General features: G+C 68.7%; 53 protein-coding genes and 1 other RNA gene (1 of these 54 cut by a window edge). 20 read left to right on the top strand and 34 right to left on the bottom strand.

Annotated features, from left to right (window positions below):
- On the bottom strand, nt 1-1,129 hold the 5' portion of the coding sequence (locus tag ACZ5ZX_RS34540; protein WP_037318649.1) for an aspartate kinase. The gene continues 137 nt to the left of window position 1, outside the view; 1,129 of the gene's 1,266 nt are visible here — the first part of the coding sequence; it begins with the start codon at nt 1,127-1,129; the stop codon falls past the left edge of the window.
- Between the two features lie 227 nt (nt 1,130-1,356).
- On the opposite strand from ACZ5ZX_RS34540, the gene ACZ5ZX_RS34535 reads away from it, so the two are divergent.
- The gene (locus tag ACZ5ZX_RS34535) at nt 1,357-1,953 is read left to right on the top strand and encodes a nitroreductase family protein (protein ID WP_465506186.1); all 597 of its coding nucleotides are present in this window, start codon (nt 1,357-1,359) and stop codon (nt 1,951-1,953) included.
- Here ACZ5ZX_RS34535 and ACZ5ZX_RS34530 read toward each other — a convergent pair.
- A complete protein-coding gene (locus ACZ5ZX_RS34530) occupies nt 1,914-3,383 on the bottom strand; it encodes an MFS transporter (RefSeq protein ID WP_465506185.1) in 1,470 nt (489 codons plus the stop codon). The two genes, ACZ5ZX_RS34535 and ACZ5ZX_RS34530, sit on opposite strands and share 40 nt — an antisense overlap.
- A 103-nt stretch (nt 3,384-3,486) precedes the next feature.
- Here ACZ5ZX_RS34530 and ACZ5ZX_RS34525 point away from each other — a divergent pair, with 103 nt between their 5' ends.
- Both ACZ5ZX_RS34525 and ACZ5ZX_RS34520 read left to right on the top strand, forming a co-directional pair.
- A complete protein-coding gene (locus tag ACZ5ZX_RS34525) occupies nt 3,487-4,326 on the top strand; it encodes a helix-turn-helix transcriptional regulator (RefSeq protein ID WP_465506184.1) in 840 nt (279 codons plus the stop codon).
- Nucleotides 4,327-4,336: 10 nt separating this feature from the next.
- Nucleotides 4,337-4,930, top strand: coding sequence for a hypothetical protein (locus ACZ5ZX_RS34520; protein ID WP_465506183.1), 594 nt, complete (start codon nt 4,337-4,339; stop codon nt 4,928-4,930).
- On the opposite strand, the gene ACZ5ZX_RS34515 is transcribed toward ACZ5ZX_RS34520, so the two are convergent.
- Nucleotides 4,923-5,816 (bottom strand): ANTAR domain-containing protein, encoded by an 894-nt coding sequence (locus ACZ5ZX_RS34515; RefSeq protein ID WP_465506182.1) that lies wholly within the window; start codon nt 5,814-5,816, stop codon nt 4,923-4,925. The two genes, ACZ5ZX_RS34520 and ACZ5ZX_RS34515, sit on opposite strands and share 8 nt — an antisense overlap.
- A 136-nt stretch (nt 5,817-5,952) precedes the next feature.
- Here ACZ5ZX_RS34515 and ACZ5ZX_RS34510 point away from each other — a divergent pair, with 136 nt between their 5' ends.
- Entirely contained in the window at nt 5,953-6,711 is a 759-nt protein-coding gene (locus tag ACZ5ZX_RS34510) for an ANTAR domain-containing protein (protein ID WP_465506181.1), read from the top strand.
- A 5-nt stretch (nt 6,712-6,716) separates the two neighbouring features.
- On the opposite strand, the gene ACZ5ZX_RS34505 is transcribed toward ACZ5ZX_RS34510, so the two are convergent.
- Genes ACZ5ZX_RS34505 through ACZ5ZX_RS34495 form a run of 3 tightly spaced genes read right to left on the bottom strand, consistent with a single transcriptional unit; the run spans nt 6,717 to nt 9,577 of the window.
- Nucleotides 6,717-8,567 (bottom strand): CheR family methyltransferase, encoded by a 1,851-nt coding sequence (locus ACZ5ZX_RS34505; RefSeq protein WP_465506180.1) that lies wholly within the window; start codon nt 8,565-8,567, stop codon nt 6,717-6,719.
- Nucleotides 8,564-9,166, bottom strand: coding sequence for a chemotaxis protein CheB (locus ACZ5ZX_RS34500; protein WP_465506179.1), 603 nt, complete (start codon nt 9,164-9,166; stop codon nt 8,564-8,566). The genes ACZ5ZX_RS34505 and ACZ5ZX_RS34500 overlap by 4 nt, the downstream gene beginning before the upstream one ends.
- Nucleotides 9,167-9,211: 45 nt before the next feature.
- Nucleotides 9,212-9,577, bottom strand: a complete 366-nt coding sequence (locus ACZ5ZX_RS34495) for a hypothetical protein (RefSeq protein WP_465506178.1) — start codon at nt 9,575-9,577, stop codon at nt 9,212-9,214.
- A gap of 244 nt (nt 9,578-9,821) precedes the next feature.
- Here ACZ5ZX_RS34495 and leuA point away from each other — a divergent pair, with 244 nt between their 5' ends.
- Nucleotides 9,822-11,579 (top strand): 2-isopropylmalate synthase, encoded by a 1,758-nt coding sequence (gene leuA / locus ACZ5ZX_RS34490; RefSeq protein ID WP_465506177.1) that lies wholly within the window; start codon nt 9,822-9,824, stop codon nt 11,577-11,579.
- A gap of 129 nt (nt 11,580-11,708) precedes the next feature.
- Here leuA and ACZ5ZX_RS34485 read toward each other — a convergent pair whose 3' ends face one another.
- The gene (locus ACZ5ZX_RS34485; RefSeq protein ID WP_465506176.1) at nt 11,709-12,335 is read right to left on the bottom strand and encodes a peroxiredoxin-like family protein; all 627 of its coding nucleotides are present in this window, start codon (nt 12,333-12,335) and stop codon (nt 11,709-11,711) included.
- A 58-nt stretch (nt 12,336-12,393) separates the two neighbouring features.
- On the opposite strand from ACZ5ZX_RS34485, the gene ACZ5ZX_RS34480 reads away from it, so the two are divergent.
- Nucleotides 12,394-12,999 (top strand): TetR/AcrR family transcriptional regulator, encoded by a 606-nt coding sequence (locus ACZ5ZX_RS34480; RefSeq protein WP_465506175.1) that lies wholly within the window; start codon nt 12,394-12,396, stop codon nt 12,997-12,999.
- Here ACZ5ZX_RS34480 and ACZ5ZX_RS34475 read toward each other — a convergent pair.
- Entirely contained in the window at nt 12,956-13,894 is a 939-nt protein-coding gene (locus tag ACZ5ZX_RS34475; protein WP_465506174.1) for a LysR family transcriptional regulator, read from the bottom strand. The genes ACZ5ZX_RS34480 and ACZ5ZX_RS34475 overlap by 44 nt on opposite strands.
- Nucleotides 13,895-13,981: 87 nt before the next feature.
- On the opposite strand from ACZ5ZX_RS34475, the gene ACZ5ZX_RS34470 reads away from it, so the two are divergent.
- Entirely contained in the window at nt 13,982-14,905 is a 924-nt protein-coding gene (locus ACZ5ZX_RS34470; protein WP_465506173.1) for an EamA family transporter, read from the top strand.
- On the opposite strand, the gene erm is transcribed toward ACZ5ZX_RS34470, so the two are convergent.
- Nucleotides 14,808-15,617 (bottom strand): 23S ribosomal RNA methyltransferase Erm, encoded by an 810-nt coding sequence (gene erm, locus ACZ5ZX_RS34465; protein WP_465506172.1) that lies wholly within the window; start codon nt 15,615-15,617, stop codon nt 14,808-14,810. The two genes, ACZ5ZX_RS34470 and erm, sit on opposite strands and share 98 nt — an antisense overlap.
- A 183-nt stretch (nt 15,618-15,800) precedes the next feature.
- Nucleotides 15,801-16,499, bottom strand: a complete 699-nt coding sequence (locus ACZ5ZX_RS34460; RefSeq protein WP_465506171.1) for an SDR family oxidoreductase — start codon at nt 16,497-16,499, stop codon at nt 15,801-15,803.
- A gap of 88 nt (nt 16,500-16,587) precedes the next feature.
- On the opposite strand from ACZ5ZX_RS34460, the gene ACZ5ZX_RS34455 reads away from it, so the two are divergent.
- Nucleotides 16,588-17,151 (top strand): CGNR zinc finger domain-containing protein, encoded by a 564-nt coding sequence (locus ACZ5ZX_RS34455; protein WP_465506170.1) that lies wholly within the window; start codon nt 16,588-16,590, stop codon nt 17,149-17,151.
- On the opposite strand, the gene ACZ5ZX_RS34450 is transcribed toward ACZ5ZX_RS34455, so the two are convergent.
- The 12 genes from ACZ5ZX_RS34450 to ACZ5ZX_RS34395 form a co-directional block, all read right to left on the bottom strand.
- Complete coding sequence (locus ACZ5ZX_RS34450; protein ID WP_465506169.1) at nt 17,144-17,785, bottom strand: SDR family oxidoreductase; 642 nt, start codon at nt 17,783-17,785, stop codon at nt 17,144-17,146. The two genes, ACZ5ZX_RS34455 and ACZ5ZX_RS34450, sit on opposite strands and share 8 nt — an antisense overlap.
- A gap of 109 nt (nt 17,786-17,894) precedes the next feature.
- A complete protein-coding gene (locus tag ACZ5ZX_RS34445) occupies nt 17,895-19,013 on the bottom strand; it encodes an ABC transporter ATP-binding protein (protein WP_465506168.1) in 1,119 nt (372 codons plus the stop codon).
- Nucleotides 19,010-20,005: an ABC transporter ATP-binding protein gene (locus ACZ5ZX_RS34440; RefSeq protein WP_465506167.1), complete on the bottom strand. Its 996-nt coding sequence runs from the start codon at nt 20,003-20,005 to the stop codon at nt 19,010-19,012. The genes ACZ5ZX_RS34445 and ACZ5ZX_RS34440 overlap by 4 nt, the downstream gene beginning before the upstream one ends.
- A 6-nt stretch (nt 20,006-20,011) precedes the next feature.
- Nucleotides 20,012-20,947 carry an ABC transporter permease gene (locus tag ACZ5ZX_RS34435; RefSeq protein WP_465506166.1) on the bottom strand — a complete coding sequence of 312 codons (936 nt, stop codon included), beginning with the start codon at nt 20,945-20,947 and terminating at the stop codon, nt 20,012-20,014.
- Complete coding sequence (locus tag ACZ5ZX_RS34430; protein ID WP_465506165.1) at nt 20,944-21,945, bottom strand: ABC transporter permease; 1,002 nt, start codon at nt 21,943-21,945, stop codon at nt 20,944-20,946. Before ACZ5ZX_RS34430 ends, ACZ5ZX_RS34435 begins: the two co-directional genes overlap by 4 nt.
- Nucleotides 21,946-22,031: 86 nt before the next feature.
- Nucleotides 22,032-23,705, bottom strand: coding sequence for an ABC transporter substrate-binding protein (locus ACZ5ZX_RS34425; protein WP_465506164.1), 1,674 nt, complete (start codon nt 23,703-23,705; stop codon nt 22,032-22,034).
- A 565-nt stretch (nt 23,706-24,270) separates the two neighbouring features.
- A complete protein-coding gene (locus ACZ5ZX_RS34420) occupies nt 24,271-24,822 on the bottom strand; it encodes a uridine kinase family protein (RefSeq protein ID WP_465506280.1) in 552 nt (183 codons plus the stop codon).
- Between the two features lie 29 nt (nt 24,823-24,851).
- A complete protein-coding gene (locus ACZ5ZX_RS34415; protein ID WP_465460013.1) occupies nt 24,852-25,289 on the bottom strand; it encodes a DUF2304 domain-containing protein in 438 nt (145 codons plus the stop codon).
- 12 nt (nt 25,290-25,301) lie between these two features.
- On the bottom strand, nt 25,302-26,003 hold the full coding sequence (locus ACZ5ZX_RS34410; protein ID WP_061985814.1) for a glycosyltransferase family 2 protein: 702 nt from the start codon (nt 26,001-26,003) through the stop codon (nt 25,302-25,304).
- 59 nt (nt 26,004-26,062) lie between these two features.
- Nucleotides 26,063-28,033 carry a DUF6541 family protein gene (locus ACZ5ZX_RS34405; protein WP_465506163.1) on the bottom strand — a complete coding sequence of 657 codons (1,971 nt, stop codon included), beginning with the start codon at nt 28,031-28,033 and terminating at the stop codon, nt 26,063-26,065.
- A gap of 73 nt (nt 28,034-28,106) precedes the next feature.
- Entirely contained in the window at nt 28,107-29,405 is a 1,299-nt protein-coding gene (locus ACZ5ZX_RS34400; RefSeq protein ID WP_465506162.1) for a polysaccharide biosynthesis protein, read from the bottom strand.
- Nucleotides 29,402-30,418, bottom strand: a complete 1,017-nt coding sequence (locus ACZ5ZX_RS34395; protein ID WP_465506161.1) for a glycosyltransferase family 2 protein — start codon at nt 30,416-30,418, stop codon at nt 29,402-29,404. Before ACZ5ZX_RS34395 ends, ACZ5ZX_RS34400 begins: the two co-directional genes overlap by 4 nt.
- A 61-nt stretch (nt 30,419-30,479) precedes the next feature.
- On the opposite strand from ACZ5ZX_RS34395, the gene ACZ5ZX_RS34390 reads away from it, so the two are divergent.
- The gene (locus ACZ5ZX_RS34390) at nt 30,480-31,592 is read left to right on the top strand and encodes a UDP-N-acetylglucosamine 2-epimerase (RefSeq protein WP_037320298.1); all 1,113 of its coding nucleotides are present in this window, start codon (nt 30,480-30,482) and stop codon (nt 31,590-31,592) included.
- 357 nt (nt 31,593-31,949) lie between these two features.
- Here the strand turns inward: ACZ5ZX_RS34390 and recR are convergent, their stop codons facing one another.
- Complete coding sequence (recR, locus tag ACZ5ZX_RS34385; RefSeq protein WP_061981975.1) at nt 31,950-32,546, bottom strand: recombination mediator RecR; 597 nt, start codon at nt 32,544-32,546, stop codon at nt 31,950-31,952.
- A gap of 1 nt (nt 32,547) precedes the next feature.
- On the bottom strand, nt 32,548-32,904 hold the full coding sequence (locus ACZ5ZX_RS34380) for a YbaB/EbfC family nucleoid-associated protein (RefSeq protein ID WP_007035126.1): 357 nt from the start codon (nt 32,902-32,904) through the stop codon (nt 32,548-32,550).
- Between the two features lie 100 nt (nt 32,905-33,004).
- Here ACZ5ZX_RS34380 and ACZ5ZX_RS34375 point away from each other — a divergent pair, with 100 nt between their 5' ends.
- The 3 genes from ACZ5ZX_RS34375 to ACZ5ZX_RS34365 are packed head-to-tail and all read left to right on the top strand — an operon-like array spanning nt 33,005 to nt 34,766.
- Nucleotides 33,005-33,841, top strand: coding sequence for an N-acetylmuramoyl-L-alanine amidase (locus tag ACZ5ZX_RS34375; protein ID WP_465506279.1), 837 nt, complete (start codon nt 33,005-33,007; stop codon nt 33,839-33,841).
- Nucleotides 33,841-34,008, top strand: a complete 168-nt coding sequence (locus ACZ5ZX_RS34370; RefSeq protein ID WP_465506160.1) for a hypothetical protein — start codon at nt 33,841-33,843, stop codon at nt 34,006-34,008. The genes ACZ5ZX_RS34375 and ACZ5ZX_RS34370 overlap by 1 nt, the downstream gene beginning before the upstream one ends.
- Nucleotides 34,005-34,766 (top strand): endonuclease/exonuclease/phosphatase family protein, encoded by a 762-nt coding sequence (locus ACZ5ZX_RS34365; protein WP_465506159.1) that lies wholly within the window; start codon nt 34,005-34,007, stop codon nt 34,764-34,766. Before ACZ5ZX_RS34370 ends, ACZ5ZX_RS34365 begins: the two co-directional genes overlap by 4 nt.
- A gap of 15 nt (nt 34,767-34,781) precedes the next feature.
- On the opposite strand, the gene ACZ5ZX_RS34360 is transcribed toward ACZ5ZX_RS34365, so the two are convergent.
- Nucleotides 34,782-36,824, bottom strand: coding sequence for a DNA polymerase III subunit gamma and tau (locus tag ACZ5ZX_RS34360; protein WP_465506158.1), 2,043 nt, complete (start codon nt 36,822-36,824; stop codon nt 34,782-34,784).
- A gap of 29 nt (nt 36,825-36,853) precedes the next feature.
- Here ACZ5ZX_RS34360 and ACZ5ZX_RS34355 point away from each other — a divergent pair, with 29 nt between their 5' ends.
- On the top strand, nt 36,854-37,687 hold the full coding sequence (locus ACZ5ZX_RS34355; RefSeq protein ID WP_465506157.1) for a spermidine synthase: 834 nt from the start codon (nt 36,854-36,856) through the stop codon (nt 37,685-37,687).
- 9 nt (nt 37,688-37,696) lie between these two features.
- Here ACZ5ZX_RS34355 and ffs read toward each other — a convergent pair.
- Nucleotides 37,697-37,791: signal recognition particle sRNA small type (gene ffs / locus ACZ5ZX_RS34350), an RNA gene on the bottom strand.
- 46 nt (nt 37,792-37,837) lie between these two features.
- On the opposite strand from ffs, the gene ACZ5ZX_RS34345 reads away from it, so the two are divergent.
- Entirely contained in the window at nt 37,838-38,728 is an 891-nt protein-coding gene (locus ACZ5ZX_RS34345) for a serine/threonine dehydratase (protein WP_465506156.1), read from the top strand.
- Nucleotides 38,729-38,740: 12 nt separating this feature from the next.
- Here the strand turns inward: ACZ5ZX_RS34345 and ACZ5ZX_RS34340 are convergent, their stop codons facing one another.
- Both ACZ5ZX_RS34340 and ACZ5ZX_RS34335 read right to left on the bottom strand, forming a co-directional pair.
- The gene (locus ACZ5ZX_RS34340; RefSeq protein ID WP_465506155.1) at nt 38,741-40,228 is read right to left on the bottom strand and encodes a sensor histidine kinase; all 1,488 of its coding nucleotides are present in this window, start codon (nt 40,226-40,228) and stop codon (nt 38,741-38,743) included.
- Nucleotides 40,206-40,955 (bottom strand): response regulator transcription factor, encoded by a 750-nt coding sequence (locus ACZ5ZX_RS34335; RefSeq protein ID WP_465506154.1) that lies wholly within the window; start codon nt 40,953-40,955, stop codon nt 40,206-40,208. Before ACZ5ZX_RS34335 ends, ACZ5ZX_RS34340 begins: the two co-directional genes overlap by 23 nt.
- Before the next feature lie 163 nt (nt 40,956-41,118).
- Between ACZ5ZX_RS34335 and ACZ5ZX_RS34330 the strand changes: the two genes are divergently transcribed.
- Nucleotides 41,119-41,772 (top strand): hypothetical protein, encoded by a 654-nt coding sequence (locus tag ACZ5ZX_RS34330; protein ID WP_465506153.1) that lies wholly within the window; start codon nt 41,119-41,121, stop codon nt 41,770-41,772.
- Here ACZ5ZX_RS34330 and ACZ5ZX_RS34325 read toward each other — a convergent pair.
- The gene (locus ACZ5ZX_RS34325) at nt 41,766-42,839 is read right to left on the bottom strand and encodes a hypothetical protein (protein WP_465506152.1); all 1,074 of its coding nucleotides are present in this window, start codon (nt 42,837-42,839) and stop codon (nt 41,766-41,768) included. The two genes, ACZ5ZX_RS34330 and ACZ5ZX_RS34325, sit on opposite strands and share 7 nt — an antisense overlap.
- Before the next feature lie 53 nt (nt 42,840-42,892).
- Here ACZ5ZX_RS34325 and ACZ5ZX_RS34320 point away from each other — a divergent pair, with 53 nt between their 5' ends.
- The 3 genes from ACZ5ZX_RS34320 (at nt 42,893) to ACZ5ZX_RS34310 (ending at nt 45,001) form a co-directional block, all read left to right on the top strand.
- Nucleotides 42,893-44,068, top strand: coding sequence for a sensor histidine kinase (locus ACZ5ZX_RS34320; RefSeq protein ID WP_465506151.1), 1,176 nt, complete (start codon nt 42,893-42,895; stop codon nt 44,066-44,068).
- Nucleotides 44,065-44,721: a response regulator gene (locus ACZ5ZX_RS34315; RefSeq protein WP_465460000.1), complete on the top strand. Its 657-nt coding sequence runs from the start codon at nt 44,065-44,067 to the stop codon at nt 44,719-44,721. Before ACZ5ZX_RS34320 ends, ACZ5ZX_RS34315 begins: the two co-directional genes overlap by 4 nt.
- A gap of 67 nt (nt 44,722-44,788) precedes the next feature.
- Nucleotides 44,789-45,001, top strand: a complete 213-nt coding sequence (locus ACZ5ZX_RS34310) for a hypothetical protein (protein WP_465506150.1) — start codon at nt 44,789-44,791, stop codon at nt 44,999-45,001.
- 417 nt (nt 45,002-45,418) lie between these two features.
- Here the strand turns inward: ACZ5ZX_RS34310 and ACZ5ZX_RS34305 are convergent, their stop codons facing one another.
- Nucleotides 45,419-45,865, bottom strand: a complete 447-nt coding sequence (locus ACZ5ZX_RS34305) for a nitroreductase family deazaflavin-dependent oxidoreductase (protein ID WP_465506149.1) — start codon at nt 45,863-45,865, stop codon at nt 45,419-45,421.
- 116 nt (nt 45,866-45,981) lie between these two features.
- Between ACZ5ZX_RS34305 and ACZ5ZX_RS34300 the strand changes: the two genes are divergently transcribed.
- A complete protein-coding gene (locus ACZ5ZX_RS34300) occupies nt 45,982-46,671 on the top strand; it encodes a TetR/AcrR family transcriptional regulator (protein ID WP_465506148.1) in 690 nt (229 codons plus the stop codon).
- On the opposite strand, the gene ACZ5ZX_RS34295 is transcribed toward ACZ5ZX_RS34300, so the two are convergent.
- The gene (locus ACZ5ZX_RS34295; protein ID WP_465506147.1) at nt 46,655-47,275 is read right to left on the bottom strand and encodes a TetR/AcrR family transcriptional regulator; all 621 of its coding nucleotides are present in this window, start codon (nt 47,273-47,275) and stop codon (nt 46,655-46,657) included. The genes ACZ5ZX_RS34300 and ACZ5ZX_RS34295 overlap by 17 nt on opposite strands.
- Nucleotides 47,276-47,284: 9 nt before the next feature.
- On the bottom strand, nt 47,285-47,476 hold the full coding sequence (locus tag ACZ5ZX_RS34290; RefSeq protein ID WP_465506146.1) for a hypothetical protein: 192 nt from the start codon (nt 47,474-47,476) through the stop codon (nt 47,285-47,287).
- Between the two features lie 170 nt (nt 47,477-47,646).
- Between ACZ5ZX_RS34290 and ACZ5ZX_RS34285 the strand changes: the two genes are divergently transcribed.
- Nucleotides 47,647-49,170 (top strand): 3-hydroxyacyl-CoA dehydrogenase, encoded by a 1,524-nt coding sequence (locus ACZ5ZX_RS34285; RefSeq protein ID WP_465506278.1) that lies wholly within the window; start codon nt 47,647-47,649, stop codon nt 49,168-49,170.
- Nucleotides 49,171-49,250: 80 nt separating this feature from the next.
- On the opposite strand, the gene ACZ5ZX_RS34280 is transcribed toward ACZ5ZX_RS34285, so the two are convergent.
- Together ACZ5ZX_RS34280 and ACZ5ZX_RS34275 are read right to left on the bottom strand one after the other, a co-directional pair.
- Entirely contained in the window at nt 49,251-52,070 is a 2,820-nt protein-coding gene (locus tag ACZ5ZX_RS34280; RefSeq protein WP_465506145.1) for a PQQ-dependent sugar dehydrogenase, read from the bottom strand.
- Nucleotides 52,071-52,158: 88 nt separating this feature from the next.
- Nucleotides 52,159-54,978 (bottom strand): PQQ-dependent sugar dehydrogenase, encoded by a 2,820-nt coding sequence (locus tag ACZ5ZX_RS34275; protein ID WP_465506144.1) that lies wholly within the window; start codon nt 54,976-54,978, stop codon nt 52,159-52,161.
- Between the last annotated feature and the right edge of the window lie 226 nt (nt 54,979-55,204).

Here is a 55,204-nt window from a genome sequence, read left to right as displayed (position 1 = left end):
TTTCGATGTTGACGCCCGACTGCGCGAGCGCCTCGCAGAACGTCGCCGTGACACCGGGGTGCGAGCGCATCCCCGCGCCGACGAGCGACACCTTGCCGACGTGGTCGTCGTACAGGACCGACTCGAAGCCGATCTCGTCCTTGATCTTCTCCAGCGACTGCACGGCCTTCGCCCCGTTGGCCTTCGACAGCGTGAAGGTGATGTCGGTCCGGCCGGACACCGTGCTGGACACGTTCTGCAGCACCATGTCGATGTCGATCTCGTTGTCGGCGATCACCCGGAAGATCCTGGCGGCGGCGCCGGCGTGGTCCGGGACGCCGGTCACCGTGATCTTGGCTTCGGAGCGGTCGTGCGCCACACCGGTGATCAACGCTTGTTCCACGGGGATCTCCTCGATAGAACCGGCCACCGTGGTGCCCGGCTTGTCACTGTAGGAAGAACGGACTCGGATCGGGACGCCGTAGCGGCGCGCGTACTCCACCGAGCGCAGGTGCAGGATCTTCGAGCCGCTGGCCGCGAGTTCGAGCATCTCCTCGTACGGGATGGTCTCGAGCTTCTTCGCGTCCGGCACGATCCGCGGGTCGGCCGAGTACACACCGTCCACATCGGAATAGATCTCGCAGACGTCGGCGTTCAGCGCCGCGGCCAGCGCGACGGCGGTGGTGTCCGAACCACCGCGGCCGAGCGTGGTGATGTCCTTGGTGTCCTGTGACACGCCCTGGAAGCCCGCCACCAGCGCGATGTAGCCCTGGTCGAGGGCTTCGGTGACCCGGCTGGGGCTGACGTCGATGATCCGCGCGTTGCCGTGCACCGACGTCGTCACCACGCCGGCCTGCGAACCGGTGAACGACCACGCCTCCGCACCCTGCGCCGAGATCGCCATCGCCACCAGCGAGTTGGAGATGCGCTCACCCGCGGTGAGCAGCATGTCCATCTCACGCTCCGGCGGAGCCGGGTTGACCTGCTGAGCCAGGTCGAGCAGCTCGTCCGTCGTGTCTCCCATGGCGGAGCAGACGACGACGACGTCGTTGCCCGCCTTCTTGGTGGCGACGATGCGTTCCGCGACGCGTTTGATCCGGTCGGCACTTTCCAGCGACGAACCGCCGTACTTCTGGACCACGAGGGCCACGCCCGAACCTCCTCGACGGGCCGGGCGGCTCCTGGTGGGCACCGAGGAGCCCCCGCGTCCCTTATTTGGGCGAAAGCCTACCGGGGTCGCGCACGCCCGCCACCCTCGTAAGTGGTCCTGACCACCGCTTCGAGGACTCGAGGAAGTAAATCTTCCTTAACACCAACGAAATAGTCGCAGCCCTTTCACTTTAGTGACGGAGAGCACCCCCTTGTTAGAGTCCGGCAGTGCACAAGCCCGCCGAGACAAGTACCCCGATCGCGCCGATCCTGGCCGCGAGGTGGAGCCCTCGCGCCTACGACGAGTCAGCCGTCGTCACCGAAGAGCAGGTCCGCGCGCTGCTCGAAGCGGCCAGATGGGCACCGTCGTTCGGCAACACCCAGCCCGCCCGCTACCTGGTCGGCCTGCGGGGCACGCCGTCGTTCGACCGGATCCTCGCGACGCTCAACTCGGGCAACCGCGCGTGGGCCCACCGCGCCGGGCTCCTGTTGATCGGCGTGATGGTGACCACGAACGAGAAGGGCGAGGTCCCCTACGCCGAGTACGGGCTGGGGTTGGCCAGCGAGAACCTCGTGCTCCAGGCCGTCGACCTCGGCCTGGTCGCGCACCAGATGGCGGGCTTCTCGGCCGACGCGGCGAAGGACTTCTTCGGGCTCCCGGACGACGTCGTCCCCAAGGTCGCCATCGCGGTCGGCTCGCCCGCGGACCCGTCGGTGCTCGAAGAGGACTGGCGCATCGAGCGTGAGAAGGCGCCCCGCGAACGGGTTCCGCTGGCCGAGTTCGCCTACTCGGACACCTGGGGCACGAGCGCCTTCTCCGACTGAGGAAGCCAGCGCAGGGCGAGCGCCCCCAAGGCGAAGTGCAGCAGACTCAGCACCACCACGGCCGTGTGCAGGCCCGAGACGAAGGCCTCCTTCGCGTCAGCGGCGGCCGCGGGCGCGATTCCGGGCAGCTGGAGGGTTTCGTCGAGGGTGGGGGCGAGCTCCGGTCCGGCCACGCGGAACACCACCGCGGCGAGCGAGCCCATGAGCGCGATCCCCAGCGCGTTGCCGATCTCGTTGCTGGTCTCGGCGATCGCACCCGCTGCTCCCGCCCGTTCGGCGGGCACCGCGGCGACGGCCGTATCGGCCACCACGTTGAACGAGATGCCGTAGCCGACGCCCGCGACCATCGTCGAGGCGACGTACCAGCCGGCCCCGCCGGAGACACCGGTCATCAGCAACAGCAGCAGGCCGGTGGCGATCGAGAAATGACAGACGACCAGCGCGGTCTTCTTGCCGACGCGGTCGACCAGCGCCGGGGTGACGACGCACATGGTCGTCAGCACCGCCGCCCCCGGCAGGGCCAGTAGCGCCGCGTCCGAAACGGCCAGACCGAGGACGGACTGCAGGTGGATCCCCGCCAGATAGGCGGCCGCCGACCACGCCGCCAGCGGCAGCAGGCCGGTGACGATCGCGAGGGTGAAGACCCGGTCGCGGAACAGCGAGAGGTCGATCAGCGGCTGGTCGAGGGTCCGCTGGCGGCGGGCGAACCACCCCAGCAGGACCGCTCCGGCGATCCCCGCGGCCACCGCGACCACGGACGGGCGTTCCGCCGCGGTGTGCTTGACGCCGTAGATCGCGAGCAGCAGACCGGCGGCGGAGAGCAGCACGCTCGGCACGTCGACCCGGCCGGTCCCGCCTGCCCGGACCTCACGGAGCAGCACCGGCGCGAGCAGCAGGAAAACCGCGATGACCGGCAGATTGACCAGGAAGACCGAGCCCCACCAGAACCGCTCCAGCAGCGCGCCGCCGACGATCGGGCCGATCGCGAACCCGGCGGCGAACGCGGCCGCGAAGACGCCGATGGCCTGGGCGCGGCGCCTCGGATCGGTGAAGAGTTCGCTCAGCACCGCCAGTGCCGACGGCAGCAGCGTCGCGCCCGCCAGGCCCATCAGCGCGCGGAACGCGATCAGCAGTTCCGGGCTCGGGGCGAAGGCCGCGCCCGCCGACGCGGCACCGAACACCGTGGCGCCGATCATCAGCAGCTTCAACCGGCCGTAGCGGTCGCCGATGGCGCCGAACGCGATCAGGAACGAGCCGACGGCGAACCCGTAGACGTCCAGGATCCACAACTGCTGATCGGCCGTCGGGGTGAGCGCCTGGCTGATCCTGGGCATCGCGAGGAACAGGATCGACCCGTCCATGGAGACCAGGAGTACCGGGCAAAGGATCACCAGGAGGCCGAACCAGGGCCGCTTGCTTTCTCGTGTCATGACGTCGACGGTGTGACAACGCCCGTCCGGCAGCCATCCACTTGTCCTGGGTACCCCTGACAGGTACACCCACGGGCCGGTCCGGCGTGCTTAAGCTCGAAGCGTGGAGAGTCTCGGGGTCTTCTTGAAAAGCCGTCGCGACCGGGTGACGCCCGCCGAGCTCGGGTTGCGCACCTACGGCACCTCCCGCCGCGTACCCGGCCTTCGGCGGGAAGAACTCGCCCAGCTCGCCGGGGTCAGCGCCGGGTATTACACGCGACTCGAACAGGGCCAGGCCGAGACCGCTTCACGCCAGGTCCTCGACGCGCTCGCCAGGGCGCTGCGGCTCGACGACGTCGAGACCGGCCACCTGCACAACCTCGCCCGGCAGACCACCCTGCCCCGGATGACCGACCCGGGCCCGGAGGAGCCGCACCCCCGCGTCCTCGCGCTGCTGGAGAACCTCGGGGAGGCCGTGCCCGCGCTCGTCTTCGGCCGTCGCGGCGACGTGCTCGCGTGGAATCACGCCGGGAACGCGCTCATGGCCGGACATGTCGCGTTTGACGCGCCACGGGATCCGGAGCGGCGCCCGTCCCTCCCGCGGATGTTCTTCCTCGACCCGCTCACCCGCGACCTGTACCGGAACCGGGCCGAACTGGCCCGGATCCACGTCGCCTACCTGCGGCTGACCGCGGGCCGCCATCCCACCGACGCCCGGCTGGCCGGGCTCATCGGCGAACTGACCATGCGCAGTGACGACTTCGCCGCGCTCTGGGCGACCGGTGACGTCGCCGATTGCACCGTCGGCGCCATGCATCTGCGGCACCCCACGGTCGGCGCGGTGAGCGTCGACTACCAGGTGTGGCTCCAGCCGGACAGTCCCGATCACCGCTTGGAGATCTACACGCCGAAGGATCCGGGTTCCGCCGACGCGCTGAAGATCCTGACCCAGTTCGATCGCTAATCTGGGGGATATGGGGGCTTTGCGCAGTCACTTCCGGAACGAGGCACGGACGCTGGCCGGTCTCTGGCTGTATCTGAGGCGCCGCCAGGACGGCATCGACGGCGACGCGGTGGCCGTCCCGTACGGTTCCAACGGCAAGGCGATCTTCATCATCTTCGCCGTGGTGAGCCTGGTCGAAGCGGGCCTGTTCTGGCTGATCGACTTCGGCCTGTTCGCCGACCTGCTGTTGCTCGCCCTCGGGATCTACTCGGTGTTGCTGGTCTTCGGGGTCTACGCGGGCACCGTCGTCCGGCCACACGTGATCTCCTCCCGTGAGGTGCGAGTGCGCTACAGCTCGTTCTACGACGTGCGGATACCGAGGGAGAACGTCGTCAGCCTGCGGTACCTGAAAGAGAGCCACGATCCCGTCAAGGCGAAGACCTTTCGTGACGGGATTTGGCTCAGCTACGACAACTACTACGAGACCAACCTGGTCGCCGAGCTGCGCGAACCGGTCACGGTGACGAGGCCGCTCGGGAGTACCGAGCCCGTCCGCGTCGTGAAGTTCCACGCCGACGACCCGAAGGCCGCCGTCGAGGCATACGAACGTCTCGACGTCAGGTGAGCCGGTAAATCCTGGTCACGATCGCCAGCGCGAGCTCGGTGACGCTTTCGCCCCGGGCGAAGGCGTGCCCGCGGATCAGGGCGAGCGCGTCCGAGGACGAGCACTCGTGGGTGGCCATCACCACCCCCGCCGCCCGATGCACCACCGCATGGAGATCGACGTCGCCGAACAACGGGTGCACGGGAAGGCCGTCGGCACCGTGGAGCCGCACGGCCGGGTTCAACGCGGTATCGGTCAGTGCTGCGGCGACCGCCCCCACGGATCGGGCCACCTCGGCGTCCGGTTCGGGCTCGGTCCGGTACGCGGTGAGGGTTCCCAACGTCACCGCGTACCGGCCCAATGGCGCCGAAACCACCGCGCGGACACCGAATTCCCGGGCGGCGGAACCGAATTGGGGCCACCGGCTCACAAGTTCCGGCTCCCCGCAAACACCTTCGACCAACGGAAAGCTCAGGGAAGGGCCTTCGCCCAGTACGTCTTCGAGATCGTGCACCCGGGCGGCCACGGGGTCGGAAACCATGACCGCGCCCTTGCTTTCGGCGGTGCCGAACAAGGTCAGCGCGAGGCTCGGGAGACCGGACGACTCGGCGACCGCCGCCATGAAGGCCGGGGGCACGTCGGCCGGTTCGCCCGGCCGGTCGGCCCAGCGCCCCACGACGTCGAGATAGTCCGCGTGCAGGTCGGCCGCGGCGCGGTGCTTGCGTTCGGTCGCGCGGTGGAGTTCCGCCATCCGGCGATGAAAGGACCGCATGGCTTCGCCGGCCGTGCCCAGCAGACCTTCGTGCCGCAGCGCCACGGTCGCCGCGCGATCCGCGCGTCCGCGCTCGGTTTCGATCAGTCCACGCAGAGCCGACGGGTCGTACCGGCCACCGGTGCCGTCCCACATGGGGCTGAGCGTACGCCCGCGCCGGGCTCACCGAACTGACCCGAATGGTTGAGCAGGTGTCCTGTCCTCCGGCAGAGGACTACCGTTGACAGCCCAGCGCCCCCCGAAGCTCATGCCGCAGGAAGGCCGCATTCCGATGCTGAATCGAGAAAGATGGGTCGCCGACACGTTGGTGGAGCTCGCCGACACACTGACCCCTGGTCTCGACCCCACGAATTATTGGCTCTGTGTGGCGGATCGTTACGCGCACCTGCTCGCGTCGTCGTCGGTTCGGCTGAGCGCCGTCGGCGACCGCGCCGCCCGGCCGGTCGTGGTGGTCACGGACGATCGGCTAGGCGAACCGCCATTCGATGGTCTTTTCGCCGAGGAGGGTCCCGGGATCGAATGCGGTGAGAGCGGCGAGCCGATCCTGGACATTCGGCTCGACCAGGCGACCGCGCGCTGGGAGCGACTCGCCCCCGCCGCCCTGTCCCTCGGCTTCCGGTCCGTGCACGCGTTTCCGTTCAGCCGCCACGAGGACGTCCTCGGCGCGGTGACGATCCTGACCACGGAAACCACGCCACTGACGGAACCCGATGTGCGCGTCGCGTCCGCCCTCGCCGACGCCGCGACGATCGGCATGCTCAACCACCGGGCGATCGCCGGCCTGACCGCGACCTCCGAGCAGCTGCAAGGAGCGCTCAGCAGCCGAGTGATCATCGAGCAGGCCAAGGGTCTGCTGTCCGCCCGGTTGGAGATCGGCCCGGACGAGGCGTTCCTCCTGCTGCGCCGCTGCGCGCGCAGCCACAATCAGCGGATCGGCGAGCTCGCCGAGAAACTCGTCAGCCGCCGCATGACCGCGGGCGAGCTGGTGACCTCACTTCCCAAGAAAGCGTTGCGGACGAGCCGCCGCTGAGTGGCTCATTTGCGCAGCCGCTTCTCGATCAACAGCACGACACCGCCGCCCGGCCCCCGCAGCGGCGAACAGCTGATCGAGGCGACGAGCGGCCGTCCCCGCCGGTCCATCGCGTCGATCTCGACCTGGTCCGCCCGGTGCCCGGTCTCGTTGCAGGCATCGACGACGTCACGGAGTTCGGTGGTCGGCAGACCGAAGTCGAGCCCGAAGAAGTCCTGCCGGTACACCTCGCCGGTTCGCAAGCCCCACAGCTCTTCCGCGCCGCGGTTCCAGCTGCGCACCTGGAGATCGCCGTCCAGCACGACCACACCCGCCTCGACGCTGGACAACACCCCTTCGAAGAACATGCGCGTCTCGTCGAGTTCCGCGGTGCGGGTGCGCATCTCCTCGTTCATCGTTTCGAGTTCTTCGTTGCCCGCCTGAAGTTCCTCGTTGGTGGTCTCCAGTTCTTCGTTCGTGGACTGGAGTTCCTCGTTCGTCGTCTCCAGTTCCTCGATACTCGACTGGAGTTCCTCGTTGACCGTTTCGAGCTCCGCGTTGGCGGACTGGAGTTCGGCATAGGCCGTCGACAGGTCTTCCTGCACGCGTTTCACTTCGTGCTGCAGCCTGGTGGCTTCGGTCGTGTCGACGAAGGTGATCGCCGCGCCGATGTCCTCACCGTCGACGGTGATCAAGGGCCGGACGATGACGTCGAAGTACTGCGGCTCGCCGGAATCCCGCTGCCGCCGCACGGAATCGAGCCGGATGGCGTGGCGTTCGCTGTGGGCCTGGTCGATCACCGCCCGGAGTTCGACCGGCCGGTAGGAGATCTCCAGCTCATGGAACGGCCTGCCGACGTCTTGCGCGGAAAGCCCGAAGTGCAGTTTCGCCGAGCCGTTGATCAGCGCGACCGTGCCGTCGCGATCGAGGCCCAGCACGGAATCGGGCGAGGACGCCAGTGCGAGCTCACTCACCTGCCGCCGCCGGTTGACGTCACGCATCCCCACACCCGCCCTGGCGTCGAACCGCCCGGATTTCACCGCCACGCCACCCGCCCGCACCTTGAACACCCGGTTCCGGATGTTGGCGACGTCGAACCGGATACCGTCGGAGAGCAGCATTTCGGCCTTGCCGAGGAACAGGTGGCCGCCGTCGTTGAGCGCGAAGTGGAAACGCTCGATGATCTTCGCCTGCGCTTCGACGTTGAAGTACATCAAGGTGTTCCGGCAGGCGAGCAGATCGACGCGGGAAATGGGGGCGTCGCGCGTGATGTCGTGCCTGCCGAAGATCACCCGGCGGCGGAGGTCACGCCGGAAGGCGAAAAGGTTGCCGGTCGGCTCGAAGTACTTCTTCTTCAGCTCGTCGGGCAGCCGTTCCATCGACTTCGCCGGGTACAGCCCTGTCCTCGCCTCGCGCAAGGCTTCGTCGTCGACGTCGGTGCCGTAGATCTTGACCCGTCTGGTGCTTTCTTCGATGCCGAGGTGTTCCGCGAAGACGATCGCGAGGGAGTACGCCTCCTCGCCGCTCGAACAGCCGGCGCTCCAGATGCGGATCTCCTCGTCGTCGCCGACCCTCGCGACGATTTCGGGGACGACCGTCTTCTGCAGGCAACTCCAGGCCTCGGCGTCACGGAGGAAACTGGTGACGTTGATCAGGATGGTGTTGAACAGTTCCTGGAATTCGTCGGCGTTGATCTCCAGGAAGTCCTGGTACTCGCGGTACCCGGTGATCTTCACCGTCTGCATCCGCTTCTGGATCCGGCGAGCCAGCGAAGTCCGCTTGTAGCCGGTGAAATCGAAACCGCGGGAGTCCCTGATGAACGCCAGCAGGGTTTCGAGGCCTTGGCTGTCTTCGAGTTCGCCGTCCGGCGGGGTCATCCCGTCCTCGTTCCGTTGACCAGGCCGACGAGCGCACCGGCGATTTCACCCAGTGGCAGCACCAGGTCGACCGGCACGGCCTTGACCACGGCTTCGGGCATGCCCTTGAACTCGGCGGTCTCCGGATCCTCGGCGACAACGGTACCGCCCCTCGCCTTGACCGCACCGGCGCCCGTCGCGCCGTCGGAGCCCGTTCCGGTGAGGACGCAGGCGAGTGCCGCGGGGCCGTAGACCGAGGCGACGGATTCGAAGAGCAGATCGGCCGACGGCCGGACGAACTTCACCTGTTCGGTCGTCGACAGGCTGAGGACGCCACCCGGCTTCACGAGCAGGTGACGATCCGGCGGTGCGACGTAGGCCACGCCGGGCCTGATGACGTCACCGGTCTCCGCCAGTTTGATCCGCAGCGCGGATCGGCGGTCGAGAATGTCGCCGAGCAGCGTTTCGTGCCGGGGGTCGAGATGCTGGACGAGGACCAGCGGCGCGGGAAAATCGGCTGGCAGGGCACCGAGCACCTCGATGAGTGCCTTGACTCCGCCTGCCGAAGATCCCACGGCGACGATCTCGTAAGCCGCCTCGAAACGGTCGGGGAGGCGCATACTCCGAGCGTAGTGCTCCCGGGGCCGCGCCGTGTGTTGGTCGTCCTAGGCCGAACCGCCGACGCGACGGATGATCTTCGCGAGGATCGCCGAGACGACCATCCAGAAGACCGCCGCGATGCCGTAGTTGATCAGCACGCGCAGCTTGGCGTCGGCGGGCATGAAGAGGTCCTTGAAGCCCAGCAGCAGCCCGTCGGCCCAGCCGCGGACGAACGAGACGATGCCGTTGTCCGGGTTGGCCTCGCCGATCACGAACACGATGTGCAACACCAGGATCGCCGCGAAGATCAGCCCGATCCAGCGGACGATCCCGGCCAGCAGACCGGCCGCGCGCCCACCGCCCGCGCGCCAGTCGATCTTGCGCCTGGTGGCCTGATCTGCGGTTTCCTTCTCTTCAGCGTGCTCGCCCATGCCGGGCAGTGTGGCACGCCCTCAGGTCCGATTGCTACCCGCGAGTAACCCAAATGGGCGCCACTTGAGTCACGGTTCGATCGCGGCCCGGGTTTCCTTTCGGGAGATCTCGTGGTTAAGGTGGCGTCGTGGCTCGAGCTCTCCTGCTTCGCTGCCGCGACGGGGCCTGATCTGACCGGCTCCCCGTCGCGGGGCTTCGTGGTGCCGGTCGTCGCACCCGATTCTTCAGGAGAACCCTCTTCTCATGAGCATCCGTAAGCCCACGCGCCCGGCCCCGTCCGAACAGGCTTCGTGGAACACCCAGCGCGGCACTTCGATGCCCGTACATCGCTATCGCCCCTGGTACCAGCTGGTCGAGGACATCGAGCTGCCCGACCGCACCTGGCCGGACAAGCGCATCGACACCGCTCCGCTGTGGTGCGCCGTCGACCTGCGCGACGGCAACCAGGCCCTGATCGACCCGATGTCGCCCGCACGCAAGCGCAAGTTCTTCGATCTGCTGGTCCGCATGGGCTACAAGGAGATCGAGGTCGGCTTCCCGGCGGCGTCGCAGACCGACTTCGACTTCGTCCGCGAGATCATCGACGAGGGCGCCATCCCGGACGACGTCAGCATCCAGGTGCTGACACAGTGCCGTCCGGAGCTGATCGAGCGCACCTTCAAGGCGCTCGAAGGGGCGCCGCGCGCGATCGTGCACATCTACAACTCGACGTCGATCCTGCAGCGTCGCGTGGTGTTCCGCGAGGAGCGCATCGGCATCACGAAGATCGCTTCGCAGGCCGCTGAGCTGGTCGTCGACTACGCGGCGAAGCAGCCGGACACCGACTTCCGCTTCCAGTACTCGCCGGAGTCCTACACCGGCACCGAGCTGTCCTACGCGCTCGAGGTCTGCAACACGATCACCGAGATCTGGCAGCCGACGCCGGCGAAGCCGGTCATCCTGAACCTGCCCGCCACCGTCGAGATGGCGTCGCCGAACGTCTACGCCGACTCCATCGAATGGATGCACCGCAACCTGGACCGCCGCGATTCGGTGATCCTGTCGCTGCACCCGCACAACGACCGCGGCACCGGCATCGCCGCCGCCGAACTCGGCTTCCAGGCCGGCGCGGACCGGATCGAAGGCTGCCTGTTCGGCAACGGCGAGCGCACCGGCAACGTCGACCTGGTCGCGCTGGGCATGAACCTCTACAGCCAGGGCGTCGACCCGCAGATCGACTTCTCCGACATGGACGAGATCAAGCGGACCGTCGAATACTGCAACCAGCTGCCGGTGCACGAACGCAGCCCGTGGGCCGGTGACCTGGTGTTCACCGCGTTCTCCGGCAGCCACCAGGACGCGATCAACAAGGGCCTCGACGCGATGAAGGCCGCGGCCGACAAGGCGGGGAACCCGGTCGACGAGCATCCGTGGGAGGTCCCGTACCTGCCGATCGACCCCAAGGACATCGGCCGCAACTACGAGGCCGTGATCCGGGTGAACTCGCAGTCCGGCAAGGGCGGCGTCGCCTACATCATGAAGGCCGAGCACCAGCTCGACCTGCCGCGGCGCCTGCAGATCGAGTTCTCGAAGGTCGTACAGCGGCACACCGACACCGAGGGCGGCGAGGTCGACCCCACCACGATGTGGAACGCGTTCTCGGCCGAGTACCTGGAGCTGAAGACGCCGCTGGAGCTGGTCCGCCAGCACGTCAGGGACAACGGCGACGGTGAGTACGACATCACCGCCACCGTGCGGGTGGAAGGTGACGAGCACGAGATCACCGGTCGCGGCAACGGTCCGATCGCGGCGTTCTTCGACGCGCTGTCGACCGTCGGGTTCGACCTGCGGCTCCTGGACTACAGCGAGCACACGCTCTCGCCGGGCGACGACGCGCGGGCGGCGTCGTACATCGAGTGCGCGATCTCCGACCGCGTGTACTGGGGCATCGGGATCGACCCGTCGATCGTGACCGCCTCGCTGCGGGCCGTCGTGTCCGCCGTGAACCGGGCCAACCGGTAAGTCACCGAACCTAGTGTCGCGTGATCTCCGCAGGATCACGCGTGATCTCCGTCTGATCACGCGTGATCTCCGTCTGATCACACGTGATCGCCGCAGGATCACGCGACACTAGAGGACTACTTGCGCCGATTAGAGGGCCTTCACCGCGGCCAGGATGTCGGCCGGGTCGGTGCGGGTGGTGTAGTCCGGATGGACGTCGATGAAGCGGATGACGCCTTCGCCGTCCACCACCAGGACGGTCGGATACGGCAGTTCCCATTCCTCCGCACCGTTGATCTTCCCGACGTCGCCGATGAGCGTGTCGAACGCCGGTTTCGTCGCGGGGTCGAGGCGGAACGTGATGCCGAGCGCGCGCCCGAGTTCGTTGCCGACATCGGACAGCACGGTGAATTCGAGATCCTTTGTGGACAGTGAGTCGTCCGGGAGCTGAGGACTGACCGCGATCAGCTTCACGCCCGAATTCTCCAGCTCCGGCAGGACCTCCTGCTGATACGTGCGCAACGTCAGGTTGCAGTACGGGCACCACGCCCCGCGGTAGAACACCACGACGGCCGGCCCGTCCGCGACCCGGATCCGGTCGCCGTTCGCGTCCGGCAGCGTCAGGTCCGGCATCGCCGTCCCCGGCTTCGCGGCGGCCTCGGCGATCACCCCGACGAACCCTTCACGATCGGCCTTGAGCAGCTCGGCGACCTCCGCCGGGACGTGGCTCGCGACGTTGGCCCGCAGCTCGGCGAGGTCGGTGTCGAGATCCCCCATGGTCAGCTCCTTGCATTGTACTGATCGGTACAGTGTGGCCGACTGTACTATTCGGTACATGGATGGTCAACCGGCGAAAACCCCGCGCGGACGCCAGACCCGGGAGGCGATCGTCGACGCGGCGGCGGAGCTGATGTACGTCCACGGCGTCGCCGGGACGAGCGTCGACAAAGTGCTCGCGGCGAGCGGCGCCGGGAAATCGCAGATGTACCACTACTTCAAGAACAAGGAGCAGCTGGTCGAGGCGGTGATCAAGCGCTACCTCGAAGCGATCCTCGGCAACCAGCCGACCATCTTCGAACTGCGTGAATGGGCCGACTTCGAGCAGTGGACGCGGGAGATCCTGGCCATCCAGAGCACACCGAAGGGCCCGATCGCCTGCCCGCTCGGCAATCTCACCGGCGAACTCGGCGACGACCCGAAGATCGCGCCACTGCTCGACAACGCCTACCGCGAATGGGAGTCCCATCTCCAACGCGGCCTGGAATCCCTGCAGGCAAACGGAAAGCTGGCCGAAGACGCCAACCCGGCGCGGCTCGCGCAGGCCGCGATGACCTGCATCCAAGGCGGCCTGCTGATGGCGCACCTGAGGCACGACATCACGCCGATCGCCGACGCGCTCAAGATCGCGCTGGACCACCTGAAGAGTCACGCTCGCCCGTGAGCGCGGCGACCTCGTCGGCGAGCGCGTCGAGCACCTTCGCGACAGCGGGCCGCGACGACGCGCCGAGACGGCAGACCGCTTCGACATGCCGCGCCGCCTTGATCCCGGCGAGCGGACGGCAGACCAGCCCACTGCCCCGCCGAGTGTCCATTGTGTACCGGGGAAGCAGCGCGATTCCGTGTCCGGCCGCGACGAGCCGTTCGGTGATGCGGAAATCGTTGATGCGCTGCACCACCTGCGGGCGTACGCCGGTGCGGATGATCAGCGACTGAAGGATGTCGTCGACCGGGAAACCGGCGTTGACACTTATCCAGCGTTCGTCGGCCAGTTCGGCCAGTTCGATGCGCCGCCTTTTCGCGAGCCGGTGACCGGCGGGGAGCGCGACGTCGAGTGGTTCGCGCAGCAGATGGCGCGTCTCCAGCCGTTCCGAACCGAGCGACGGCGCGTGCTCGTCCCGGTGCGCCACCACGATGTCGTAATCCGCGACGAGGCCCGGCACCTCCGGCGGTGTCATGTCGACGTCGCGCACGATGACGTCCAGGCCCTCGAATTCCGCCGTGCGGCTCAGCAATCCGGGCAGCAGCATCAGCCCGGCGGACTGGAAGATCGCCATCCGGACCCGGCCGCGCGGGGCACTGCGGTAAGTGTCCAATTCGGACTCGGCACGATCGAGTGCGGCGAGGACGTCGTCGGCACGGGCGACCAGCGCGCGGCCCGCGTCGGTCAGCCGGAGCCCCCGGCCCGCCGGTTCCGTCAGCGCGAGCCCGACGTCGCTCTGCAAAGCGCGCAGTTGCTGGGAAACCGCGGACGGGGTGCAGTGCAACGCCTTCGCGGCCGCCGTCACGCTGCCGCGGTCGGCGAACTCCCGCAGGGTCCGCAACCGGCCGATGTCCATGCCACCACCCTATGTGAAGCCAAACTGAACGATCATTGAAAATATTATCGCTTGTCCTTCACGATATGCCCCCGTAAGAGTGAAGGCATGCCCGCCCGCGACCGTTTTCTCGCCCTGCTCGTCGCCGTCCTCTGGGGCTGCAACTTCCTCGCCATCCACGCCACCCTCGGCCAGTTCCCTCCCGTCTTCGCGGGCGGGCTGCGCTTCGCCGTCATCGCGATCCCGACGATCCTGTTCGTGCCGTGGCCGAAGGTGAAGATCCGTCACCTGCTCGGCTACGGGCTCGGGTTCGGCACCGGGCAGTTCGCGTTCCTCTTCATCGCGATGGACACCGGTATGCCGACCGGTCTCGCGTCGCTGGTGCTGCAGGCTTCGGCGCCGTTCACCGTCCTGCTCGGCGCCGTCTTCCTGCGGGAACGCGTGTCCGGGCGCCAGCTCGCCGGCATCCTGCTCGCCGTCGCCGGGATGGCGACGATCGCCTGGCAGCAGGCCGGGAACGCCGCCCTGCTGCCGGTGATCCTGACCCTGCTCGGCGCGCTGAGCTGGGCGTTCGGCAATCTGAGCACCCGGCAGGCCGCGCCGGACAACCCGCTGAACTTCGTCCTCTGGATGTCCGTGGTGCCGCCGCTGCCGATGTTCGCGCTGTCGCTGGTCATGGAGGGACCGGCGGAGATCGGCCACTCGCTGAGCACGCTCGGCACCACGACCGGGCTGATCGGCCTCGGCGGCCTCGCCTACGTCGTGTTGTTCGGCACGATCGTCGGCTCCGGGATCTGGACCTCGCTGATGCGCCGCAATCCGGCGGGCGTGGTCGCGCCGTTCTCCCTGCTGGTGCCGGTGGTCGGGCTGTCGATGGCGTTCCTGGTCCTCGACGAGCGGCCTTCACCACTCGAAGTCGTCGCGGCGGCCGTCGTCATCGGCGGCGTCCTGTTCGGTTCGACGAAACGCCGGAAGCGCGAACCGGAGTTCCTGGCCGAAGCCGAAACGCCTCAGCCCACTGGCGTGCGGTGAGGTGCTTGGGCAAGGCGGCCGGCGCGATCCCCTCCGCCCGGAGCCACCGGCCGGCATTCCGCAGTCCGGCCGTGGCGAGGATCTCGGCGATGCCACGGCCGCGACCGGTGAAGACCCGCCGCACGAAATCCTGGTAGCGCTCGCGGTCCGCGTCCGCGACGAGTGATGCCGGCCGTCGGGTCATGGTCAGCAGGCCGCCGTCCACACCGGGCGCCGGACGGAACGCCGTCGCGGGAACCCTGCTGACCAGCCGGAAATCGAACCACGGCCACCACTGCGCGGTCATCATGGTCGCGCCGCCGACGCCCGCCCGACGGCGCGCCACCTCCCATTGCACGAGCAGCACCGCTTCGGTCCAGCCGGGAGCATGCAGGACACGTCGCAGCATCGCGGTGGTCAGATGGAACGGCAGATTTCCGACCAGCACGTACGGCGTCGCTGGAAGAGGGTGGCGCAGGAAGTCGGCGGTGACGATCTCCGTCGGCGGCTCGACCCGGCGCGCCAGCCGTGCGGCGCGGCGATCGTCGAGCTCGATGGCTGTCAGGCGTCTGCCCAGCCGCTGCAACGGAAGGGTCAGCGCGCCGTCACCGGCGCCGATCTCCACGATCGGCCCACCGGTGCCGTCGACGAGCTTCACGACGGTTTCGATGACCATTCGGTCGACGAGGAAGTTCTGGCCGAGTTCGTGACGGCCAGGACGCTGTGTGCGCAAGGGATCTCCGCGGCTTCGAGGGGAGCCGGGCAGCCTGAAGCAGACCCGGCGACGACTCGCTCGGGCAGCGGTTCCTTGCGATGGACGTAGGAGCCGCCGCTAGGCGCGGCGGGTCCTGGTGAATGCGGCTGCACACATGGCGGCGAAACTACCTCGGCCCGAAGACCTTCCGCCAACGATTTTCTACGCGCTGATCCGGCTCGTGCCGAGCCGCTCGACCGGACCGGACAGCGCGGCTTTGACCTGGCGGGTGAGGTCGTCGGTGAGTACCTCGGTCTCCCCCTTTTCCAGCCCGTCGACGACCTGCCGGGCGACGTCGCGCGGGTCGTTCTTGGGGATGTCGAGGCCCTGGGTCATGTCCGTGTCGGTGTAGCCGAGGTGGACGCCGACGACCTGGGTGCCCTGCTCGGCGAACTCGATGCGGAGCGAGTTGGTCAGCGACCAGAAGGCCGCCTTCGACGCGCCGTAAGAACCCGAGCCTGCCGCCCACGACAGGACCGAGTGGACGTTGACCAGCGCGCCACCGTCCTTGAGCTGCGGCGCAAACGCTTGCGCGACGCGCAGCGCCCCGAAGACGTTGGTCTCGAAGACCGGCCGATGCGCGTCGACGTCGCCGGTGAGCAGCGAGCCGAGGCCGAGGATCCCGGCGTTGTTGAAGACGATCGTGGCGTCGCTCGCCTTTTCGGCCAGCGCGCGGACGGACTCCGGGTCGGTGACGTCCAGCGGGAGCGGGACGATCCGGGGATCGCTCTCCTCGCGCGGCGTCCTGGCCGTGGCGTAGACCTTGGCGGCGCCGCGGTCGAGCAGTTCGGCGACGAACGCCTTGCCGAGCCCGCGCTGCCCGCCGGTGACCAGGACGACGGCGCCTTCGATGGAGGTCATGACAGTGCTCCCTTGACAGAAGTGTTTGGCTTTTGCCTCTGTCATCAGAATGGAGACGGAGTTCGACAGAGTCAAGTACGCTTGACCTATGTCATGGACCGCGACGGACCGATACCGGTTGCGCGCCGCCCCCTCGGGACTGGCGCTCGTTCAGGACTTCCTCAACACGAAGGCGATCCAGACCTACGGCCTTGACCTGCTGAGCGATGCCGACCTGGCAGGATCTTGGGCGGCCGAGGCGCTGACGGAATGGTCGCGGGCACGCGACGCCGAAGTGCCCGACATCACGCTGGGCTCGGGCGACCTTCGCGCGCTTCGCGACCTGCGGGAGTCGTTCGTTTCACTCGTGGACGGACAGGACGCGGCCACCGGGAAACCGATCAAAGCGGAACTGGTCCTGCGGGACGGCGTCGTCCGGCTGTTCCCGTCCGGCACCGGGCAGCAATGGCTCACTTCGGCGCTGTGGACGGAGACGTTGCTCGCGCAGCAGTCCGGGATCTGGCCGCGCCTGAAACTGTGCCGTCTCGACGGCTGCCGTTCGGCCTTCTACGACGTCTCGCGCAACAACAGCGGCGTCTGGCACGACGTCCGTACCTGCGGGAACGTCGCGAATCTGCGCGCGTCGCGGGAACGGAAGAAAGCGCTCAGCTGAACGAGGACAGGGCCGACGGGATCGGGATTTCGCCGCCGATGACGTCGAAACCCTGGTTCTCGGTCAGCGGTTCTTCGAGAGTGGCGACCATGACGGCGGCGACGTCGGCGCGAGAGACGCGACCGGGTTCGAGGTGACCGGCGACCTTGACGTGCCCGCTGGGCGGATCGTCGGTGAGTGTGCCGGGCCGGACGATCGTCCAGTTCAGGCTGGAGCGGCGGAGGACGCTGTCGGAGATCTGCTTCGCCATCAGGATCGAACGCACCAGCCTGTCCCCCTGGTCCGGCGAATCCGCGAACTGCGCGGAAAGCTGCACGAACCGCGAGACCCCCGCCTTCTCCGCGGCGCGGATCGCGGTGATCACGCCATCGCGGTCGACGAGGTTCACCGACGCCTGATCCGGATCGGGCGCGCCGATCGCGCTGAGCACGACCTCGGAACCGGCGAGCGCCTCGACGAGGTCGTCCGCGTCGGCGGTGACGTCCGCGACCACGGTTTCGGCGCCGAGCCCGGCGACCTCCTCGGCGCGGCGACGACTCCGCAGCCCCGCCCGCACCTGATGTCCCCGCGTCCGGAGAAGCCGGACCACGTGAATCCCCGTCCGCCCCGACGCACCCAGCACTGTGACCCGCATAACAGAAGTCTGCCTGAAAGCGGCGGCCCGTGCCGAGCTGCGAATGCGCGTGAAGGCCCCCTTCCCTCGGCTCAGCCGAGGGAAGGGGGCCTTCACGCGCTTGGGGTACCTAGAGGATCTCGGCCGCCGAGCCGACGTCCGGCAGGCCGCCGATGTCGGGGTTCAGCTCCCCGGCCTCGACGAGTTCCGCCTTGACCTCGTGCGGTTTGATCCGCCCGTCGCGGATGTCCTCCGCGTAGTGGCAGGCCACCCGGTGCCCGGCGCCGATCTCCCGCAGCTGCGGGCGGTCGGTGGAGCACAGGCTCTGCTGCTTCCACGGGCACCGCGTGTGGAACCGGCAGCCGGACGGCGGCCGCGCCGGCGAGGGCAGGTCACCGGCGAGCAGGATCTGCTCCCGGGTGTCCTCCACCGTCGGGTCCGGCACGGGGATCGCCGAGAGCAACGCCCGCGTGTACGGGTGCAGCGGGTTCTCGTACAGCGCGTCGGCGTCGGCCTCTTCGACCAGTGAGCCGAGGTACATCACGCCGATACGGTCGGAGATGTGCCGCACCACCGCGAGGTCGTGCGCGATCACCAGATAGGTCAGGCCGAGCTTCTCCTGCAGGTCCTCCAGCAGGTTGACCACCTGCGCCTGCACCGAGACGTCCAGCGCGGACACCGGTTCGTCGGCGACGATCAGGTCCGGCTCGACGGCGAGCGCCCGCGCGATGCCGATGCGCTGACGCTGACCACCCGAGAACTCGTGCGGGTACTTCCGCAGCGCCGACTCGGGAAGACCGACGGCGGCGAGGAGTTCGCGCAGCCGCTTGGCCGTCGCCTCCTTGTCCTTGTCGAGGCCGTGCGCCTTCATCCCTTCCAGCAGAATGGATTCCACCGACTGCCGAGGGTCCAAACTGGACATCGGGTCCTGGAAGATCATCTGCATCCGGCGGCGCGCCTTGCGCAGATCCTCGCCCTTGAGCCCGGCGACGTCCGTGCCGTCGAAGACGACGTTGCCGTTCGTCAGCTCGGTCAGCCGGAGGATCGCCCTGCCCAAAGTGGACTTGCCACAACCGGATTCCCCGACCAGACCGTAGGTTTCGCCCTTGCGGATGGCCAGGTCGACACCGTCGACGGCGTACACGTGCCCGACCGTCCGGTCGAACACGACGCCGCGTTTGATCGGGAAGTGCACCTTGAGGTCGTTGACCTCGAGCAGCACTTCCTGCGGCGGTACCGTGTGCGTCATCGGGCCCCTCCTCGTGCGGCCACGGCCGGGACCACCGGGTTGTGGCAGCGCAGCAGACCGCCGCGATCGGGCGTCAGCTGCGGTGAAACCTCCCGGCACACGCCGAGAGCGTTCGGGCAGCGGGGCGCGAAGGCGCACCCGTTGTCCCATGGGATGTTGTCGGACACGGAACCCTTGATCGGGATCAGTTTCTCGCCGCGTCCCGCGTCGAGCCGCGGGATCGACGCGAGCAGGCCGTGCGTGTACGGATGCCGCGGCTCGGCGAACAGCGCGTGCCGTTCGGCGCGCTCGACGATCCTGCCGCCGTAGAGCACGTTGACCTCGTCGCACAGACCGGCGACGACGCCGAGGTCGTGCGTGATCATGATCAGCGCGGTCCCGGTCTCCTGCACCAGTTCCCGCAGCAGCGCGAGGATCTGCGCCTGGATCGTCACGTCGAGCGCGGTGGTCGGCTCGTCGGCGATGAGCAGCCGAGGACGGCACGCCAGCGCGATCGCGATGAGCGCGCGCTGCCGCATTCCGCCCGAAAGCTGGTGCGGGTACTCGGAAAGCCGCCGCGACGGGTCGGGGATGCCGACCTTGTCCAGCAGTTCCGTCGCCTCCACCGACGCCGCCTTGCGCGACATCCCGCGATGCCGTTCCAGCACCTCGGTGATCTGCAGGCCGATCGGGATGACCGGGTTCAGCGAGGACAGCGGGTCCTGGAACACCATGCCGAGGTCACGACCCCGGCGATCGCGCATTTCCCGGTCCGACAGGCGAAGCAGATCCGTGCCTTCGAACGAGACCGAACCGCTGACCTGGTTGCCGCGTTTCGCGAGCAGCCGCATGATCGCCAGTGACGTCACGGATTTACCGCAACCGGACTCACCGACGAGGCCGACCGTCTGCCCGGGTTCGACGTCGAAACTGACCCCGTCCACCGCGGCGAACGGCTTCTCACCACGCCGCTGGAAAACGACCTTGAGGTCGCGTACTTCAAGGAGAGCCATGAAAGATCACCGCCTGTTCTTCGGATCGAGGGCTTCCCGCAAGGACTCGCCGAGCAGCGTGAAGCCGAGCGCGACGATGATGATCGCGATGGCCGGGTAGTACGCCAGCTCGGGGCGGATGTCGAGGAACTGCCGAGCACTGCGGCTCAGCATGATGCCCCATTCCGCCCGGTTCGGGTCCGGGTCACCGAGACCGAGGAACGACAGCGCGGCCGCTTCGAGGATCGCGGTCGCCAGGGTCAGCGTGGCCTGCACGATGACCGGGCCGAGCGAGTTCGGCAGCATGTGCCGCAGCACGACCGCCCCGCGTTTGACGCCGAGCGACGTCGCCGCGAGCACGTGGTCGCTGTTCCGCTGCGCCAGCATCGAACCGCGCAACAGCCGCGCGAAGATCGGCACGCCGACCATCGACACCGCGACGATCACCGTCCACTGGCTCGGCTTCTGGAACAGCGCGGCGACCGAGATCGCCAGCAGCAGCGACGGCACCGACAGCATGACGTCGACCAGGCGCATCAGCACCGTGTCGACCCAGCCGCCGAAGGCACCGGCGAGCCCGCCGATGATCATGCCGACCACGACCCCGATGATCGTGGCGAGCACACCGACCAGCAGGGTGTTCTGCGCGCCGACGAGCAACCGCGAGAGGTAGTCGCGGCCGAAGTCGTCGACACCGAGCGGGAAACCGGGCTGCGCGCCGGGGATGATGCCCTGACCGAGGATGACCTGGCTCTGCAGGTACCGCTCGTAGGGGTCCTTCGGCGCCAGCAGCGGCGCCAAGATCGCCACCAGCAGGAACAGCCCGGTGATCACCGCACCGGTGATCGCGACCGGGCTGCGCAGCATCCGGCGGAGCGCCTCGCCACCGAGGCTGTGCCCCTTCGCCGACGACGCGGCGAGCTTGTCGATCGGCTCCTTCTTCTTGTTCAGCAGTGTGTTCATCGGACACGCACCCTCGGGTCGATGAGCCCGTACGAGACGTCGACCAGCATGTTCACCAGCACGTAGACCAGCGCCCCGAACAGCAGCAGCGCCTGCAGCCGCGGGTAGTCACGCCGTTCGATGCCTTCGGCGAGCAGGAAGCCGAGGCCGCGGAAGTTGAACACCCGCTCGGTCAGCACGGCGCCACCGAGCAGCGCGCCGGTCTGCAGGCCGATGGTGGTGACCACCGGCAGCAGGCCGTTGCGGAGCACGTGACGGCGCCGGACGACCGGCTGGGTCAGGCCCTTCGAGTTGGCCGTACGGATGAAGTCCTCGTTCAGCACGTCCAGCACCGACGCGCGGGTGATCCGGACGATCACCGCGAGCGGGATGGTGGCGAGCGCGAACGCCGGGAGGACCAGGTGCGTGACCGCGTCCCAGGCGGCGTCCCATTCCTGGGTGATGATGCCGTCGAAGATCGCGAAGCCGGTGACGCTGGTGGCGTCGAGACCGGCCATCTGACGGCCCTGCGACGGAAGTCCCAGCGGGGCGGCCAGCACGTCCTGCATCATGTAACCGAGGAAGAACACCGGCACGGCGACGCCGACCAGCGAGAGCACGATGATGACGTTGTCGACGGCCCCGCCGCGGAACCGGGCGGCCAGATAGCCGAACGGGATACCGAGACCGACCGCGATCAGCATCGCGAAGAAGCCGAGTTCGATGGTGGCGGGAAGGAAGTTCCCGATCTCCGACATGACCGGCTGGGCGGAGACCAGCGAGTTGCCGAAGTCGCCGGTGACCGCCCGGCCGAGGAATTTGAAGTACTGGACGAAGATCGGATCGTCGAGGCCGAGGATCCGGTTCAGGTCGGCGATCTTCTCCGGGGTCGCCTTGTCACCCAGGAGGGCGCCGGCGGGGCCACCGGGCAAGGACCGGAGCCAGGCGAAGATCAAAATGGACAGGATCAAGAGCGTCGGTATCGCTTGTAGCAGCCGACGCACGAGAAAACGGAGCACGTGCGTTCCTTTGTTGCCAGCCCGGGAATGGGCTTCAGGGGGTGGGCGCGGTAGCACCCACCCCCTGAGCCGCTAGTGGTGGAGGATCAGTTGACCGTGACGGTGTAGAAACGCTCGTCGGTCAGCGGGCTGGCCACCAGACCCTTCACCTTCGGGCCCACGACGATCGCCGGGGGGCCGTAGGAGATCGGGATGGCGGGCAGGTACTCCATGATCTGCTTGTTCACTTCCTGGTACGCCTTGGTGTGCTGCTCACCGGCGGGCGCGGCGTCCGCGGCCGAGATGGCCGAGAACAGCTCCGCGTTGTTGAAGCCGAACTCCGGCTTCTCGCGGCCGAAGAAGGTGCCGACGAAGTTACCGGCGTCGTTGTAGTCACCGGTCCAGCCGAGCAGGTGCACGTCCTGCTTGCCCGCCTTCTGGACGTCGTCCTTGTAACCACCGTTCCACGGCTTGGCGATCGGCTCGACCTTGATGCCCATGGCCTTCATGTCCTCGGACAGCGACGTGAAGATGTCGGCCGGGTTCGGCATGTACGGCCGGGTGACCTCGGTCGGGTAGTAGAACTTCAGCGTCATGCCCTCGGCGCCGGCCTCCTTCAGGAGGTCCTTCGCCTTCTGGAGGTTGTAGTCGTACTTGGTGACGTTCTCGTTGTAGCCGTCGATCGCCTTCGGCACGAACTGGGTCGCGGTCTCGGCACCCTCGGGGAGCTTCGACTTCACGAACTGCTCACGGTTGAGGCCGTAGGCCAGCGCCTGGCGGACCTTGAGGTCCTTCAGCTTCGGGTTGTTCTTCTGGTTGATGCCCAGGTACAGGATGTTGAACGACGGGCGGATGAGCACCTGCTCGCCGTCGTTGCGCAGCAGGCCGTAGTCCGCGGGCGACGGGTAGTCGTAGCCCTGGATGTCGCCTGCCTTGAGCGCCTGCTTGCGGGCGTTCTCGTCCGGGATGACCTTGAAGACCAGCTTGTCGAGCTTGGCCGTCTGGGTCGGCGCGTCGGTGGCCTTGGAGAGCGTGATCTCACCCTTGGCCTGGTCCCAGCTCTCGAACTTGAACGGGCCGGTGCCGGTCGGGTGCTTCAGCGCGTACTCGGGGTAGGAGAACGAGTCACCGCTCTGGGTGACCTGGTCCGCGTTGTACTTCTTCAGCGCGTCCGGGCTCTGGATCGAGAACGACGGCAGCGTGAAGGCCGCCGGGAAGGCGCCCTTGGCCTTGTTCAGGTTCAGGACGGCGGTCGACTCGTCCTTGGCCTGGCAGTCCTTGAACACCGGGGCGCCGGAGGCGTCACCCTCGTTCTTGGCGAAGCCTTCGAAGACGTCGCCGTAGTAGATCATCTGGCTCTGGGCGGCGGCGCCCTTCATGTTGAACATGCGGTTGAAGTTGAAGCAGACCGCTTCGGCGTTGAACGGGGTGCCGTCGTGGAACTTGACGCCCTTCTTCAGGGTGAAGGTCCACGTCTTGCCTTCGTTGCTGCCTTCCCACTTCTCCGCCAGGCCGGGCTCGAGGTCCGCGGTCCCCGGCTTGTTCATGATCAGGGTGTCGAACATCTGGCGGATGATGCGGAAGGTCTCACCGTCGTCGTTGAACAGCGGGTCGAAGGTCTTCGGGTTACCGGCGGCGCCGAAGACCATGGTGCCTCCCGAGCCACCTCCTGCGCCCTCTTCACGCTTCGACTCGGCACAAGCGGAAATGGAGACCGCGAGTGCGCCGGCAAGCCCGATCAGGGCCACACGGCGCGCTCTGGTCGCCCGCAGTTGCTGCATCTGGCACCCCTTGAGGAGAATTTCGGTGTTTTAGTCACCGTCCGGTCGGTCGGAAACTCGAACTCCGCGGACGATCGGTGTGCTCGCCGACACTAGCGGGAACTCGGCCCGCACTTAAGCACGTGAGGTTACGATCGCGCTACGCGAAGGCCAATACGACCGCAAAGTGTCCGCAATTCCAGACGGAGCGTAATCAATTCTCGATCACTAACGCGCAGAGTGCCGGGTCACTAACACAAATGGGTGTCCACCACTACGCTCTTTGGGTCACTGACAAAACAGGACATCGGCGGGTGGTAGAGGGCCGGTAGTCGTCGTGTCTCGTGAGTGGTAATGGCGGTTCCGGCGAACCCTCTTTAGCTACCTACGGCGGGCGAGCCCCCGGTTGTGGCCGGGCCGTGAAGGACTCCTTGAGGGACTCAGAGTCCCTCGAAGTTCCCCTCACCCGTCGCGGACGGCCGTCACCAGCCGCAGCGGCTGCGCGTGAAGGCCCCCTTCCCTCGGCTCAGCCGAGGAAACTCGACCTTCACATCTTCCCCAGTACATGATGGCCCCCTTCCTTGCGCTAGGCGCAAGGAAGGGGGCCATCATGTACTTCGCTCTGACCGTCATTACCACTCACGACAGTGGTGGCCGCCGCCCTGGTCCCGTCCACGGCGAACCAGCCCCGTTCGAACAGCTGCCAGCGGCGCAGAGGTTCCCGGGATTCCGGGCCGTCGCGGCCGACACCGCGGTCCAGGCGTTCGGTCTCGGTACCGCCGTCCAGCCAGACCAGCAGGGACAACGACGGCCGGATCCTTGCCCTGCCACTGGAAACACCCTCCAGCACCAGGACCTCGGGGACCTCGATCTCGACTTCTTCACCCGGCTGGGGGACTCCACTGGTCCAGTCCACCCGCCGGTACCCGCCCGGTTTGCCCGCGCGCAGCGGCTCCAGGACTCCGGTTTCCAGCCGTGACCACCACGAAACGGGTTCTTCCCAGGTGGCGAATTCGTCGGTGCTGACCAACGCGGTCCGGATCCCCCGACCGGCGAGCTCCGCGACGATCTTCCCTGCCAGCGTGGACTTCCCGGAGCCGGAAGGCCCGTCGATGGCGAGTACCCGGACGGCGCCCAGCCTCGGCGGAGCCGCGAGAACGGCGTCGATCAGCGTGCGCGTGCGGGACTCACTTCCGGGAGCCCTTTGACGTTGTCGGGCGTGGCCGTCCTGGCTTCCAGCGCGGCGACGCGTTCTTCCAGTTCGCGCTGAGCGTCGGCGAGTTCGCAGCGGAGCAGCGCGATCTCCTCGACAGAGGTCCGGACCTCTTCTTCGAGATGCCCGACCTCGGTGGACAGATGCAACGCGACCAGCGCCAGAACCACGCCTGCCAACAGGAATACGAAGTTCGACGGCGTCTGGACGCCGGTTACGCGAGCCAAGAAGTCGGCGGCCTGCGGAACGAGGGCGAGGACCACCACACCGATGGCGAGGACGAGCCACACACCCGCGTACTTCTCACGCAGTTTCCGCCGCCGCATCATCTCGAGGACGACGAACAGCACGAGACAGGCGACGACAATGCTGAGAATGCGCCAGCCAGCCATGATCAGCTCCTTTTACGCCGAATCCGACGAGTCGACGGCGGGGCGGCGGCGCACCAGCGCCAGCAGCAGGGCAAGTCCGGCGCGACCGAGGTAGACGGCCGATTTCACCGGCGAATGGCTCGGCGTTCCGGCCGCCCGTTCGCGCATGATCACCGGGATTTCCTTGATCTTCAGTTCGGCCCGGATCGCCATCACCAGCGACTCGACCGTGTCGCCGAGGTATTCGGCCGGGTAGTACGCGGCGAACAGTTTGATCGCGCGCGGACCCATCGCCTTGAACCCGGAGGTCACGTCGGTGAGCTTGGTCTTCCCGAGCCGGGAGAAAACGAGCGAGAGCACGACCATCGCGTATTTCCGCGGGCCGCTCGCCTTGTACGAGCCCTTGCCCGCGAAACGCGAGCCGATCGCGATGTCGGCGTCGTCGAGCGCGTCGAGCAGGGCGCCGACCTCTTCCGGGTCGTGCTGGCCGTCCGCGTCCACCTGGACGACGACGTCGTAGCCACGGGCGGCCGCGTACCGGAAGCCGGTGCGCATGGCGCCACCGACGCCGAGGTTGACCGACAGGCGGGCCACCTCCGCGCCCGCGGCACGGGCGAGCTTGGCGGTGTCGTCGGAGGAACCGTCATCGACCACCAGCACGTCCATGCCCGGCAAGGACTGCTTGACCTGGGAAATGACCGCGCCGACGCTGGCCTGCTCGTTCAGGGCAGGCATCACGATGAGTACGCGACGAGTGGTCACGGACGTACTGGACACTGGATCACTCTATCTTCTTACTGGCCGTGAGCGGTGTCGGACCCGGTGCTGGCGCCCGCGGCGACCACACCTTGCTGACCTTCGATTTCGTAGATCGACGCGTCGGAGTTGTGGAAGACGCGCTTGAAACCCGGAGTGATGTCGAGGCGCTGGAGCCCCACCGCCGGCTTCGACGCCGGCGCCACCTTGCCCTTGCCGACGATCACGTAGCGCACTTTGAGCTCGTCAAGCGCCTGGCGGACGCGGGGCTCCCGGTTGATGTCGTTCAGGAACACGCTGAGCCAGCCCGGCTTGGTGGTGAACTCGGCGCCGTAGTTGGTCCACTCGACGGGCTGAACCCCCGAAAGGGCGTACATCCACACCGAGCCGTCGGCCCGGTCGTTCATGACCCGTTCCCCGGGTACGACGTGCTGGGCGAGCCAGTTGTAGGCCGCCTCCTCGGCCTTGCTGACCGCGGGACCGTCGGTGTACTTCGTCGCGAGCGTCGAGGAGTTGCGGCCGATGTAGCCGCCCTTGCTCAGCGCCATGACCACGAGCCCGATCAGCACCGCGCCGGCGACCGCCGTGGTGAACGGGTTCAGGCCGGGCTTGCGCTCACCGAGTTTCCCGGCGAACTTGCCCGACGCGGTGTGCACGAACTCGCCGAACGCGACCGCGCCCGCCAGCGGCACGAGCGCGCCGATCCGCCAGTGGTCGTTGTAGAACACGCCGGTCAGCGTGTGGATGAGCGGGGTCTCCAGCGAGATCGTCGCGGCGAACAGGCCACCGAGCACGACGTACGCCCCGACCATCCAGAGCATCCGCCGGTGCCGGACCAGGAAGAACACGCCGATGATCGCCGGGACGCCGATCCACCACTGCGGGAAGGCCGCCATCGGGGAGAAGGTGAGCGTCTGCCCGAGCGCGCCGGAGACGGTGGCTTCCGACGCCCAGGACGCACCGGTCACGCCTCCCGCGTTGTAGAGCGCCGGAAGGACCTGCGGCACGCCCAGCACGACCGCCGCCACGATCGTGGCCACCAAGGAGGCCGCGCTGCGGCGCCAGTCGATCTTCTCGAAGCGGAACAGCACCGCGAGCAGGATCAGCAGGAAGTAGACCATGATGACGAAGATCAGGCTGGTGTGCAGACCCGCCAGCCCGGCGACGCCGACACCGATCGCGACCGGCCCGGCGATCCCGCGCGGTTTGAGCAGCAGGTTGGCGAGCGCGAGCATGGCCGGGACGAGGGCCACACCGGCGACGTACGGCCACAGCGGGCCGCGCCACAGCGAGTCGTACGGGAACGCGGTGAACCAGGTGGACACGGCCGCCGCGGCGGCGATCCCGAGCACCGGCATCCGCCAGGCGCGGCACATCGCGGCGACACCGAGCGGGATGGTCAGCACGACCATGAGCGCTGCCAGATTCAATGTCGGCATCATCGTCAGGCCGCCCTTGCCGAAGACCAGGGCGAGCAGCGCGTGGTAGGTGTCCGGATAGAAGTAGTCGGTCTGGTTCGGCAGGTTCGCGATGGTGCCGACCGTCGACGGCCGCGCGTCGCCGTGCTCGGCGATCCAGCGCACCAGGTTGCCGTGGAAGGGGGCGTCCCAGTCCTGTTGGACGTTCTCCAGTGAATGCGAGCCGCGCAGGAAAGTCACCGCACCGACACCGAGACCGACCACGACGCCCGCGCCGATGAGCAGGTGGTCACGCAAAGAGCGCTTCGGCGTCTCATCGTCTTCAGCCCAGTCGGGGTGCCGCTTCGCGGTGAACCGGAGCACGAGGAACGACAGCGCGAAGCCGACGACGGACAGCGCCAGCACCCACAGTCCGACGTTGAGCATCGACCAGCGGATGCCGAGTCCGCCGAGAATCGGGATGCCGATCGCGACGAGGCCGAAGGTCAGCAGCGGGGCCGCCGCGGCGAGGGTCCAGCCGCGCAGCCTGATCGCGGCGCCGAAGACGAGCCCCGGCAGCCAGAACGCCAGTACCACCAAAAGAACGTTCATCGAATTCGCTGTCCAACCCTATTTCGGCGTGAGAACGCCATCGCGTTTCGCGGCGCGTGATGGCGCGGCCACACTATCGAGACGTTTCGGACGGCCGTGCGTTGCCCGTCTCCGGCGTGCCCCGCACCACGAACGCCATCACGACCAGCAGACCGACCGTCGGTCCCGCGGCGAGACCGACGACGGCGCGCACGACGGTGCCGCCGGGGAAGAACAGCAGGACCAGCGCGGTCGCGACGACGACGGCGGCCCAGGTGATCAGCACCTTCGTGGCCTTGGCCTGCGCGACCAGTACGGCGGCGAGCAGCTGCATCGCGGCCAGCAGCACCGACGACCAGACCAGCCCGGCCATCCACCAGGCCTCGGGGTCGTTCTTGGCGCCGTAGACCAGGCGGACCACCCACGGGCCGAGCAGGTAGCCGATCAGCGCGCCGAGGGCCGCGAGCGCCAGCGCACCCGCCGAGCCGAGCGCGAGCAGCCTGCGCAGCCGGTGCTTGCCCTCTTCGGTGCTGGACAGCCGCACCACGGTCGGGACCGCGAGCGCCTGGACCGGCGCCATCAGCGTCAACGGCGTCCTGGCCACGAACAGGGCGAGGAAGAGCACGCCGAGCTTGTCCTTGTCGCCACCGGGCGCGAGCAGGCTGACCAGTGCCGGGTAGCCGGTGATGACGCTCGCGGTGAGCCCTGCGCCCGCGAGGAGCATCAGCATGTTCGTGACGATCGGTTTCGCGGGCTCGTCGGCGTCCAGCTTCGGGTCGACCAGCTTGGCGGCGCCGCGGGCGAAGAGCAGCCAGGCGAACGAGCCGGTCGCGGCGGCGATGGCGAACCAGTACAGCTGGGTGAGCCCGGCGACCACCAGCGCGGCGACCACGAGGATCCGCACGGCCGCCTCGACGAGGATCAGCCAGGAGTAGGACCGGACGTGGTTCTGGCCGATGAGCAGGCCGCGCGCGGCGAACTGGAAGGCGAACGAAAGGCCGCCGGCCAGCACGATCACCGCGAGCGCGAACTGGCCGCCGTAGACCTTGACGGTGATCGGCGGGAGCAACGTGACCAGTCCGACGACCGTCACGGCGATCGCGCTGGTGACGAACGCGACCACCGCCGGGCGCCCGGCCTTGCGGCCCTCGAGCGCGGCGTGCGCGGACTGGCGGGAGATTTCCTGCTCCAGGGGGGAGAGGGCGGCGCCCAGTCCCATCAACATGCCCCAGAAGGAGAGCAGGACGGCGTTGTCGGCCTTCGACAACGTGCGGCCCCAGACCACGGTGAGGACGTAGCCGAGTGCGATGGCGATCAGCAGGTAGACGCCGATGCGGCCGGCGGACTTCCCGGTGTCCTTGGCCAGTTCTTCACTACTCACCGCGTTGCTCATCGACGCAGCTTGGCCCGCAGTGCCATGAAGAGGCCGCGGAGCGCTCCGGCGCCGAAACCGGCGGCGAACACCGGCGCGAGCTGGGCGACGGCCTTGGCCTCGGCCTTGGTCGCGCCGAACTTCGTCACCGCGAACCCGGCGGCCGTCGACCCGGCGGCGGCCAGCGCGACGGCGGTCTTCGGGCGCTTCGCGGCGACACCGAGTCCGAGCACGCCGACGGCCATCGCGGCGAACAGGCCGTTGCGAGCCGGGCCGGGCGACGCCAGGTACGAATCGACGAACGTGGTGCCGCGGAAATACGACTGCCCGATGAACTTCTTGAACGAATCCCGGCCGTGGTAGGTCGCGGAGAACTCAGGGGCGAGGAAGATACGGTGCCGTTCGGCGATCCAGCGCAGAACACCGGTGTCGTCACTCGCGAAACGGACGTCTTCGAAGAGCGACTCGAACGCGTTGGACGAATCCTCGAGAACGTCCTTGGGCGCGGAAAAGAATCCGGTGCCTTTCGGGAAGACGTCGAACTCTTCGATACCGAAGGACATCAACCGCGGGTTCGCGCAATAACGGCGCCACGGGATCTTGACCAGACCCGCCATGAATCCCGCGTACGGATTGTGTTCGGACGCGACGTTGACGTGACCGTTCCACACCGTGCGTTCCGGGTGGTCCACGAGCTGGTCGCGGAGGAAGGTGAGTGAGCCCGGGTCCACGATCACGCGGCTGTCGAGCAGCAGGATCTGCTGTCCGGACGCCTTCGCGATCCCCGCCCGGCGTGCCTCGAACCGGCCGCTGTTCGGCTGGGTGAGGACCGTGATGCCGTACAGTTCCTGCAGCTTGGCGAGCTTGTCGCCGGTGCCGTCGGTGCTGCCGTCGTCGACCACGACCACCTCGACCGGCCAGTTCGCCGCCTGTGCCGACGCGATCAGCGCGCCCACACTGCGGTCGATCCAGTTCTGCTCGTTGTAGACCGGGATCACCACGGACAGGGCCGGGAGGAGCGAATTCGCACTCACCCCGGCGAGGCTACCTTGCGCGGGCCACCAGTATCCTTCGGGCACCGCAGACCCCGACAGAATGGCCCTTCCGGTGATTTCCTTCATTCTCGGCACCACGGCGGAACTGATCAAAATCGCGCCGGTCTACCACGGCATCCTCGAACGCGGGGTCCGGCCGAAGATCTGGTTCACCGCGCAGCACGTCGACGAGGTCTCGGACGTGCTCGCCGACCTGAACCTCCCGGAGCCCGACGTCTGGCTGGTGCCGAAGGAGAAGGCGCACAACCTGGAGTCGCCCGCGCAGGTGCCGGGCTGGGCCGCGCAGGTGCTGCGCACCGCGTGGAGCCGCCGCGCCGAACTGAAGGCCGCACTGGTCGAGGACGGGCGTCCGCCGCTGGTGCTGGTGCACGGCGACACCTTCACCACGCCGTACGGCTCGCTCATCGGGAAGCGGATCCTCAAGTCGCGGGTCGGGCACGTCGAGGCGGGTGCGCGGTCGGGCAGCATCATGTCGCCGCTGCCGGAGGAGCTGAACCGGAAGATCGCCGCGAAGATCGTCGACATGCACTTCGCGCCGAGCGCGCGTGAGGTCAACAACCTGCGCAACGCCCGCGGCGTCGTCGTCGACACCGAGGCGAACACCGCGATCGACGCGATGCGACTGGCCATCAACGGACCGCTCGACATCGAGGGTCTGCCGGAGAAGTTCGGTCTCGCCACCCTGCACCGCTTCGAGCTGGTCTCGCGCGCGGACAAGTACCGCGAGGCGCTGGAGATCCTGCGCGAGCAGAGCAAGCAGATGCCGATCCTCTACATGGCGGGCGCGCCCGAGCGCGAGAAGATCCGCTCGCTGGGCCTGGCGAACCTCTTCGACGAGAAGAACTTCATCATCCAGCCGAAGATGCGGTACCTGAAGTTCCTGCCGCTGGTCGCGCGCGCCGAATACGTCGTCACCGACTCGGGCGGCCTGTCCGCGGAGTGCTACTACCTCGGCCTGCCGTGCGCGGTGCACCGTGAGCGCACCGAGACGCCGCAGCACCTCGGCGAGACCGTCGTGCTGACCGAGATGCGCGGGGACAAGCTGCAGAACTTCCTCGACACCTACCAGAACCGCCGCGGTGAGTCCTGGGTCGACAAGTTCCACCCGTCGGAGATCATCGTCGACACCCTGGCTCGCCTGGGCTACTGCTGATCCAGTGGGCCGGTGATGCGGGCGTCGGCTGGCGGCCGGGCCGTGAAGGCCATCGCGAGCCGCAACAGCACCACCAGTCACAACGGCTGCGCGTGAAGGCCCCCTTCCCTCGGCTGAGCCGAGGGAAGGGGGCCTTCACGCGCAGCCCCGGTACATGGGGGCCGTAGGCCACGAGTAGGTACCTAAGAGAAGGTCTAACGACACTTACCACCTGGACCCACTGCCCACCGCACCTCACTCGGTCGCCAAGTGCGGACCGCCACCGGCGCACCCCTCGGAGCGCTATGAAAGGTCCTTTCCTTGCAAATTTTGCAAGGAAAGGACCTTTCATAGCGCTCGAAACCAGCGAAGCGGCGCTTAGAGAGCCCGCCGTCCGGAGAGGGCGCGGCCCAGCGTCAGCTCGTCCGCGAACTCCAGGTCACCGCCCATCGGCAGCCCGGACGCCAGCCGCGTCACCCGAAGGCCGGGGAAGTCGCGAAGCATCCGCACGAGGTATGTCGCGGTCGCCTCGCCTTCGGTGTTCGGGTCGGTCGCGATGATGATCTCGCTGATCTCCGCGCCGCCGATCCGCGCGAGCAGCTCACGCATGCGCAGCTGTTCCGGCCCGATCCCGGACAACGGGTCCAGCGCGCCGCCGAGCACGTGGTAGCGGCCCTTGAACTCGCGCGTCCGCTCGACCGCGAGCACGTCCTTCGGCTCCTCGACCACGCAGATGACCGTGAGGTCGCGGCGGGTGTCACGGCAGATCCGGCAGGTCTCCTGCTCCGAGACGTTGCCGCAGACCTCGCAGAACTGCACGCCTTCCTTGACCTTGCCGAGCACTTCCTGCAAGCGCGAGATATCCGCGGGATCGGCCGCCAGCAGGTGGAAGGCGATCCGCTGCGCGCTCTTGGGACCGACGCCGGGCAGCCGCCCGAGCTCGTCGATCAAATCCTGGACGACACCCTCGTACAAGCTAGCCGCCGAGCCCGGGGAAGCCGCCGAGATCCGGCATCCCGCCACCGAGGCCGCCCGCGAGCGGGCCGAGCTTCTGTTCGGTGAGCTTCTGCGCGTTGGCCGAAGCGTCCCGCACGGCCGCGACGACCAGGTCGGACAGGGTCTCGACGTCGTCGGGGTCGACCACCTTGGGGTCGATGGACAACGACTTGAGCTGGCTGTCGCCGGACACGGTCGCGGTGACGAGGCCACCGCCGGAGGTGCCGGTCACCTCCGTGTTGGCCAGTTCTTCCTGGGCCTCGACCAGCTTCTGCTGCATCTGCTGTGCCTGCTGCATGATCTGCGACAGGTCGAAGCCGCCACCGGGTTGCACCATGATCCGATCGGTCCTCTCCTGGAAAATCCGTGCCGCCTACCAGCCTAGCCGCCACTCGTATGGCACCGTGGGCGCCGTGCGACGACGGCTGAGCCTGGTGATGGCGATCGGATTGACGCTCTTCGCGGCGTGTGGTGTCGAAACCCCCGCGTCGCCACCGTCGACCCCATCCGCTCCCGGTACCACCACCGTCTTCACCACCCTTCCGCAGCCGACACAGCCGACGCGGCCGAGCGCGCCGCCTTCGAGCGCGCCGCAGCCGCCGCCCGCCACCCAGCGGCCGCCGACGGGCAAGGTCGTCGTGCTGGACCCCGGGCACAACGGCGGCAACGCGGGCAGGCCCGGCGAGATCAACAAGCAGGTGCCCGCCGGACGCGGCAAGACGAAACCGTGCAACACCACCGGGACCTCGACGAATTCCGGCTACTCCGAGCACGCCTTCACCTGGGATGTGTCGCAGCGGATCTCGGAAGCCTTGAGCGCCAAGGGAATCCGGGTCATCCTCACCCGGCAGAACGACAACGGCGTCGGGCCGTGCGTCAACGAACGCGCCGCGATCGGGAACGACGCGGCGGCGGACGCGGTCGTGTCGATCCACGCCGACGGTTCGAATTCCGCCGGTGCGCACGGTTTCCACGTCGCCTATTCGGCGCCGCCCTTGAACGCGCAGCAGGGCGAGCCCTCGGCGAAACTCGCGACGGCGTTGCGGGACGGCCTCCGCGCGGGCGGCTTCCCGACGTCGACCTACCTCGGTTCGAACGGGCTCGCGCCGCGTGCCGACCTCGCCGGGCTCAACCTCTCCACCCGGCCCGCCGCGCTCGTCGAATGCGGGAACATGCGCAACGACGCCGAAGCCGCTGCGATGGCGAGCGAAGAAGGACGTCAGCAGTACGCCGCCTCCATCGCGAAGGCCATCGCGGACTACCTCGCGGCCTAGTGGAGCAGGTCCGGCCGGCCCTGCCGCCGGTGCTGATCTATCCCGCCGACGGGTTGGCCGTCCGCCCGGCGGACACGACACCTCGGCACCTCGATCGGCACCGCGAGCAAACAGGCCGCCGCACGGCGCTGCTTTCCGCCGAACTCCACGAAGGGACCCCGACATGAAATCGGTGCTCGCCGCCGTCGCGCTGATCCTCGGTACGGCCGCTCCGGCCGCCGCGGCGACGGATTTCCCGGTGCTGCAGATGAACCTCTGCCGCAGCGGGCTCGCGAAATGCTTCAACCAGGGCGGTACCGATCCGATGGCCAAGGCTGCGACCACGATCGTCGCGGTGAATCCGGCCGTCGTAACGTTGAACGAGTCCTGTTCGGCGGAGACGACGAAGCTGGCCGCCGACGTCAAGGCACAGTCGGGCCGGGCTTACACGGTCGTGTGGCAGCCGGTCGGCAAGAAGGAGAACGGCACGACGACGCCGTACCCGTGTACGTCGGGCCGCGGCGAGTACGGCATCGCGGTGCTGGCCAGGCAGGATCTCGGCGCGGTGCAGGCGCGCGAGGGCGGTTACCACGGGCCGCAGGACGGCGGCACGGAACAGCGTGCGTACCTGTGCGCGAAGTTCGGCACGGTCAACGCGTGCACCACGCACCTGTCGACGAAGCGGCCGGCGGTCGAACAACAGTGCCAGGACCTGAAGAACCTGCTGGCGAAGTACGGCTCGGGAACCGTCTTCGGCGGCGACCTGAACCTGCGCTACCCAGGGGATCCGAGCGCGCAGGCGTGCGTGCCCGCGGGCTCGTTCCGGAAGGGCGACGGCAGCGTGCAGCACATCATCGCCGGCGGCGCCTTCGGCTTCGGAAGCTCCGGGAAGACGTCGATCCCCGGCACCGATCACCCGGCCTGGCGGGTCACCCTGACCCGCTGACCCCCGCGTTTCTCGTCAGCGTTCGTCGAGCGGGCGGGCGTTGAGGTGGTCGGTGAGCAGTTTCCGGGCGATCTCCTCCGGATCCTGCTCGGGCGGGAGCGGCGGAGGGGGCGGCGCGGGGCTCGCGTCCTCCGAGTAGAGCTCTTCGTCGTCCTCGACCGGCTCTGGCGGGAGCGGGATATCCGGTTCGGTCGTCGCCACCTTGGGCCGCTGAGGCTCCGGCTTCGGCGGCGGAGGCGCCGCGGGGGCGCCGGACGCCTCGGCGGACCGGCGGGTGAACGATCGCTCGGCCGAGGGCGGCGGCGCGGCGGCCTTGGGCGCGGCGGCCTGCCGGGGCTGCGCGGCGCCGTGCACGCACCGCACCTGCCAGTCGCCGCCGAAGACCTCCTTGAACGCGGCCGCGATGCGCTCCGTGTGCTGCGGCTCGGAAAGCCTGAGCGCCACCGGCTCCGCGTTGTGCGTGAGCGTGACGGCGTTGCCTTCGACACCGACCACACTCGCCTGCGTGAGCATCGCCCCGGTCACGGCGCCACCCGGGAGCTTGCGGATCGCGGCCTGCACCTGCGGCCAGCGGCCGCGGATCCCGTCCGCGTCCGACCCACCACTCGAAGCCGCCGCGGGCGCCGGAGCGGCAGCGGGCGCGGAAGGACGTTGAGGAGCGACCGGCTCCGGTCGCGCGGCGGGCTGAGCCGCCGGGGCGGGCTGCTGCACCGGCGCGGCCTGCTGAGCGGGAGCCGGTGCGGCGGCGCGACGTGACGGCCGCTGGAACTCGCGAACGGGCTCTCCGGCGGGAGCGACAGGGGTCGGCGCCGCGCCCACCGAAGCGACCGGGGCCGTCTGGGCGACCGGAGCAGCCTGGACGGCTTGGGCGGCACCACCGGCGACAGGCGCGGGGGCCGAGGCGGCGCGGCGCTCAAGCCTTTCGAGCCGGGCAAGCAGCGCGTCGGTGCCCTCGGCGACCGACGGCAGCAGCATCCGCGCCGTCAGCAGTTCCAGCACCAGCCGCGGCGAGGTCGCGCCCCGCATCTCCAGAAGTCCATTGTGGACGATGTCGGCGTAACGCGAGAGCGTGGCGGGCTCCAGCTTGGCGGCCTGCTCCTGCATCTTCTTGAGCTCGTCGTCCGGCGCGGCGACCAGTCCGCGCTCACCCGCGTCCGGCACCGAACGCAGCATCACCAGATCGCGCAGGCGGTCGAGCAGGTCGGTGGCGAACCTGCGCGGGTCGTGCCCGGCCTCGGCGAGCTTCTCGACGGTGCCGAACACCGCGGCCGCGTCGTCCGCGGCCAGCGCGTCGACCATGCCGTCGATGAGCGCCACGTCGGTGACGCCCAGCAGGGACACCGCCCGCGAGTAGTCGACGCCGTCCGGCCCGGCCCCCGCCAGCAGCTGGTCCAGCACCGATTGCGTGTCCCGCGCGGAACCGCCGCCGGCGCGGATGACCAGCGGGTACACCGCGGGCTCGACCTTCGCGCCCTCGGCGGCGACGTTGCGTTCGAGCAGCTCGCGCATGGAACTGGGCGGGATCAGCCGGAAGGGGTAGTGGTGCGTCCGCGACCGGATGGTGGGCAGCACCTTGTCCGGTTCGGTGGTCGCGAAGATGAAGATCAGGTGCTCCGGCGGCTCTTCCACGATCTTCAGCAGGGCGTTGAAGCCCTGCGTGGTGACCATATGCGCCTCGTCGATGATGAAGACGCGGTAGCGCGAGTCCGCCGGGGCGTAGAAGGCCCTGTCCCGCAGCTCGCGGGCGTCGTCGACACCACCGTGACTGGCGGCGTCGAGTTCGGTGACGTCGACGCTGCCGGGACCTTCGGGCGCGAGGTTACGGCACGAGTTGCACTCGCCGCACGGATCCGGTGTCGGGCCCTTCGCGCAGTTCAGCGATCGCGCCATGATGCGCGCGCTGGAGGTCTTGCCGCAGCCGCGCGGGCCGGAGAAGAGGTAGGCGTGGTTGATCCGGCCGGCCGCCAAGGCGGTGCGCAGCGGATCGGTCACATGCTCCTGCCCGACGACCTCGGCGAAGGTAGCCGGACGGTACTTTCGGTATAGAGCTAGAGCCACGCGGCGAGACTACCGGGAGGGCCCGACAGGTGGGACCAGCACCGACCCCAGGCACCTACCCGGTCCGCTTCGGCACCGCCGAACTGCTCCGCGACGCCGACCGCCCGAACGCCTGGATGATCACGGTCGACGGGGTCGCCCAGTCGCACGTCAACCTCGACGACCCCACGGACCTCGAGTTCGACTACGTCCGCCGGATCGCCGACGTCGTCGACTGCCTCGGCGAAGGCCCGCTCGACGTGCTGCACGTCGGCGGAGCGGCCTGCACCCTTCCCCGCTACATCACGGCGACGCGGCCGCGCTCACGTCAACTGGTCTTCGACGCCGACGGCGAACTCGTCGCGCTCATCCGCGAGCAACTGGGAGTGAAGGGCCTGAAAGTCCGGGTCGGCGACGGCCGCGAAGGCGTCTCCGGCAGGTATGACGCTTCGGCCGACCTGGTCATCGTGGACGCCTTCGAGCGCGGAGTGTTCGCCGGCGGGCTCGCGACCGTGGAGTTCACGAACGAGGTCGCACGAGTCCTCCGACCTGGTGGTACCTACCTGACGAACGTCTCGGACGGCCCGAACCTGCCGTTCCTTCGCCGCTTCCTGGCGACACTGGCGACGTCGTTCCCGCACCTGGCGCTGCTCGCGGAACCGGGTGTTCTCCGGGGCCGCCGCTTCGGGAACATCGTGGTCGCCGCTTCGCGCGTCGAGCTGCCCGTCACCGACATGACCCGCCGGGCCGCCTCGGCCACCTACCCGGCGCGCTGCGTCGCCGGCGAAGACCTAAGGCTGCTCCAAGGCAAAGCGCGCCCCATCACCGACGCGGACGCCTTGCCGTCCCCGATACCGCCAAAAGACGTCTTCGGGGTCTTCTAGCCCGGGAACGAAAGGGGACCCCGCGCACCCGTCAGAGCTTGCTTATCCTTGCTGCCTTCCGGCCCTGGGGAGGTTCACAAGATGGACGCCGCGCGGGGTCCGGGGACCAGTGTAGTCACTCCCTCCCCGGCATGGAGGACAGTGGGGGGTATGAGTACTCCGACCTGGGAAGATGTCCTCAAGGCCGCCGAAGCCGTTCATCCGTTCGTGCGACGCACGCCGGTGCTGCGCGCCGAAGTCGACGGGCGGCCGCTCGTGCTCAAGCTGGAGCATCTGCAGCGGAGCGGGTCGTTCAAACTGCGGGGCGCGGTGAACGCGCTGGTGAGCGGTCCGCTGCCGGAGCGGGTGCTGACGGCGTCCGGCGGCAACCACGGGTTGGGCGTGGCGACAGCCGCTTCGCTGCTGAATCTGCCTGCGACGGTGTACGTGCCTGAGTCCGCTCCGCAGGCGAAGACGGATCGGATCGAGGCCACGGGCGCGAAGCTCATCCGTCACGGCGCGACGTACGCCGAGGCGGCCGCGAAGGCGCTCGAAGCCGCTTCCGAGCCGGGTACGCGGTATCTGCACGCGTACGACGACCCCGCCGTCGTCGCCGGCCAGGGCACCGTCGCGGCCGAAGTGATCGAGGACGCGCCGGACGTCGACGCCTTCCTGGTCGCGGTCGGCGGTGGCGGGCTGGTCGCCGGGACGTCGTTGGCCGGGCTGCCGACGTTCGGTGTCGAGCCGGAGCGGTGCCGTGCGCTCAACGCGGCGCTGGAGGCGGGCGCGCCGGTGGACGTGGACATCGACTCGGTGGCGGCGTCCGCGCTGGGCGCCACCAGGATCGGGGGCGTCCCGTTCGAGGTGCTCCGGACGCGAGTCACATCCGTGCTGGTCAGCGACGCGGAACTGCTCGCCGCGCGGGACCGGCTCTGGGAGGAGTTCCGGCTCGCCGTCGAACCGGCCGCGGCGGTCCCGTTCGCCGCCTGGCTGGCCGGGCGGACCGGCGGCGAACTGCCTTGCGTCATCTTGTGCGGCGCGAACAGCGAATGGACGCCGTGAAACGGCCCTGACTCAACCCTGGCTCGGGGCGGACCGGAACTGAACCCGGAACTCCGTCCGCCCCGGACGGCTGGCCACCCCGACCTGCCCGCCGTGCGCGGCGACCACGGCGGCGACGATGGCCAGCCCGAGTCCGGTGCTGCCCGCCGCCCGCGATCGGGAATCGTCGCCGCGGGCGAACCGTTCGAAGACGTCCGGGAGGATCTCCGGCGGGATTCCCGGACCGGTGTCCACAATAGACAGTGTCACCACCGAGTCCACTGTGGATAGAGAAGTGGTGACCTCGGTGCCCGCCGGGGTGTGCGTGCGCGCGTTGCCGAGCAGGTTGATCACCACCTGGTGCAGCTGACCGGCGTCACCGAGGACGGTGATCGGTTCGGGCGGGACCTCAAGCAGCCACTTGTGTTCCGGCCCGGAGACGTGCGCGTCGGCGACGGCGTCCGCGACCAGCCGGGAGAGATCGACCGGCTCGTGCACCACCGGACGGCCGGAATCCAGGCGCGCGAGCAGCAGCAGATCCTCGACGAGACCGGTCATCCGGGTGGATTCCGACTCCACCCGCCCCATCGCGAACGCGATGTCCGGCGGCACCTCGGAGCCGGAGCGCCGGGTGAGTTCCGCGTAACCGCGGATGGCCGCGAGCGGGGTCCGCAGCTCATGGCTGGCGTCCGCGACGAACCGGCGCACCCGGCTCTCACTGGCCTGGCGCGCGGACAGCGCGGCCGCGATGTGCTCGAGCATGCGGTTGAGCGCGAACCCGACCTTGCCGACCTCGGTCCGCGGGTCGGTGTCCACTTCGGACACTCGCTCGGAGAGCGCGACCTCGCCGCGGTCCAACGGGAGTTCGGCGACCCTGGTCGCGGTGGCGGCCAGCCGGTCGAGGGGTTGCATGGTGCGGCGGACGGTCACCGCGCCGAGCGCGCCCGCCAGCAGGATGCCGCCCGCGGCGACCCCGCCGAAGATGAACCCCAGGTTCCACAGGGTGTCGGTGACCTCTTTGGTCGGCAGTCCGGTGATCGCGATCCCGCCGCCGGGCGTCGCCTTCGCCACCACCCGGTACTCCCCGAGCACCGGGCCGAGGTCCACGTCGCTCGGTTCGCTGCCCGGCCGCGACCGCAGCAGGGTGTCGATCTGTGTCCGGGTGATCTCGTCGTGCGGGAACGGGTGGGCGACCTTGGCGTCGTAGCTCGAACGCAGCACCGCCGCGAGCACGCGCCCGTCCGGGAACACGTTCACGAACAACGAACCGGTGCTCTGGCCATAGGCGCGCAGGCCTTCCGGAACCCCGTCGCCGCCGGGACGGCCCGTCGGCGGCGGACGGCTGGCGCGTTCACTGGTCTCGGCGATCCGCGCGTCGAGCTGGCCGAACAGGAAGTCCCGCAGCGCCAGTTCGGTCACCACGCCCACCACCAGGCAGACGAGCGCGAGCAACCCCGCGACCTGCGCGATCAGCCGCCGTCGCAGAGACCATGGCCGCCTACCCCGCGGGCTTGAGGACATACCCGGCGCCGCGCATCGTGTGGATCATCGGTTCCCTGTCGGCGTCGATCTTCTTGCGGAGGTAGGAAATGTACAGCTCGACGATGTTGGCCTGGCCGCCGAAGTCGTAGCTCCACACCCGGTCCAGGATCTGCGCCTTCGAGAGCACTCGCTTCGGATTGCGCATGAGATAGCGCAGCAGTTCGAATTCGGTCGCGGTCAGCGGCACCAGATCACCGCCGCGGTGCACCTCGCGGCTGTCCTCGTCGAGGGTCAGGTCGCCGACGACCAGCGTCGAACCACTCGGCCCGGCGACCCCGCCCGCGCGCCGCAGCAGCGCGCGCAGCCGCAGCGCGACCTCCTCCAGGCTGAACGGCTTGGTGACGTAGTCGTCCCCGCCCGCGGTGAGCCCGGCGATCCGGTCCTCCACCGCGTCCTTCGCGGTCAGGAACAGCACCGGCAGGTTCGGCACCTCGGAACGCAGGCGGCGCAGCACCTCCAGACCGTTCATGTCCGGCAGCATCACGTCCAGGACCACCGCGTCCGGCCGGAACTCCCTGGCGACGCGGACCGCCTCGGTGCCGTCGGCGGCGGTGCGGATGTCCCAGCCCTCCATGCGCAGGGCCATCGACACGAGTTCCGACAACGTCGCCTCGTCGTCGACCACCAGCACCCGCACTGGGCTGCCGTCGGCACGGCGCAAGCCTGCCTTCCCGGCACCGGACGAAGGGACGTTCACACTGGTCATGCTGCCATCCTTGGCACCTCCCTTGAGGCTTCCCTGTGCCCGGCCTGTGCGTTTCCTGTGAACGATCACCCGGCCGAGTCACAGCGCGTCCCCACCGGCGGCACAGCTTCCGCACAGCGACGGCGCCGAGCATGGCCGCAACCGAGTACACGGAGGCGACCAGATGACCGAACCGACCAAACCCGCCGAGCCCGCGGGGCCCACCGAGCCCGCGACGGGGGAAACCGCCGCCTGGGGCGCGCCCGTCCCGCCCGGTACCCCCAAGAAGGCGTGGTCCGGCCGCAAAACCGCGGTCGCGGCCGGAGTGGCGGTGGTGATCGCCGCCGGCGGCGGAGCCGCGATCTGGGCCGGGACCGTCGCGAACGGCGCGGAACGCGCTCAGGGCGGGATGATGGGCGGCCCCGGCGGTGGCCGCGTGATGATCGGCCCCGGCGGCGGTGCGCCGCGCGACACACTGCACGGCGACTTCGTCGTCCCGGACGGCAACGGCGGCTACCGCACGGAGCGGCTGCAGACCGGGGAGATCACCGAGATCAGCGCGACTTCCGTCAGCTTGACCAGCAAGGACGGCTACAAACAGGTCTACACGATCGACGCGTCGACGAAGAAGACCGGCGACCCCAAGACCGGCGAGACGGTGACGGTGACCGCCAAGGTCTCCGGCGACACCGCGACGGCGACGACCATCGGGAAGGCCGGGCAGAACCAACGCGGTCAGACCGGCGGCCAGCCCGGTCAAGGACAGCCGGGTCAGGGGCAGCCAGGTCAGGGGCAGCAGGGTCAGCCTGGGCAGGGCGGTCCACGCCTCGGCTACTGACCCACGGCGGCGCGTAGTGCGGCGGCCGTCTCGGCGGGCTCCTGTCCGGAGGTGTCGAGGACGACGCGGTCGCCGCGACGCGCCCGCATCCGCTCCGCCTCGGTGACCGCGCGGGCGGCCACCCGGTCCCGCACACCGGGTGGCGCCCCACGGAGTTCGTCGCCTGCCAGCAGCGCGGATTCGCCATCGGCACGGAGCCGGACGCGTTCGGTGAGCGTCGCGGCGTCCGCGTCGAGATGGACGACGGTGACCTCCTCGAAGACCCGACGGTGCTCGGGGCGGAATTCCCTGGCCACGACGAGAAGTCGCCGCGCCCCCGCCTCGCGGTAGCCGCGCCAGAGCGCCGCGAGGTTCGCCGCCTCCAGCGCCGGATCCGGGCCGGGACGCGCGAATCCGAGCTGCGCGAGATCGACGTAGGCGACCGGTTCGCCCTGCTCCCACAACTCTCGCAGCACGGTCCACGCGGCCGTCGATTTGCCGACCGCGGTCGGCCCGGTCACCACGGTCACCGGACCGGGTTGCGGCTCCACGCCCTGGGGCGGGAGAACCGGTCCGTCCTCCACGACACAACGCCGGAACAGGGCTTCCACGGTCTCGTCCGGCCGCTGCCCGGTCGTGTCCAGCTCCTCCCCGAAACCGGTGCGGTCGTAGGCGTCCGCCACCGCGAGGAGGTCCGGGAGCGCGGTGGCCGGCGAACCACGGCCGAGGAAACGGCTCCGGAGTTCGTCTCGGTCACACGTCAGCCGGACGAGCGTGAGATCGAAGTCGCGGCCCTCGAACTCCCGCTCGACGCCGTTCTCGGGGTCCACCACTCCGGACACGACGATCTGCCTGGCGCCCCGGTGGCGCAGGATTTCCAGCACCCGCAGCAGATTCGCCGCCTTGATCGCGTGCGAGGCCTCGCCCCCGCCGGGCGGCGGGCCGATGAGGCCGAGCTGATCGATGTCGACGTAGGCGACGTTGCCGCCCGATTCCGCGGCGCGGATGTACAAACCCCAAGCGGTGGTCGATTTCCCCGCCCCTGGTGCCCCTGTCGTCCAGAGCACGGGCGTCTTCGCGTTTCCCATCGCTTTGGATCTTAGGAACCCGTGTCCACCGAAATTAGGGCAGAGTTGGGCGCGTGCGGGACATCAGTGGTTCGCTGGCGAGACAGGCCTGGGCGGTCGCGGCCGTCTGCCTGGTCTGCGACGCCGGGCTGTACCTCATCGCCGGGCCGCCGCTCTCCCTCGGCTGGCAGGCGTGGGTGGTCCTGCTCGGCGGGATCCTCGCCAACCTCGCGCTCGCCGGGCCGTCACGGTATTCCGGCTGGGTTTCGGCGGCGCACGCCGTGCTGCTCATCGCCGCTCCGCTCCTGCTTTTCCCCTACGACCACTACCTGCAGGCCACCAACTCGGGCGTGCTGATCGCGGGATACCGCGCTGGCGCCTGGCTCGCGACGAAACCCGCGCTGGCCGCGCTCGGCGTGATGCTCGCCGGGTTCGTCGCCTGCAACCTCATCCCGGTCGACCGCGGCGACCGGGACTGGCGCTTGCTGCTCATCGACGTCGGTGTGAGCGGACTGCTCCCGTGGATGGTCGGCCGCTACACGACCGCGCGGCGCGCGTACATCGCCGATCTTCAGCGCGCCGAGGAACAGCGGCAGCAGCACGAAGCCGAGGCGGTGCGCCGTGCCGTCATCGAGGAGCGCACGACGATCGCCAGGGATCTGCACGACGTGATCTCCCACCACGTCAGCGCGATCGGCGTGCACGCCGGGGCCGCGCGGCTCGGTCTGCCGGACGGCGAACCCGCCGTACGTCGTTCGCTCTCCGCCGTCGAATCGTCGAGCCGGGCCGCGATGGCCGATCTCCGGCGCCTGCTGGATCTGTTGCACGGCAAGGAGAACGGGGACGCACAACGGCAGCCGGGGCTGGACAATCTCGACGAGCTGCTCGAAAATCTCCGCTCCGCCGGGCTGCCGACGCGGATGACCAGTCACGGCGGACCGCGTGAACTGCCGGGCTCGGTGGACATCGCGCTGTACCGCATCGCGCAGGAGGCGCTGACGAACGCGCTCCGGCACGGTTTGGACAGCGTCGTGGAGATCGACCTCGCCTACCGGCAGACCGAGGTCGTCCTCTCCATCACGAACGAGATCGGCCGTCCGAGCGGGAACCCGTCGGCCGAGTCGACGAAACGCGGTCTCGCCGGGATCAGGCAGCGCGTCGCGTTGTTCGGCGGGCACGCGGAATGCGGGCCGCTCGACGGCGGGCGGCATTGGCGGGTACGAGTCGGATTTCCCTTGGAGGCGCAGTGATCCGGGTTCTGCTGGCGGACGACCACGCGATGTTCCGGTCCGGGATGCGCGCGGTGCTGGACACCCAGGCGGACTTCGAATGCGTCGGCGAGGCCGCGGACGGACGCGAGGCCGTCGCTCAGGCGGCGGCACTGCGCCCGGACGTCGCGGTACTCGACGTCCGGATGCCCAAACTGGACGGTCTGGCCGCGACCGAGGCGATCATGTCCGCGCCAGGCAACGACACCCGCGTCCTCGTGCTGACGACCTACGACTCCGACGAGTACGTCTACCGCGCGCTGCGAGCCGGTGCGAGCGGATTCCTGTTGAAAAGCCTCGCGCCCGAAGAACTCGTCTCGGCCATGCGGGTGGCCGCGCGCGGCGACGCGCTGATCGACCCGACGGTGACCCGGCGGCTGGTCTCGACCTTCGCCACCAGCATCGAACCCGTCGCCGCCGAACCGGCGGAACTGGAACGGCTCACCTCCCGTGAACGCGAGGTCCTCCTGCTGGTCGCCGACGCTTCCAGCAACGCGGAGATCGCCGCGCATCTGCACGTCGGCGAGGAGACGGTGAAGACACACGTCTCCCGGATCCTGGCGAAGCTCGGGCTGCGGGACAGGGTGCACGCCGTCGTCTACGCCTACCGCAACGGTCTCGTCGGCGGCCGGTGATCAGTTCGCCGGACGCGGCCGCCGGTGACAGAATCGCCACAGGGCACGTCGAGGCGGGGAGCTGCGAATGAAGCGCTGGATCACGCTCACGATCGGGCTGGTCTTCCTGCTGGTGGGCGGCGTTTGGGTGCTCCAGGGCGCCGGCGTGCTGACCGGCAGTTTCATGACCGGGCAGAAGCTGTGGTTCCTGATCGGCCTCGTCGCGTTCCTGGTCGGGGTGGTGCTGGTGGCGGCCACCGCCCGGCGGAGCAGGCGAGCACCCTCCGACGACCAGTCGTAAGGGGCGTTTCGGGTTCTGGCCAAGGGTGTTTCAGGTACCTACGGCGGCTGGGTCCGGTGACGGCCGGGCCGTGAAGGACTCCTTGAGGGACCCAGAGTCCCTCAAAGTTCCCCTCACCCGTCGCGGACGACCATCACGAGCCTCAGCAGCACCACCCGCCGCAACGGCTGCGTGTGAAGGACCCCTTCCCTCGGCTCAGCCGAGGAAACTCGACCTTCACACCTTCCCCAGTGCATGATGGCCCCTTTCCTTGCGCCTAGCGCAAGGAAAGGGGCCATCATGCACCTCACGCCAGCAAGTCCACAGGCCACCAGTAAGTACCTAAGAGAGGGTTCGCTCTAACCCGAATCGCCACTCACGACCAACCCGGCCCACCTCTCACCGGAGCCGGTCGCGTTCGGAACGTCCACAAGGGCGTCAGCGGATCTTGAAGATCGGGTAGCCGGGCGCGATCTCCCGGAGCTTTTCGTCGGACGCCTTCGCGTCGACACCATCGAAGAACACGCCGACCTCGAACTTCCAGCGCTTGAGGTAGGCGCGCAGGATTTCGGGCTTCTCGTCGTCGGCGAGTTCGGTGAAGGTGAACGTTTCGGTGCGGCGCCCGACGGTGAGCTGCCCCTCGCCCGCCACGCGCAGGTTCCGCACCCATTGCGTGACACCGCGGGGAGCGACCAGGTAGCGCTCGCCGTCCAGCTTCAGCAGGTTGACCGGGACCGAGCGGAGTTCGCCGCTCTTGCGGCCTCGAACCGAGAGGACCCGGCTGCCCAGGACGCTCACGCCGAGCTTCGTCAGCTTGAGGACGAACTCGTTGAACGCGTTGGTCGCCTTGGCGGGCTTGATGTAGCGGGTGGCAGCGGCGGTCATCTCGGCTCCTGAAGTCTGGGAGAGCAGTGCTCTCTGTTAAGAGCAGTGAACACCAGGGTGCTGCCTCATGTCAAGAGCAGTGCTCTCGTTTAGGTGCGATGCTCTACAGTGAGAGCGTGCCTGCCACCCAGACCGCACGTGAACGCGCCCGTGCCGAACTCACCCGTGAGATCAAGGACGAAGCCCGCCGCCAGCTCGCCGAGGTCGGCGCGCTCGGCCTTTCGCTCCGCGCCGTCGCGCGGGAACTCGGCATGGTCTCGTCGGCGCTCTACCGGTACTTCTCCAGCCGTGAGCAGCTGCTGACCGCCCTGATCATCGACGCCTACAACGCCGTCGGCGAGGCCGCGGAGGCCGCCGACGACCCAGGAAAGAGCCCGCTGGAACGGTGGGAATCGATCTGGCGAGCGGTCCGCGCCTGGGCGAAGGAGCGTCCGCACGAGTACGCGCTGATCTACGGTTCGCCGATCCCCGGCTACCAAGCCCCGCAGGACACCGTCACACCGGCGGGCCGGGTGGCGTTCGCACTGGTCGCCGTCTTGCGTGACGCGCATCTGCGTGTCGAGACCGAGGTCGGCGAAATGCCCGTCGAGCTAATGCACCAGCTCGACACCGTCACCGACATCCTCAGCGTCAACCTGGCCCCCGAAACGGCGTCCCGGCTGATCATGGCCTGGACCCAGCTGTTCGGAATGATCAACTTCGAGCTGTTCGGCCAGTACGTCGGCAGCGTCGACCCCTCGGACGCGTTCTTCGCGCACGGGGCCCGTCAGATGGCCGAGTTCGTCGGGATCAGGATGACCGGCTGAGCGCGGTCCACGAACGCATCAGCAGCTGGACGGCGTCCACCACGTCCTCGTCACCGGTCCCCTCGGGACTGAGGAAGCGCTGCAGCAGGAGACCGTCCTCGAGCGCGTGCAGGATCAACGCCAGGAAGGCCGGGTCGGCCGGCGGTTCCACGCCCCGCGCGGCGAGCTCGGTCTTGACCGAGGTCTCCAGCAACGCCCTTGTCGACTTCTCGCCTTCACCGACGAGCGGACGCGCCTCGGGATTCCGCAGGGCGTAAAGGGCGAGCTCGGTGCGCAGGGTCAACCAGCCCGCGAGATGTTCGGCGCGCTCGACGTTCCAGGCGCGCAGCCGGTCCATCATCTCGGCGAAGGAACCGACGTCCTCGCGCAGCGCGGCGACCTCCTCGGCCTCGCGCTGGGTCCGGCGGCGCAACAGCTCGACGACCAGCTCGTGTTTGCCGTCGAAGTTGCCGTAGAAGGCACCGCGCGTGAACCCCGCCCGTTCGGCGATCTGCTCGACCGACGTGCCGTTGACCCCGCGTTCGGCGAACAGCTCGGCGGCCGCCGCGAGCAGGCGTTGCTTGGTCTGCTCGCGACTTTCTTCCCGCGTCAAGCGCTTCGCCACATGGCGATCCTAGAGTTCGCGGTCTTTACGCCCGCTCAGCCACACCCCGCCCGTGAGGACGGCGACGGCGACCACGACGGCCAAGCCGGTGAGCGGCCACAGCGCTTGGCTCGCGAAGAAGGCGGCGACGGCGCCGAAGAGCACGGCGACGAGGAGCAACGGCGTGGTCCGGACGGCTGTGGCGGCGGGGACGGTGGCCATGGGAGGTTTCCCTTCGGGGCTGGTGCGCGGAACACTCGGTTTTCGCGGGTGTGACCTCGCCGGCTCGGTGGCCTTACGCCGTCTGGGGCACGGATCACCCTTCCGGGCGAGGGATCCGTGTGGCGGCTAACGTCACGCCGGGGACGACATCGAGGGAAAGGCGGCTCGCGGTGGAGAAGTGGGCGGAGCAGGTCGGCAGGATCCGGGTCATCGGAACCGGGGTGATGGGCCGGGGCATCGTCCAGCTCGCCGTGACAGCGGGGCTGGAAGTCGAGCTCGCCGACGCCCAGCCCGACGCCGTCGAGAAGGCCATCGGCCACGTCGGCGCGATGCTCGGCAAACTCGCTTCGAAGGGCAAGATCACCGAAGACGCCGCCGCGTCCGCGAAGGAGCGGCTGATCGCGGTCGCCGATCCGCTGGCCCCCGCCGACGGCGTCGACCTGGTCGTCGAAGCGGTACGCGAGGATCTGGAGACCAAACGCGCGCTGTTCGCCGGACTGGAACGCGTCTGCGGCCCGGACACCGTGTTCGCCACCAACACCAGTTCACTCTCGGTCACCGAAATCGCCGCCGCGCTGACGGATCCGGGCAGGCTGCTCGGACTCCACTTCTTCAACCCGGTCCCGCTGATGCGGCTGGTCGAGATCGTTCCCGGCGCACGCACCGCCGACTGGCTGCCGCCCGCGATGACCGAACTCGTCCGCGGCTGGGGACACGAACCCGTGCTCGCCCGCGACGCCCCTGGCTTCCTGGTCAACCACGCCGGTCGCGGGCTGGGCACCGAAGCGCTGCAGATCCTCGCGGAAGGGATCGCGAGCCCGGCCGAAGTCGACCGCGTCGCGCGTGACGTGCTCGGCTTGAAACTCGGCCCGTTCGAACTGCTCGACCTCACCGGTCTCGACGTCTCGCACGCGGTGCTGGAAAGCATCTGGAGCGGATTCCACGGCGAACCGAGACTGCGGCCGTCATGGCTGACGCGCCCGCGCGTCGCCGCCGGGCTGTTCGGACGCAAGAACGGCGAGGGCTTCTACCGCTACGTCGACGGCGCGCAGCAGGCCGAGCCCGAGCCGTCGGCGCCGGAAGCCCCCACGACACCGGTGTGGGTCGAAGACGAACGTCTCGGCACCTTGCTGTCCTCGGCGGGGATCCAGGTGGTGCACACGGCCTACCCGGACACCGTCCTGATCGTCAGCCCGGTCGGATCGTCCACTGTGGACACCGCGTTGGCAGCCGGTCTTCCGGCGGAACGGGTCGTCGGGGTCGATCCGCTCGGCGGCTACGGGAAACGGCTGACGCTGTCGATCCACCCCGCGCTCGACCCGGCCGCCGGCCGCACCGCCTGGGGCGCGCTCGCCGCGACCGGGCTGCCGGTGACCGTGGTCCGCGACGGCCCCGCGCCGATCGCGCAGCGGCTGCTGGCGTCGATCGTCAACACCGCCTGCTTCATCGCCGGACAGCGGCTCGCGACGCCGGAGGACATCGACACCGCCGTCCGGCTCGGCCTCGGCTACCCGCGCGGACCGCTCACCTGGGGCGAAGAGGCCGGTGCCGAGTTCGTCCTGCGGGTCCTGCGCGGTCTGGTCGCGAGCACCGGTGACCAGCGCTACCGGCCGAGCGGCTGGCTCACCGAACGAGTCGCGCTCGGCCTGCCGCTCACCACCTCCGGCACCTCACCGGCCGACCTGCTCCCCTGACCCGCCGCAAGGCGAAGCGCGTGAAGGCCCCCTTCCCTCGGCTGAGTCGAGGGAAGGGGGCCTTCACGCGCGATCACCGCTTACCAGCGGCGGTCGGTCACCGCACCGTTGGAGGCGTTCCAGAACACGTAGCCGCCCTGGAAGTTGTTCTGCCGTCCGCCGGAGACCGCGAACTCGTCGGTCGTCGGGTACCTCAGGTAGCCGGCCTCCCAGTTGAGCGCCTCCCAGCGCTGCCGGATGGCGCCCCAGACCCCGTGCGCGTCGGTCTGCATCGTCCAGTAGATGGAGCCTGCCTTGGTGAAGTGGACGTACCGGCCGATACCGTCCGGCGTCGTCGCCTCTTCCATGGTCGGGTACCCCATGGGGCCCGCTTCCCAGCCGAGTGCCTCCCACCTGACCCGGATCCGGCCCCAGATCGCCTGCGCGTCGGTCTGCACCGTGTAGTAGATCGACGCGTTCTTGCTGAAGTGGTTGAACCGGCCGATGCCGTCGGGGGTCATCCGTTCGTCCGTCGTCGGGTAGCCGAGCTCACCGGCCTCCGCGCCCAGCGCCTTCCATTTCATCCGGATCCTGCCGAACACCACGTGCGCACCGGTGTTCACCGTGTAGTAGATCGACGACTGCAGCTTGCCGGGCCACATCGGGAAGTCGTTGTAGCGACCGGTGGTGTCCGGCGTGGTCTGCTCGTCGGTGGCGGGCGGGCCGAATTCCTTGTGGCCGCCGAGGGCGAGGTACTGCTTGAGGATCTCGCCTTCGATCTGCTTGACGCCCGTTTCCTTCGACCAGTACAGCCGTCCGCGTTCGTAGGTGCGGAAACGGACCGTGCCGTCGACCGCTTCGGGCGCGGTCGGCGCGCCGAGTCGTTGCGCCAGCGCGGGTTCGTCGCGGTAACGCTTGTCGATCGGCGTGATGTAGTTCGCCGTGATCGTCTGGTCGGTGGCGCCCATGGTTATCTTGGTCAGCCGTCCGGTTGCCCCGTTGGACCAGCCGGTGAAGGTCGACGAACCGTCCGAAGCGACCTCGGCCGCCTGGATCTCGACAGTCGCGCCCTCGACCACCATCGCCGAAGCGGCTCCGCCTTCCGGCGTGATGCCGAGCGCCGCGGCGACGTTGCTGGTCAGCGTGAGCCGGTGCTCACGGGGCTTCGCGACGTAGGTCTTCGACACCTTGACACCGGCGCTGTCGGTCGCCGACGCGGTGAACTCCAGGTTGGAGTCCGTATGGTCGGTGAACGGCATGGTGATCTCGGGTCCGGTGGCGCCTTGGCCCGGATGCGCGTGGCAGACCGCGTTCTCCGGGCAGTGCCGGATCAACGTGGTCCAGGTGACCGGCAGGTCACCGTCCTCGGCGTCGGTGATCGTCGCGCCGACCTTGATCTCCTCGCCGACCGCGAACAGCCGCGCACCGGGGTCGGTCATGGTCAGCTTCGGCGAGTGGTTTCCGGGCGCCACGGCGATTTCCGTGCTCCCGGCGGCCTGCAGGCCGTCCTTCACCGTCAGCTTGGCGGTGAATTTCTCCACCCCCGCCTCGTAGGTGTGACTGACCTTCGCGCCGGTGCCGGTCTTACCGTCACCGAAGTCCCACTCGTAGGTCAGCAGGTCGTTGTCGAAGTCGTACGAAGCGGTGCCGTCGAAGGAAACCGTGCGGGTCTCGGCGTTCGTCTCCGAAGTGGCGACCGCGACGGGCGCCTTGTTCCCGGTGGTGTAGCTGAGCCGCCGCAGCATACCGCTGTAGATGTCGGCGTAGACGATGTCGCCGTTGGCCGCGGCCGCGAACTTGACCGGGCCGCCGATGCCGGTGAACTTCGGCGGCGTCTCCTGCGGGCGGACGAGCCGTCCCTGCGTGTCGTACTTGGCTGTCCACAGCTTCTCCGTGGCGTAGTCGCCGAAGAAGTAGGCGCCCCGGTACTCCTCCGGGTACGACTCTCCATTGTAGACAATGCCGCCGGTGACACTGTTGCCGTTGTCGATCCCCTTGCCGTGGAGGATCGCCAGCATCGGCGGCGTGTTCACCGCCGAAGCGCACTGCGCCATCGTGGAGAAACCGTCGGCGGGCTGGTTGCCCTCGAAACACGGCCAGCCGTGGTCCGCGCCCTTCTGCACGAAGTTGATCTCTTCCCAGGTGCCCCAGCCGACGTCGCCGACCACCGGGAGACCGGTGGCCGCGTCGAGGCTGAACCGGAACGGGCTGCGGAAGCCGCTCGCGAACACCTTCGAGCGCAGGGAGTTCGGGTTGGCGGCGGTGTAGTAGGGGTTGCTCGGCACGCCGGCGCCGTCCGGGGTGACGTGGAAGATCTTGCCGTAGATCTTGTCGAGGTCGCGCACGTTCAGCGCGAACGGGTCGGCCTGCCCCTGGAACTCGGAGCTGTCGCCGGTCGAGATCCACACCGTGCCGTCGGGGGCGGCCTCGATACCGGTCATACCGTGGATGCTGGTGTGCGCAAGGCCTTCGACGAGCACCTTCTCCGCGGTCAGCCCGGTCGGCTGCGCGGTGCCGGACACCGACCAACGCGAGGCGCGCAGGGCGACCCCGCCGGGGACGTCGACCGCCCTCGCGGTGTAGATCGTGCGAGAGGTGGCGTAGTCGGGCGCGATCGCGATCCCGATCAGACCGAGGTCGACGGTGGTACGCACGGGCAGGTTGGCAATGGTCTGGACCTGCCCGGTGGTGGACACCCAGGCGACCTTGCCCCCCTTCCCGGTGGTCAGGATCGATCCGTCCGGCAGGTACGCGAAGTCGGTCAGGTCGAGCGCGGCCTGGCCGCTCGGCTGGTCACGGAGGACGAAGCCGGGTGGCAGCGTGGGCGCCGCGGACGCCACTGTGGACGTCAACGGCACCAGCAAGGTCACTATCAGCAACGTCACGAGGGCGTGACAGAGCGCACGGATTCTCGAAGGCATGCAGAGGGCCCCTTTCCCCAGTCGAACGTCTCATCGATGGGGTCTACGTGGGCATTTCACACTTTCGAGTGCCTTTATGGAACTGTGATCACCAGCGCCGGTCGATCACCTGGCCCGTGGTCCGGTTCCAGGTGACGTAGCCGCTCTGGAAGCTGTTCTGCCGTCCGATGGGGATGGTGAACTCGTCCGTCGTCGGATAGCGCAGGTACGACCGCTCCCAGCCGAGCGCGGCCCAGCGCTGGCGGATCGCGCCGTAGACGGCGTGCGCGTCGGTGGCCATCGTCCAGTAGACGGAACCCGCCTTCGTGAAGTGGTTGAACCGGCCGACGCCGTCCGGAGTCGCGGTCTCGTCGGTCGTCGGGTAGCCGAGCGGTCCGGCCTCCCAGCCCAGCGCCTCCCACCTGACCCGGATCCGGCCCCAGATGGCGTGCGCGTCGGTCTGCACCGTGTAGTAGATCGACGCGTTCTTGCTGAAGTGGTTGAACCGGCCGATCCCGTCGGGGGTCGGCAGTTCGTCCGTCGCCGGGTACCCGAGCGGCCCGGCCTCCCAGCCCAGCGCGGCCCACTTCACCCGGATCCGCCCGTAGACCGGATGCGCGCCGGTCGACATGGTCCAGTAGATCGACGACTGCAGCGTGCCCGGCCAGTTCGGGAAGTGGTTGAACCGGCCGGCGCCGTCCGCGGTGGCCGTCTCGTCGGTCGCGGGCGGCCCGAACTTCCGGTGCCCGCCCAGCGCGAGGTACTTCGCCAGGATCTGGCCCTCGATCTGCTTCACGCCGGTCTCGGCGCTCCAATAGAGCCTGCCGCCCGTGTACGGCCGGTAACGCACGGTCCCGTCGGTGACCTCGGGTCCGGTCGGGGCGCCGAGTCGTTGCCGCAACGCGGGTTCCGCCTGGTAGCGCTGGTCGATCGGAGTGCGGTAGATCGCGGTCAGGGTCAGGTCACGCGGCGGGACGGTGAGGGTGATCGTGCGTGACGTCCTTCCGTCGGACCAGGCGGCGAAGGTCGAAACACCGTCCGCGGCGACCTCGGGCGCGACGACCTCGAACGTCGCGCCCTCGGTGACCATCGCGGTGCCGACCCCGCCTTCGGCCGGGATGCCCAGCGCCGCCGGGACGTTGCTGGTCAACGTCAACAGATGTTCGCGCGGCATCGCGACGTAGGTCCTGCTCGCCGTCACCCCGGCACCGTCGGTCACCCTCGCGGTGATCTCGACCCGGGAATCCTGGTGCTCGGTGAAGGGCATGGAAAACGACGGCCCGGTGCCGGAAGCGCCGGGATGCGCGTGACAGGTCGCCTCCTCCGGGCAGTGCCGGATCAGCGTGGTCCAGGTGATCGGCAGCGCGCCGTCCTCGGCGTCGGTGGCGCTCGCGCCGACGACGACCGGCTCCCCGACCGCGAAGGTGTGCGCGCCGAGATCCGTCATGCCCAGCTCCGGCGAGTGGTTCGCCGGGACCACGACGACGTCCGTGCCGCCGGTGGCGCCGAGGCGGTCGGTCACGGTCAGCCGCGCGGTCACCGTTCCCACTCCTGCCGCGTAGGTGTGGCTCACCCGGGCTCCGGTCTGGCTCGTCCCGTCACCGAAATCCCAGTGATAGGTGAGTGGATCGCCGTCGAAGTCGTAGGAGCCGATGCCGTCGAAGGTCACCGTCCTGGTCGACGGCTCGGTGCTCGACGTCGCCACCGCGACCGGTTCCGCGTTGGTCCCCGGATAACTGAGGCGCCGCAGGTTCCCGGTGTAGATGTCGGCGTAGACGATGTCGCCGTTGGCCGCGGCCGCGAACTTGACCGGACCGCCGACGCCGGTGAACCTCGGCGGCCGTTGTGGCGGCTGGACCAGTCTGCCCTGACTGTCGTACGTCATCGTCCAGATCTTCTGCGTGACATAGTCGCCGAAGAAGAACGCGCCCCGGTATTCGTCCGGATAGGACGATCCACTGTAGACGATCCCGGCGGTGACGCTGTTGCCTTCGTCGGCACCGGAACCGTGGTGGTACGCGGTGATCGGCGGGGTGTTGACGACACCCGCGCAGCCGGCCAGACCGGAGTACCCCGGTGTCGGGAAGTTCCCTTCCCAGCAGGGCCAGGCGTGGTTGTCGCCCGGCCGTACGACGTCCACCTCTTCCCAGGTGTTCCAGCCGACGTCACCGACGACCGGGAGACCGAGGCGTGGATCGAGCGAGAAGCGGAACGGGCTGCGGTAACCGCTGGAAAAGATCTTGGAGCGGTTCGAATTCGGCGCCGCCGCGGAATAGTACGGGTTGCCGGGGACACCGGCGCCGTCCGTGGTGACGTGCAGGATCTTGCCGTACAGCTGATCGAGGTCGAGTGCGCGCAACGCGCCGGGATCCATCCTGGTGAAGTCGGCGGCGTCGCCGATGGAGATCCACAAAGTCCCGTCGCCCGCCGCGACGAGCCCCGTGACACCGTGCACGTCGTAGAAACCGGGGAGATCGACGAGCACTCGTTCGTTCGCGAGGCCCGTGGGGACGTCCGTGCCGGTCACCGTCCAGCGCGCGACCCGCATGGTGAACCCGCCGCCGGTGTCGAACGACCACGCGAGGTAGATCTGGCGCGACGTCACGAAATCCGGGGCGACGGCGAGGCCGACGAGGCCGAAGTCGCCGTTGTCGTGGACGGGGAGTGTCGCGATCGTCCGCGTCTGGCCGGTGGCGGACACCCACGCGACCTTGCCGCTCTTGCCGGTGCTGAGCACGGAACCGTCCGGCAGATAAGCGAAATCGGTCAGGTCGAAAGCGGCCTGACCGCTCGGCTGATCACGGAGGACGAACCCGGACGGCAAGGTGGGCGCCCCGATCGCTTCCGGAGCGCCCACCCATCCTGGGAGAAGCAAAAGGGAAACCGACAGCGCGACCAATACGCGAGTGAGTACCCGGTTTCCGATCATGCGCACTTCCCCATTTCCGGCGTGTCATGGACACGTCGCCGGGAACGGGCGAGTCATTGCCGCCGGGGCCTTTCATTTATCTCAACGAAACCGAACCGCAATGATCAGCACGAGAACACTGGCTCACGGTGGTCGTGAGTGGCGATTCGGGTTAGAGCCTGTTCCTAAACCTGTTAGTCGTCGCGCCATTGGTTGGTGTTAGTGGGGTCGTGGCGGGTGAGTTTGC

Source organism: Amycolatopsis sp. NPDC033938 (genome assembly GCF_055575975.1).
The sequence above is the reverse complement of the archived record's forward strand: the minus strand, read 5'-3'. Positions and strand labels throughout refer to the sequence as shown.

What these genes read in the sequence shown, in the direction of transcription:
- ACZ5ZX_RS34530 (WP_465506185.1), bottom strand. Translation starts at nt 3,383, where the DNA reads ATGACACGAGAAAGCAAGCGGCCCTGGTTCGGCCTCCTGGTGATCCTT.
- ACZ5ZX_RS34520 (WP_465506183.1), top strand. Translation starts at nt 4,337, where the DNA reads ATGGGGGCTTTGCGCAGTCACTTCCGGAACGAGGCACGGACGCTGGCC.
- ACZ5ZX_RS34515 (WP_465506182.1), bottom strand. Translation starts at nt 5,816, where the DNA reads ATGTGGGACGGCACCGGTGGCCGGTACGACCCGTCGGCTCTGCGTGGA.
- ACZ5ZX_RS34510 (WP_465506181.1), top strand. Translation starts at nt 5,953, where the DNA reads ATGCTGAATCGAGAAAGATGGGTCGCCGACACGTTGGTGGAGCTCGCC.
- ACZ5ZX_RS34505 (WP_465506180.1), bottom strand. Translation starts at nt 8,567, where the DNA reads ATGACCCCGCCGGACGGCGAACTCGAAGACAGCCAAGGCCTCGAAACC.
- ACZ5ZX_RS34500 (WP_465506179.1), bottom strand. Translation starts at nt 9,166, where the DNA reads ATGCGCCTCCCCGACCGTTTCGAGGCGGCTTACGAGATCGTCGCCGTG.
- ACZ5ZX_RS34495 (WP_465506178.1), bottom strand. Translation starts at nt 9,577, where the DNA reads ATGGGCGAGCACGCTGAAGAGAAGGAAACCGCAGATCAGGCCACCAGG.
- leuA (WP_465506177.1), top strand. Translation starts at nt 9,822, where the DNA reads ATGAGCATCCGTAAGCCCACGCGCCCGGCCCCGTCCGAACAGGCTTCG.
- ACZ5ZX_RS34485 (WP_465506176.1), bottom strand. Translation starts at nt 12,335, where the DNA reads ATGGGGGATCTCGACACCGACCTCGCCGAGCTGCGGGCCAACGTCGCG.
- ACZ5ZX_RS34480 (WP_465506175.1), top strand. Translation starts at nt 12,394, where the DNA reads ATGGATGGTCAACCGGCGAAAACCCCGCGCGGACGCCAGACCCGGGAG.
- ACZ5ZX_RS34475 (WP_465506174.1), bottom strand. Translation starts at nt 13,894, where the DNA reads ATGGACATCGGCCGGTTGCGGACCCTGCGGGAGTTCGCCGACCGCGGC.
- ACZ5ZX_RS34470 (WP_465506173.1), top strand. Translation starts at nt 13,982, where the DNA reads ATGCCCGCCCGCGACCGTTTTCTCGCCCTGCTCGTCGCCGTCCTCTGG.
- ACZ5ZX_RS34460 (WP_465506171.1), bottom strand. Translation starts at nt 16,499, where the DNA reads ATGACCTCCATCGAAGGCGCCGTCGTCCTGGTCACCGGCGGGCAGCGC.
- ACZ5ZX_RS34455 (WP_465506170.1), top strand. Translation starts at nt 16,588, where the DNA reads ATGTCATGGACCGCGACGGACCGATACCGGTTGCGCGCCGCCCCCTCG.
- ACZ5ZX_RS34450 (WP_465506169.1), bottom strand. Translation starts at nt 17,785, where the DNA reads ATGCGGGTCACAGTGCTGGGTGCGTCGGGGCGGACGGGGATTCACGTG.
- ACZ5ZX_RS34445 (WP_465506168.1), bottom strand. Translation starts at nt 19,013, where the DNA reads ATGACGCACACGGTACCGCCGCAGGAAGTGCTGCTCGAGGTCAACGAC.
- ACZ5ZX_RS34440 (WP_465506167.1), bottom strand. Translation starts at nt 20,005, where the DNA reads ATGGCTCTCCTTGAAGTACGCGACCTCAAGGTCGTTTTCCAGCGGCGT.
- ACZ5ZX_RS34435 (WP_465506166.1), bottom strand. Translation starts at nt 20,947, where the DNA reads ATGAACACACTGCTGAACAAGAAGAAGGAGCCGATCGACAAGCTCGCC.
- ACZ5ZX_RS34425 (WP_465506164.1), bottom strand. Translation starts at nt 23,705, where the DNA reads ATGCAGCAACTGCGGGCGACCAGAGCGCGCCGTGTGGCCCTGATCGGG.
- ACZ5ZX_RS34415 (WP_465460013.1), bottom strand. Translation starts at nt 25,289, where the DNA reads ATGGCTGGCTGGCGCATTCTCAGCATTGTCGTCGCCTGTCTCGTGCTG.
- ACZ5ZX_RS34410 (WP_061985814.1), bottom strand. Translation starts at nt 26,003, where the DNA reads ATGCCTGCCCTGAACGAGCAGGCCAGCGTCGGCGCGGTCATTTCCCAG.
- ACZ5ZX_RS34405 (WP_465506163.1), bottom strand. Translation starts at nt 28,033, where the DNA reads ATGAACGTTCTTTTGGTGGTACTGGCGTTCTGGCTGCCGGGGCTCGTC.
- ACZ5ZX_RS34400 (WP_465506162.1), bottom strand. Translation starts at nt 29,405, where the DNA reads ATGAGCAACGCGGTGAGTAGTGAAGAACTGGCCAAGGACACCGGGAAG.
- ACZ5ZX_RS34390 (WP_037320298.1), top strand. Translation starts at nt 30,480, where the DNA reads ATGGCCCTTCCGGTGATTTCCTTCATTCTCGGCACCACGGCGGAACTG.
- ACZ5ZX_RS34380 (WP_007035126.1), bottom strand. Translation starts at nt 32,904, where the DNA reads ATGGTGCAACCCGGTGGCGGCTTCGACCTGTCGCAGATCATGCAGCAG.
- ACZ5ZX_RS34375 (WP_465506279.1), top strand. Translation starts at nt 33,005, where the DNA reads ATGGCGATCGGATTGACGCTCTTCGCGGCGTGTGGTGTCGAAACCCCC.
- ACZ5ZX_RS34365 (WP_465506159.1), top strand. Translation starts at nt 34,005, where the DNA reads ATGAAATCGGTGCTCGCCGCCGTCGCGCTGATCCTCGGTACGGCCGCT.
- ACZ5ZX_RS34345 (WP_465506156.1), top strand. Translation starts at nt 37,838, where the DNA reads ATGAGTACTCCGACCTGGGAAGATGTCCTCAAGGCCGCCGAAGCCGTT.
- ACZ5ZX_RS34340 (WP_465506155.1), bottom strand. Translation starts at nt 40,228, where the DNA reads ATGTCCTCAAGCCCGCGGGGTAGGCGGCCATGGTCTCTGCGACGGCGG.
- ACZ5ZX_RS34335 (WP_465506154.1), bottom strand. Translation starts at nt 40,955, where the DNA reads ATGACCAGTGTGAACGTCCCTTCGTCCGGTGCCGGGAAGGCAGGCTTG.
- ACZ5ZX_RS34330 (WP_465506153.1), top strand. Translation starts at nt 41,119, where the DNA reads ATGACCGAACCGACCAAACCCGCCGAGCCCGCGGGGCCCACCGAGCCC.
- ACZ5ZX_RS34325 (WP_465506152.1), bottom strand. Translation starts at nt 42,839, where the DNA reads ATGGGAAACGCGAAGACGCCCGTGCTCTGGACGACAGGGGCACCAGGG.
- ACZ5ZX_RS34310 (WP_465506150.1), top strand. Translation starts at nt 44,789, where the DNA reads ATGAAGCGCTGGATCACGCTCACGATCGGGCTGGTCTTCCTGCTGGTG.
- ACZ5ZX_RS34305 (WP_465506149.1), bottom strand. Translation starts at nt 45,865, where the DNA reads ATGACCGCCGCTGCCACCCGCTACATCAAGCCCGCCAAGGCGACCAAC.
- ACZ5ZX_RS34290 (WP_465506146.1), bottom strand. Translation starts at nt 47,476, where the DNA reads ATGGCCACCGTCCCCGCCGCCACAGCCGTCCGGACCACGCCGTTGCTC.
- ACZ5ZX_RS34280 (WP_465506145.1), bottom strand. Translation starts at nt 52,070, where the DNA reads ATGCCTTCGAGAATCCGTGCGCTCTGTCACGCCCTCGTGACGTTGCTG.
- ACZ5ZX_RS34275 (WP_465506144.1), bottom strand. Translation starts at nt 54,978, where the DNA reads ATGATCGGAAACCGGGTACTCACTCGCGTATTGGTCGCGCTGTCGGTT.